This window comes from Deinococcus rubellus (assembly GCF_025244745.1).
Taxonomy (GTDB): Bacteria; Deinococcota; Deinococci; order Deinococcales; family Deinococcaceae; genus Deinococcus; species Deinococcus rubellus.
The window spans coordinates 1,313,128-1,367,500 of sequence record NZ_CP104213.1 but is presented as its reverse complement, the minus strand read 5'-3'; the positions used below and the strand labels follow the sequence as shown (position 1 = coordinate 1,367,500).

The following is a 54,373-nucleotide window of genomic DNA, read 5'->3' as shown; positions in this document are numbered from 1 at the left end:
GAGAAGGCGGTGGTGGAGGCCAGCAACCCTTACCTCGCACCGCGCCACAAAGAACGCGAGCAGGAGGAACTGTATCTGGCGGGTCTGGGCGACTTCGCGCCGACCAGCAAGTACTGGAACCTGCGCGGCGAGGGCAGCGCCAAATTCGTGGTGATTGAGGAGAGCGAGTGGGACAAACACGGCCCCAGGGCACTCGCCGCACCGCTGGAAAGCCCCAGCCACCACTACGCTTTGATCGAGAAGCACGAGGAAGCGGTGTTCACGCTCGACGGGCAGGGCTACAAAGTCAAGCGGTGGCTGCCCACCTCGGAGGCCACCGCCATTCTGGTGGAGAAATACGACAACCAGCACACCTTCACGCGCGGCCTGCACGCCACTCTGATAACGCCACGCGAGATGAGCGCCTGGCAGACGCGCGGGGCGCTGGCCTACCGTTTCGGCACGGTGACGATTCAGCGCCAGTACAGCGGCTACACCCTGATGCGCGAGGTCTTCGAGCGGGCGTGCAGCGGCTGTGACCGTGAGCCGGGCCTCAGCGAGCGCACCTGCCGCCACTGCGGAGGCCGCATTCAGGACAAGATGCAGGCCAACAAACTCAGCGAGCACCTCTACGAGACGCCCACCCAGACCACGCCGTTTCAGACTACCGCCATCGAGCTGGGCATCGACGCCCGCGCCACCGAGCAGCCCAGCGCGGTGGCGCACACCCTCAAGCACCTGCTGCAAAAGCTGATTCCCGAGCGGGTGGCCTGCGACGAGGGCGACGTGGCGGGTGTGTTCCGGGAACACAACGACAACTATTTCTTTCTCTATGACGACTGGCGCGGCGGTCTGGGCGTGGCGCGGCGGGCCTACGAGCAGCTCGACGACCTGCTGCACCGGGCGCTGGAGCTGTGCCGCAAATCCTGCTGTCAGAAAGGCTGCTTCGAGTGCACCTCGGTCAGCCGCTGCTTCTCGCCGTTTCTGGCCAGCGGCGAGCGTCGCCCCACCGACAAGGCCGCCACCCGCGCCTATCTGGAAACGCTGCTGAACGTGCCTGCGCTGGCAACGGACGCCTTCGAGCCGGAAGTCGCGCCGCCGCCCGCTGCCAGCGGGTCCAGCCACTCCTGGGCGGCCCAGGCCAGGGAGCTGCTCGACCTGCACGGATTGTCGTTGCCAGAAGTCAGCGCCCGACTCAGCATTCCCAGCCGCGACATTCAGCGGGCGGTGGCCAAGACCAATCCGCTGCGGCTGCGGCATGCCAAATTCGGCGACGGGGTGTTTACTCAGGGCTTCCACCAGGGCGACAAGCGCGAGGTGCTGGTGTACTTTCCGGGCGTGGGACAGAAACGGCTAATTCTGAAATACGCTGGGCTGGTGGTGGTGGACAGTTAACGGGGCTGGATGCCTGAAGGGGAAGGTTCGGCAGTCAGACCCTCCTCGGGCCGCCCCGCCGGACTTTTGCTATGATCACTCTCAGGTCAGGCCAGGAAAGCTGCTTTCCACGCCAGACGGGACTTCTCCGTCCCACATTCCAACCATTCCCGCCCACACGTCGCCCGCGTTTTCCCGGCGCTCCGTGCTGGCGCGTGCAGGCCCTGTTTGCTGGGCCAGGCAAAAAAGGCTCCTATGGAACTGACTCCCCGCGTGCCCCCGCACAACAACGACGCCGAAATCAGCGTGCTGGGCAGTATTCTGCTCGAAAACGATGTGCTGATCCAGATTTCCGACACCCTCTCGCCCGAGATGTTTTACCGGGAAGGCCACCGCAAGATCTTCGCCGCCATGCGCAATTTGCAGGACCGCAGCGAACCAGTGGACCTGGTGACGCTCAGTGACGAGCTGACCAAACGCGGCACGCTCGACGACGTGGGCGGCCTGACTTACCTGATCGGACTGTCGGACCAGGTGCCGACCTCGGCCTACGCCGAGCACTACGCCCGGCTGGTGCAGGAAAAGCACACCCTGCGCCAGCTCATCTCAGCCAGCGCCCAGGCCATGAAGCTGGCCTACGACGGTCAGTTGCCGCTCGAAGATCTGCTCGACAAGGCTGAGAAGATGATCTTCGAGGTGGCCGAGCAGAAGAAAAAAGGCGAGCAGTACCAGGCCATGAGCGAGGTGGTGCAGGACACCTTCGAGTACATCACGCTGCTGCACAGCAATAAAGGCATTCCCGATGGCGTGGCCAGCGGATTTCGCGACCTCGACGACCAGATTTCGGGATTGCAGAAGGGCAGTCTGAACGTGCTGGCGGCCAGGCCGAGCATGGGAAAAACGGCCTTCGCCCTCTCTATCGCCCAGAACGTCGCCCTGCGCGGCGAGAAAACGGTGGCCGTCTTCAGCCTGGAGATGCCCAGCGTGCAGCTCGCCCTCAGAATGCTGTGTTCAGAAGCGCGGGTCGATATGAACCGTATCCGCAGTGGGCAGCTCAACGAGCGCGACTTCGAGCGACTGGCCCACGCCGCCGGGCGGCTGGCCGAGGCCCCGATGATCATCGACGACGAGCCGGACCTGACCGTCAACGCCCTCAGAAGCAAACTCAGGCGCATTCAGGCGCAGCACGGTAACCTGGGGCTGGTCATCATCGATTACCTGCAACTGATGTCGGGCAACAAGAGTGGCAGCGGCGGCAACGAGAACCGCCAGCAGGAGATCAGCCTGATCTCGCGCAGTCTCAAGAGCATCGCCCGCGAGCTGGAAGTGCCGGTGATGGTCCTCTCGCAGCTCTCGCGCGCGGTGGAGCAGCGGCCCAACCACAGACCGATGCTTTCAGATCTGCGTGAGAGCGGAGCGATCGAGCAGGACGCCGACATCGTGATGTTCATTTACAGAGACGAGTACTACAACAAGGAAACCGACCAGCAGGGCATCGCCGAGATCATCATCGGCAAGCAGCGCAACGGCCCGGTCGGCACTGTCAAACTCCAATTTCACAGCTCCCACGTGCGCTTCAACGACCTGGCAGGAGAAAGCTGATGCCCGAAACTGACCCCAAGGGCCAGGCCCCCACCGCCCGCACCCCATCCACCACTCCGCAACCGGCCCAGCAACAGGTCGGCCAGCCAAAAATTGCCCAGCCGAAACCGACCCAGGCCAAACCTGCCCAGTCCGGCGATCAGCCCACCAGCCGCAGCCGCAGCCGCCACCGGGGCCGCAACAACCGGCGCAAGAACGACGCACCCGGCCAGATCAGTCAGGGCCGCAGGGGCGAGGTGACGCCGCCGGTGACCGCGCCGCCCTCCAGGGGCCGCAACAAGCGCCCGCTGGCCGAGCCGCGCATCGGCGTGGGCTGCATCGTGATGCGCGGCGACGAGGTGTTGATCGTGCGCGAACGGGGCCGCTGGAGCCTGCCCAAAGGCGGCCTGGAAGTCGGTGAGCTGCTTCAGGAGGGAGCGCGGCGCGAGACCTACGAGGAAACGGGACTCATCGTGGAGTTGCGCGAACTGGCCTTTCTGGTGGAGTTTCAGGCCGAAACCTGGGGCCACCACCTGCAATTCTTCTACGTGGGCCGTGAGGTGGGCGGCACGCTGGGGCCGCGCGACCCGGACAGGGACGTGCAGGAAGCCAAGTTCGTCTCGGTGCGCCACCTGCGCGAATACCTGCGCTTTCGCCCGCGCCTGGTGGCGCTGGAAGCCTGGCTACGTGACCGGCGGCCCAAGCACTTTGTCTTCGATCTCGACAAGGAACCGGCCATGCTCAAGAAGCGCAGCCGGGTGCAGAGCGCAGCCCCCCCGACCCACCGGGGTGCGGACAGCAAGGCGCAGCTCAGAGAATCGCCGGACCTGGAACGCCTGACCTTCGAGGCTCCCTTCGACGACGAGGACGAGTTGCCGTGAAGTTCGCCGCTGACGTGTCGCCGCACCCGGTGAGCTATTCTGAAGGGGTGGACACCCAACGCCTCGCAGGCCAGGTGATCGCTGTGACCAGCGGCGACCAGGGGTATGGCCGGGCCGTCAGCAGTGCCCTGGCGCGGGCCGGGGCCAGCGTGGTGCTGATCGGCAGCAATCCCGAGACGCTCTCGGCGCACGCCAGCCAGATCGAGCATGCGGGCGGCACAGCCATTCCGCTTAAGGCCGACGTGGGCGTGACCCTCGACTGGCTCAGCGCCCAGAGCCGGATGCTGGAGATTTTCGGGGTGCTGCACGGCATCGTGCATCTGGCCGACAAACGGGCGCATGCCAACTTCACCATGCTCAGCGAAAACGAGTGGATGGATCTGTTCAACTGCAATGTCAAGAGCAGCGTCATGATTGCCCAGATCATTCAGCGGCGCTTGCCCGGCACCTGGCTGACCCTGGTCGGGCCGCACCTCGACGAGCTGGGACTGCAAGCCTATCCTCAGCGCGGCGCACTGCGCGGTCTGGTCGAGCGGGCCGAGGCCGAGGAGCTGAGGCTCAATATGGTGCTGCCCAGCCGCGCCAGCAGCAACGAGGGCAGAGCCGACGCACCTCTCTCCGAGGCGGTACTGACCCTGGCCCTGCCGGAGCTGCACCACCTGCGCGGCAACGTCATCGAGGTGCCGCTGCCGCCCGCACCAAAGTACCGTGACCAGATCCGCGAAAATCTGCTGAGAAGCTCTTGAAGTGCCCCTACTGCGGCGCGGCCGACAGCAAGGTGGTCAACTCGCGCGGCGGTGACGACGGCGCGGCCATTCGCCGCCGCCGCGAGTGCCTGAGCTGCGCGCGGCGCTTCACGACCTACGAGCGCGCCCAGCTCGAACCGCTGATGGTCGTCAAGCGCGGCGGGCTGAGGCAGGCGTTCAATCCTGACAAGCTGCTGCGCGGGCTGAGACTGGCCAGCGAGAAGCGCCCCATTCCGGAAGCAACCCTACGGGCCTTTGCCTACGGCTTCGAGGACGAGGTCGGCGCGCCAGAAATCGAGAGCGGTGAGATCGGCAAGCGGGCCATGAACTTTCTGCGTCCCCTCGACGACGTGGCCTACATCCGTTTTGCCAGCGTCTACCGAGAGTTCGACAGTCTGGAGCGCTTTATCGAGGAGATTCAGGGACTGAAAGACCAGGAATGAAGCGTTCAGGTGTGAACATCACATCCGCTCCTTGACTCCCTCCACTGCGCCCAGGCTGGCCCGAATCGGGGTGGCCTTCTGCAGGTGCCTGCCCACCACGCCCGCGTAGGCAGCCCGAATCTTCTCGTAATCGGCCTCGATGTCGCCGCTGGGCGTCAGATAGGCCAGCACGCCCACCCGTTTGCGTTTCCAGTCAAAGGCGATCAGGGCAATCGGCACGTCCGCCGCCTGGGCCATGTGGTAAAAGCCGCTCTTCCACACCTCGGCACGCTCGCGGGTGCCCTCAGGCGCAAGGCCCAGCACGATCTCCGGCTGCTCGGCAATCAGCGCGGCCACCGCGTCCACGAAGTTGCCCCCGGCTTTGCGCCGGTCCACTGATACGCCCCCCCAGGCGCGCAGCAGCGGCCCCAGCGGAAAGCGGAAGAGGCTGTGCTTGGCGACGAACTTCAGCGGCGTGCCGGTGGCCCAGGCCCACAGCAGCGCAGGCAGCAGATCCCAGTTGCTGGTGTGCGGATAGGCAATGCCGATCAGCTTGCTTCCGGGCACGGGGGGCAGCAGCGCTGTCCAGCCGCCCAGCCGCAGCAGCGACGCGGCCAGTTTCGAGCGCCAGGTGGCCGGGCGGTTCATCCAGCGGGGAGTCGTCGTCACGCGGCGAGTATAGGGACCAGGGCGTTTCGGGCGCATTACAATACACCCATGACTGGCTCCTCGACTCCCGAACTCGCATCCCAGCTCGAAGCGCTCGGCGGGCAACTGGTGTGGCGCATCGGGAAGGACGATGCCAACGACGCGGTGGTGGTGCGCCTCGGCTACGCTTCAGCCACACCGCGCTTCGCCCACCTGCCCCGGCTGCGCAGCGCCAGCGACGACGATCTAAGTGACGCTTTGGCCAAAGGCGCAGTGGTGATCGAATGGGTGGACTGACTTGAGCCGCGTGGGCGCTTTCCGGCAATGATCATCGAAGCCGACCAGCCGTTCAGCTTGCCCGCGCCCGGCGATTCGGCGGCGGCGCTGGCCTTCGTGCGCGATCCGGCCCGCTCACTCTCGCAGGTGCGCTTTCTGCGCGAGCTGTCGGTGAGCGCCGCCGAGGTGCGCGGGGTGCTGGCGGTCTCGCTGCCAATGCTCGGTGAGGTCACCCTGCCATTTTTCAGCGTGCTGGAAGAAACCGAGCGGGGCGCACGCCTCCTACCACAGATGATCGAACATGAACGGGCCTGGCTGGAAGTGGCGGGCGAGGGCCAGCTCAGCGGCGCGGCGCTGGACTACTCGTTCGTCTTTCGCGCCCACCTCGGTTTGCCCGCCGCCGAGAAGTGGGGCGGCGCAGCCTTTGAGAAGATGGTGCAGGCGGCGGCCTCGCGGACCCTGGCGCGGGTGGCGCGCGAACTGCCCAGGGCGGTGGCAGCGGCGCTGGCAGACAGCAGTTAAGCCCAGTCGCTCAGATTGGCCCGAATCAGAGGCCCGCTCAGCCCGTGTTCGGGCGGCAGGTCGGCGGGGGCGAACCAGGCCGCCTCCGTGACTTCACCGGCCTGCAACTTCAGCTCACCGCCCAAAAACTGCGCCTCGAAAAGCTGGGACACGTTGTCCACCACGTCGCCGTGCGGATAGGTGAAGCGGTACTGCGGCCCGATGTATAGCCTCAGCGGCCTGAGTTCGTCTACCCTGACTCCGGCCTCCTCCTTCAGCTCTCGCCGGGCGACCTGCTCAAAGGTCTCGCCGAGTTCCATGCTGCCGCCCGGCAGCGCCCACAGGCCATTGTGCGCCTGCCGGACCAGCAGCACCCGCCCTTCCCCGTCTCGCAGCAGCACATTCGCGCCGGGAGCGAACAGAGGACGCGGCCCGACGAGCGCCCGCAACTCGCGCATGTGTTCACCTACAGGTGGGAGTGGCGAGGGCTCCAGCGGCAGTGGCGGCAGGCCCACCTCGGCCCGCAACAGGCTGAGTGTCTGCTTGTTGACGTTGGCACTGATGGTCGGCAACCCATTCAGCCCAAACCAGCCCAGCGCCAGGGTTTCGCCGTCGTCGTCGGGCACGGCGTGCTCCAAGGAAGCAGCGCTCAGGCGGCCCCGGCACAGCCCGCCCACGAAGTACACCTGATCGCCGTTGGGGTAGCGGTGGTACAGATGCGCCCCGCTGAGCGCCTGCCAGAAGGCCAGCGGCGTGTCCAGGCCGGTTTCCTCGTTCAGCTCGCGGCGGGCGGCTTCCTCAAACGTTTCGCCGGGTTCCAGGCCGCCGCCCGGCAACCCCCACAGACCGTCGTCACCCCGGCGCTGGAGCAGTACCCGCCCGGTTTCGTCCTGCACGACGCTACTGGCCCCGACGCTGAACAGGGGTCTTGGGCCGACGACGGCGCGCAGTTCGGAGAGGTACGACACGCCCGGAACTATACACACCGCAGCTATACACCGCCGCTCCCTGAACAACCCCGCCGCGTTAGCATCGAAGGCATGAGTGACGCTTTCCGTGACCTGCCACCCGAACTGAGCACCGACCTCGCCTACGACACGCTGGCTGTCCACACCGGCATCGAGCGCGGCACCGGGGTGGGCGTGGGCCTCCCCATACAGCAGATGGCGGCCTTTCAGTTTGACAGTCTGGACGCCGCCGCCGAGGAGTTTCAGACCAATACGGGCAGCAGCTACGCGCGCATTCAAAATCCGACGACGAAGGCCCTCGAAGCCCGCGTCACCGCGCTGGAAGGCGGAACCGACACGGTCTGCCTCAGCAGCGGGCAGGCGGCCAGCTTCACCGCCATGCTCAGCGCCTGCCGGGCCGGGGACCACATCGTGGCGACCAGCAGCTTGTTCGGCGGCTCGGTGGGACTGCTGGGCAATGTGCTGCCGCTGATGGGCATCACGGCGACCCTGGTGGCCAACACGCCCGACGCCGTGCGCGCCGCCATGCAGCCCAACACCCGCCTCGTCTGGGCCGAGACCATCGGCAACCCCGCCGCTGACGTGGCCGATCTATCGGCGTTCTCGGACATTGCCCACGCGCAGGGAGCCCTGCTGGGTGTGGACAACACCTGGGGCGGGGTGGGGCTGCTGTGCCGCCCGCTCGATTTCGGGGCCGATATGGTGACGCACAGCCTGACCAAATGGGCCAGCGGGCACGGCTCGGTACTGGGCGGAAGCGTCACGGTGGGTACGGCCCACGACCTGAGCCGCAACCCCATTTACACGGACGGTGCGCCGAGTCTGCTGGCAGCGCGGGGCGCGGGCGCACTGGCCTGGCGGCAGCGCTGGTTCGGCGCTTCGCAGCTCGGCATGGTACTGCCGCCTCAGAGCGCGTACCTGATCGCACTGGGCCTGGAAACCCTGTCTTTGCGATTGACCCGTGAGTGCGAGACGACGCTGGCTCTGGCCGAAATTCTGAATGCGCACGCGGGGGTGGGCCGGGTCAACTATCCGGGGCTATCGAGCAGCGAACATCACGACCTGGCCCAGCGCTACCTCAGCGGCGGCTTCGGCGCAGTGATGTCGTTCGAGGTGGCCGATCCTGCCGCGTTCCTGTCACGCCTCAAAGTCATCCGAATGGCTCCCAACCTGGGCGACACCCGTACCCTGGTCGTGCATCCCTGGACCACCACCCACGGACGGATGCCCGAGGCTGCCCGCCGCGCCGCTGGTGTGACCCCGCAGAGTATCCGCATGAGCGTGGGCGTCGAAGCGCTGGCCGATTTGCAGGCCGATCTGATGCAGGCACTGAGTTAGCCTGATCCGGGTGGTTCGGTTGCATTGACCTGCTCGGGTCAGCCCCCGTGCGCGAACTCCGGATAATCGGTCATCGCGCCGTCCACGTACACGGTGGTGCCGGTCACGTAACTGGCCTGCTCGGAGCACAGAAACACCACCATATTGGCAATGTCCGAGGTTTCGCCCATGCGGCCCAGCGGAATCTTGGTCAGCAGATCGGCCAGCGAGGTGGGATTGCTCCAGACCGCCTGGTTAATCGGTGTGCGGACCGCGCCGGGAGCCAGCGCCAGCACCCGGACCCCGTGCGGGGCGGCTTCCTGGGCCAGCGTCTTCATCAGCATTTCCTCGCCGCCCTTGCTGGCCGCGTAGGCGCTGTAACCGCTCCAGGCGATCTTTTCGTGAACGCTGGTGATGTTGACGACGACCCCGCCCCGCTGCGGCACCATCCGCTTGAGGGCCTGCTGAGCGCACAAAAAGGCCCCGAACAGGTTGATCCGGATGACCTGAAGCCAGGCAACCGGGTCGGCGTCCCAGCTCAGGGTGTGCGCACCGTCAATGCCCGCGTTGTTGACCAGAAGGTCGAGGCCGCCGTAGCGGGCGTCAATCTGCTCGAACATGGCGGCCACCTGCGCCGGGTCGCTCACATCGGCCAGCACCGTGAACGCCTCGCCGCCCGCTGCGGTAATGTCGGCGGCGATCTTGTCGGCGGCTTCCGGGTGCGAGACATAGTTGATGACGACCCGCGCTCCGGCGGCGGCCAGTCCCCGCACCACCGCTTCCCCGATTCCCGAATTGGCCCCGGTCACCAGGGCACGCCGACCTTGCAAAGTGATGTTCATGGCCCTCAGCTTGTGACGGGCCGGGGTGAGAAACAGTCGAGCCGCCGGGGCGTTCATTTATCCTGGGCAGTCCTCTAGCCGCGCTCCATCTGACCCTGACATGGATAGACGAAGCTTGAATGTTTGTCGAGGCCGCAATACAGATAGCAGTGCTGATGAACATGGACCAATGCCCTCGGGGCACCCGCTGCCCTCACACGCAGAAACCATATCCACTCCACGAACAATCTTCACAAACCCCCGCCAGACTGGGCAGGTCATGAAGTGGCCTTCCCTCCCCACCCGTCCCAGACGCCGACTGCGCCGCCTTGAAGGCGTGCTGGGCACGGCACTGGAAGTGCAACTGCTGGGCGACACCGCGACGTGCCTGGACGCTGCCGAGCGCGCCCTGCTGGCCGAACTCGACCGGCTGGAACTCATTTTCAGCCGCTTTCTGCCGGACAGCGAACTCAACCGCCTGCAAGCCAGGCCCGGCCAGCCTGTGCAGGTGTCGCCCGACCTCGCCGCACTGCTGGACCAGGCCCAGCATTTCATGACCCTGACCGGCAGCGCATTTCACCCGGCCTCCGACACCCTCGCGAAGTTGTGGGCCTCCGGTGAGCCGGAACCGGGCGAACTGGGCCGGGTGCTGGAGCAGATGCGACGCCCGCTCTGGACCCTGGACGGCGACCAGGTCACGCTCCACACCGACCTGGGCCTCAACTTCAATGCCCACGCCAAGGGCCACATCACCGACCAGGCAGCGCAGGCAGCCTTCGAGTCGCCTGGTGTGCGCGAGGTGGTGCTCAACATCGGCGGCGACGTGCGCCACATCGGGCGAAAGACGGTCCAGGTGGGTGTGGAAGCGCCCGGCGAGTTGGCTGACAACCGCGAACCGCTGCTGTTCGTGAGAATCCAGAATCAGGCCGTTGCCACCAGTGGGCACGCCCACCGGGGCGCACACCTGTTCGACCCACACACCGGACAACCCACCGCCGCCGCCCGCGCCGTTTCGGTGCTGGCTCCCACCTGTGCTGAGGCCGACGCCCTCTCGACGGCCTTCTGCGTGCTGCAACCAGACGAGAGCCTGGCGATGGCCGACGCGCTACCGGGCGTCGGTGTGCTGATCCTGGGCGGCCTGCAGCCGCGCAGCAACGCCTTCTGGCAGCACCACCAATTGCCCTTAACCCCCCTTTAACCCTCACGGAGGAAGATCACCCATGCCCAATCCCCTCAACCGCCGCCGTTTTCTGGAACACGCCCTCAAAGCCTCCGCCGCCCTGGCAGCCACCCTGGCCCTGCCCCGGCTCAACCTGGCTGACGCCCAGGGAGCCGTCAAGAGTGCCACCCTGCCCAGCAGCATGGAACTGGCCGTCAACCTGGAACTGGCGCAGGCCAGCGGATTCCGCTACAACCGCCCCTACGTCGCCGTCTACATCGAGGACGCCAAGGGCAACCCGGTACGGACCCTCAGCCTGTGGGCCGAAACCAGTCGGCACGCCCGCTACATCAGCGAGTTGCGGCGCTGGTTTTCCGAGAGCAGTGCCCTGGTCGCCACCGTGTCCAGCCCCACGCGCAACCCCGGTAAGTACACCCTGGTCTGGGACGGCAAGACCGACCAGAAGGTCCAGGCCCCGCAGGGCGATTACTTCGTGTGCGTGGAGGTGGCCCGCGAGCATGGCCCCTACGGACTGGTGCGCGAGAAGGTCACGCTGGGCACATCTGCCCTCAAAAAGACCCTCGACAGCAGCGTGAACCCCGATCTGAGCAGCGTCAGCGTGGACTACCGCAAGAAGGCATGACCCAGGACACCAGCCCCGCAGCAGCGGCCACCCGCCCGGTCCTGCGCCAACGCCCCGTCAGGGCCAGGCTCAACGTCTGGCTGAGATGGCTGCACACCTACATCTCGATGTTCAGCTTGCTGCTGATTCTCTTTTTTGCGGCCACCGGGGTCACGCTCAACCACCCCAACTGGACCTTCGGCGGCGTGGAAAAGCACCAGCAGCTCAGCGGAACGCTGCCCGCCGGGTGGATTCAAAGGAGCCAGCCCGACGCCCTCAAGATCGCCGAGTTTTTGCGGGCCAAATACGGCCTACACGGCAGCGCCGACGACTTTCAGTACAGCGGCGGCGTGGGCGGCCTGAGCTTTCGCGCGCCCGGCTACAGCGCCGACGTGCAGTTTGATCAGGGTGGGAAGTATTCGGTCAATGTGGACGCTCAGGGTGCGCTGGCCATCGCCAACGATTTTCACAAGGGCCGCGACTCGGGCGGAGCTTGGAGCTGGGTCATCGACGTGTCGGGCGTCTTTCTGGTCGTCGTGGCGCTCACCGGGCTGGGCCTCATGCTGTTCTTGAAAAAAGTCCGCACGGCGTCGCTGATCGGCATCGTGGTGGGCGGGCTGGTGATGGGCTACCTGATGTGGCGGGCGATGTAGGGAGGGACGAAGCCGTAGCAGCCGGAGCGTGCCAAAAGCGTTCCGGCTGTTTTCGTTGGCAATCGGAGAGTAGAACGTTGCGCTCTCTCCTCCCCCAGCGGGCAGGCGTCCTCAAGGGCGTCCGTTCTGCCCAAGAAGTCCCCTCCCCGGTGGGGAGTGGGAGCAGGTCGCTCTCCCACGGAGCTGTACCAGTCCGCTCGGGATGGAGCTTCCCGCGTCCTGGTAGGCCACCCGCGCCGACTTTCCAGACTGTGGAACAGTCAGGGAGTGGGCGCTGTGCCGAAGACTTGCCCAGCCAGCCGAGATGGAAGGCAGTCTACGTTTCCGGTTTTTCTGCTCCTATCACACTCGGGGGGGAGGGATCAGAACGATTGCCCCTGGTCCGTCCCGTCCACACTTCAATTTCGCTGCTGAGTCAGCTCCCCTGACTCCTGAACTGGCATGACCTGCACAGCGCGCAGGGCCAGCAGGGTTGCCAGCACATCCAAGACGCCCAGTCCGGCCCAGATGAGCTGATCGGTGAGGGCGGGCGCAGGCAGGAAGCCGGTGGGCGGCCAGACATTCATGACGGTCATACCCACGCTGAGGGCCGCCGAGAGGTTGAGCCAGGTCAGCAGCCGGGCGCGGCCCGCCGCATCGCTGGGGGTGGCAAACAGGGCCGCGCTGATGGTATAGACCGCCAGGCCGCCCACGATGCCGCCGCCCCAGACCAGAAACAGCACCAGCACCGCCAGCGGGTTGGCCGTATCACCCGCGCCGCCCAGCAGGGCCAGCGAGGTCAGCAGCCACATGGCGGCCCGCAACGCAATCAGCCAGGGGTAGACGGCCCGGAAGACGCGCAGTCGCGGGTCGGGAACCCCCAGCTGTGCCTGTCCTGGCTGTGCGCCACGCAAGAAGTCGCCCAGTAAAGCGGTCCAGAGGCCCAGGCTGATGGTCGCCAGCACCACGTCGAGCGAGTTGAGCAGCAGGTCCGCGCCGCTGCTGCCCAGCGCCTGATAGATGCCGTAAGCGATCAGGGCCACCACCTGCACCCACAGCGCGACCAGTGCGGCGCGGCGGACTGCCGCAGGGTTCAGAAGCGCAGCCTCATACACCCAGTTTCTGCTGCAAGAGCTGCCGCACCACGTCGGGCCGGGCCTGACCACCCAACGCCTTCATGACCGGGCCGAACAGGGCATTCATGGCCTTGGTGTTGCCCGCCTGCACCTTGGTGACAGTGGCGGGGTCGGCCTGCATGGCGGCGTCGATGGCCGCCTCGATCGCCGCCGTGTCGGTCACGACAGCCAGGCCGCGTGCCTTGACCAGTTCCGCCGGGTCCTCCCCAGCCATCACGTCCGGCAGCAGGTCTTTGGCCATCTTACCGCTGATGGTTCCAGCGTCGATCAGTTTCACCAGTGCCGCCAGATGGGCCGGTGTCAGGGCACTGTCACTCAGGCTCTGCTCGCGGGCGGCCAGCGACCCGGCCACATCGGTCAGCAGCCAGTTGGTCAGCTTCTGGGCATCGAGCGGTTGGGCGTCTGCCCCTGACTTGAGCGCCTCGTCCAGAAAGCGGCTGAGGGCCGCGTCCATGCTCAGCGTCTCGGCATCGACGGCGCGAATCCCGGCCACCAGATAGCGCTCCCGCTTCTGGGCAGGGAGTTCGGGCATCCGAGCCCGCACGGCGGCGATCATCTCCGGGGTGATGTTGAGGGGGGGCAGATCGGGTTCGGGGAAGTAGCGGTAATCGGCCTCACCCTCCTTGGTCCGCATCACGAAGGTCTTCTGGCCGCCCTCATCCCAGCCCATGGTGTCCTGGGTGATGGTGCCGCCCGTGTCAAGCACCCGCGCCTGCCGGGAGATCTCGTATTCGAGCGACTTCTGCACGCTGCGAAACGAGTTGAGGTTCTTGACTTCCACCTTGGTGCCCCAGGGCTCGCCCTCTTTGTGCAGGCTCACGTTCACGTCGCAGCGCATCTGGCCCTCTTCGGGGTTGGCTTCCGACACGCCGAGCGCCTGGGCGATCGCCCGGATCTGGGTCAGGAAATCACGGGCCTGTTCGGGGGTGGTCAGGTCGGCTTCCGTCACCATCTCGATCAGCGGCATTCCGGCACGGTTGAGATCGAGCAGGCTGTAGGGCGCGTAGGCCGGGTGCATCAGCTTGCCCGCGTCGTCTTCGAGGTGGGCGCGGTTGATGCGGATGCGCTGGCCGCCCACATCCAATGCGCCGTCCCGCGCAATCGGGCGGTCATACTGCGAGAGCTGGAAATTCTTGGGCGCGTCAGGGTAAAAGTAGTTCTTGCGGTGAAACTGGGTGAAGCCCGACACGTCGCAGCCCAGCGCCAACCCGAACATGATGGCCAGGTTGACCGCCTCACGGTTGAGGGTCGGCAGGGTGCCAGGCAGGCCCAATGTGAACGGGTCAATGAAGGTATTGGGGTCTTTGCCGAAGTAGTCGGTGCTGCACGCGCTGAAGATCTTGGTGCGGGTGTTGAGGTGCAGATGGACTTCCAGGCCGATGACAGGGAGGTAAGTGGTGCCGGGGCGGGACATGGGGAGGAGTATAAGGACTGGCCGGGGGCAAGCGCCGTAGCGGGGCGACCTAAACTCTGTTTACACCATATTGACCTGGCCCATCTCAGCGGCGTGAAACGGGCCGCTCCCCGTTACCTGTCACTCACACCAGCGCCGCTTCGCGCTCTTGCAACTGCCGCGCAATCTCGGCCACCGCCTGCTCGGCGTGGATGCGCCCATTCTCGATAAATACCTGATTGGTCTTGCCCGCGTAGCCCGCCGAACCCGCCACGAACAATCCCAGCACGCTGCTCTCGTGGGCCTCACTCAGCACCAGACACTGGTCCGGTTGGGTTACCAGATCCAGGTCTTCGAGGAAATCCAGCTTGGGACGGTAGCCGGTCAGGGCAAAGGTGAAATGGGTCGGCAACTTCTCCACAGTGCCGTCCCGGTGCTGCACCAGCACATATTCGGGGTGGATCTCGGCCACCTGCGATTCGAACACGGCCTTGATACTGCCTTCCTTGATGCGGTTTTCCAGATCGGGGCGCACCCAGTACTTGATGGTGCTCTTGAGTTCGGAGGCGCGGACCACCATCGTGACCTTCGCGCCGCTGCGCCACAGATCGAGGGCAGCGTCAGCGGCGCTGTTGCCCGCACCGATCACAGTCACGTTCAGCCGCCAGAAGGGGTGGCCCTCGGTGTAGTAGTGGCTCACATTCTCCGCGTCCTCGCCAGGAATGCCCAGGTGCAATGGGTTGTCGTAGTAGCCAGTGGCGACGATGACCCGGCGGGCCTCCACCACATCCATCTCGCCGCCCTCGCCCTCGACTTCCAGGGTGAACCCGGCAGGCGCGGCGTGCAGGCGTGTCACCTCGCTGTACTGGCGGATGTTGAGCTGCTCACGCTGCGCCACCAGGCGGTAGTACATCAGCGCGTCCTTGCGGTCAGGCTTGTCGTGCCCCGTCACCATCGGGTGATTGCCGATTTCCAGCTCCGGCGCGGTGGTGAAGAAAGTCATGTAGGTGGGGTAGTCGAAAATGGCGTTGACCACACAGCCCTTGTCCAGCACCACGTAACTGAGGCCCGCCCGCTTACAGGCGATGGCGGCGGCCAGACCCACCGGCCCCGCACCCACGATGGCGACATCGAAAAGGCCGTTTTGAAGGCCATGTTGAGAGAGCGTATCGTTCAAGTTCATCCAGAAATTGTGCCACGCCCGCTACGCTGCAACGGTGAGTTCGGCTTCCGGCAGCGTTGGGGAGAAGGCCATCTGACTGGGTGAAGGTGTGCTGAAATAGGGCATGGACCTCGACTCGCTGACCCCGGTGGATCACGCGCGGCGCTACGCTATTTTACTGGCCTCTTCGGTGGGAACCTTCGTCTTCATCGCGATCTGGATGGCGCTGGAGTGGAATTTCTTCGTGGCGGTGCTGATCGGCGTGGCAGTGGGCACGCTGGCCTTCTACCCGCTGCGCGCCGTGTCGCGGCTGCTGTTTCCGCCGCCGCGCCGGACCGTCAGACGGATCAAAAAGTGAATTGAGCCGGGGCTTCATCCAAATTGCGGATGGTTCCCTGAGCATCCCGACTGAAGAGAGAAGCAACAACCATGGGTTGCGCGGTAAAGGAATGGCGTGGTCAACCGCGTCCGTTGACGACGGTGGAGAACCCTCCGGCGCTTTCCCGGCTGTTTCGGAATTGAGGCCAACATGTATCAAACCCGCGCCAGCACGCATTTCTGACCGCTCGGTCGGGGACGTTGCGCCCTCTGGAGGCGGCCTATACTGCCCCAGTGAATCTGGCGGCCATACTCCATCTGGACAGCGAACCGGCGCTGATCGTGGGCGGCGGCCCGGTGGCCCTGCGCCGCGCCGTGACGCTGAAGACGGCGGGCCTGCGCGTGCGGGTCATTGCGCCCGACCTGTTACCCGAACTGCTGGCCCTGGGCTTCGACTGCTGTCAGCGGGCTTTCGAGCCTGCCGACCTGGCGGGAATGCGAATCGTCGTGGCCTGCACCAGCAGCCCAGTCGTCAACGCCGAGGTGACGCGGCTGGCCCTGGCCCTGGGCGCGCTGGTCAACCATGCGGGCGAGGCGGGCGCAGGCAACCTGCGCTTTCCGGCGGTGCTGGAGCGGGGCGGCGTGACGGTGGCGATCAGTACTGGCAGCGAGCTGCCGATGCTGGCCCAGGCCCTGCGCGAGAAGGTGGCGCTCAGCTTGCCGGAGGCGCTGCCACTGCCTGCCTGGACCGCCCAGCGCGACGCGGCCCTGAGTCTCGGCGCGGACGCACGGCAGGCAGCCATGAGCGATCTGCGTGCCGAGATCCGGGCCGCTGTGGGGCTGGGCGCATGAGCCTCGGCCTTCTCGATCTGGCCGTGGTCGGACTTAACCACACCACTGCACCCATCGCCGTGCGTGAGCGGGCCGCCGTGCGCGACGACGAGCGCGAAGCAGTCCTCTCGCACCTGCGCCGCCACGCCCGCGAGGTGATGCTGCTGGCGACCTGCAACCGCACCGAGGTCTACCTGGCGGGGATCGGCGGCGATCCGCTCTCGGCCTTCGAGGGCTCGTGGGGCCACCTGCTGCGCGAGTACCTGTATGTCTACCAGGGCGAGGCGGCGGCCCAGCACCTCTACAGGGTCTCGGCGGGCCTGGATAGCCTGGTCATCGGTGAGACTCAGATCCAGGGCCAGGTCAAGCGGGCCTGGCAGGACGCCTCGAAGCGAGGCGACACCGGGGCGCTGCTCAACAAGGCGGCCCAGGGCGCTCTGAGCGCAGGCAAGCGGGTGCGCTTCGAGACCGGTCTGTCCGACAAGGTGGTGAGCGTATCGAGCGCCGCCGTGGATTTGGCCCGGCAGCGGCTGGGAGATTTAACGGGCCGCACCGCCCTGATCGTGGGCGCGGGCGAGACCGCCGAGCTGACCCTGACCCACCTCAAGGCGGCGGGCGTGCAGGACATCATCGTGGTCAACCGCACCGCCGAGCGCGCCCAGCAACTGGCCGACAAACTCGGCGGGCGGGCCTGCGCCCACGAGTACCTGCAAGAGGTCTTGCCGGAAGCCGACGTCGTCATCGCGTCGAGTGCCGCGCCGCATTACGTGCTGGGCGCGTCCGGCGTGGACCTGGCCCTAAGCGCGCGCCCCGAGCGCCCGATGATGCTGATCGACATCAGCGTGCCGCGCATTCTCAACCCCGACATCGGGACGGTGCCGGGCGCACACCTCTTCAACCTCGACGACCTTCAGGGCGTGGTCAGCCGCAACCTGGCCTCGCGCCGCGCCGCGCTGCCGCAAGCCGGATTGATCGTGGAGGAAGCCGTGGCCGAGCTGGTGCGCTGGCAGGACTTCCGGCAGTCGCACGGGCTGCTGCGCCCGGCGGAACTCCGAATTACTCCGGCGGCTGAGTTGCTGGTGGCCTGCGACTGAGGCAAGACCCATTCAACCCGGCCCGACCAGCGCTCAGGCGTTACCTTGAGACATGTCCGCACCTCAATCCGTAAGCGGTCCCCGCGCCACCCCACCCGCCGAGCGTGCCCCGCTGCCCGACGTGCTGCGCGGCCTGGCGCTGCTGGGCATCCTGTGCGTCAATGCCCAGGACTTTGCCGGGTACGCCGAGTGGACCCAGCGCAGCGCGGACCGGGGCGCGCAGATCATCATTGATCTGCTGCTTAACGGCAAATTCATCAGCGTGTTCGCCATGTTGTTCGGGGCCGGGGCTTTCACCTTGCTGGAGCGGGGCGGCAAAAATTTATTGCTGCGGCGGCTGGCGGTACTGCTGCTGGTCGGCACGCTGCATTACGTGCTGGTCTGGCACGGTGACATCATCGGCAACTACGCCGTCGTCGGCGCGGCGCTGGTTTTGCTGGAGCGGGCGCGACCCCGGCTACTGGTGATCGTCGGGGCACTCTCGGGCGTCGGCTGGACGCTGGGATTTTTGGGGAGCGTCGGCAGTCTGGTCGGCCTGAGGCAGCTTCCGGCGGTGGTCTCGGCGGGGCAGACTTATCTGGACATTGCCTCGGCCCGCGTCCATCAGGTGCTGCCCGCGCTCAGCTCGGTGGTGGGCTTCGACGGCTTCTGGCTGCTGGCCCTGTTCTGCTTCGGCGGCGCGCTCTACCGCTCCGGGGTGCTGTGGTGGCCGCAGCAGCACCGCCCGGCCTTGATGTGGATGCTGACACTCGGCCTCGGCGGGGGGCTGCCGCTGAGCCTGCTGCTGGCCATATTCAACACCCAGGACAGCTACAGCGCCGAGGTGTGGGGCCTGCTGGCCCGGCTCGGCGGGGGCCTGGCCCTGGCGCTGGCCTACATCGGCGGGGTGGGCCTGTTGACCGCCTCGGGCAAGCTCGGCTGGCTGACGGCCTTCGCCGCCTCTGGCCGACTGGCCCTCAGCAATTATCTGGTTCAGTCGCTGATCATGACGACCCTTTTCTATCCGTATGGCCTGAACCTCTACGGACAGTGGGGAGCCTTGCCTGCCCTGCTGCTGGCACTATCGCTGGGACTGGCCCAGGTCTGGGTCTCGAACCTGTACCTGCGGCGCTTCTCTGCCGGGCCAGCCGAGTGGCTGATCAGGAAGCTGGTGTACGGCTGGAGGTGAGGGCGGCCCGGAGATAGCTCGCCGCCCGCCGCAGCCGTGACGGCTCCAGCACGGCGCGGCTGGCCCGGTGAAAGGCCAGCGGCACGGCCATCAGGCGGGCCTGGTTCTCCAGATTCGGCTGCCCATACCCGGCCAGAAATGCCGGGAGCCGCCGCCAGCCCCAGAAGTACGCGAACGAGGCCGCGTCCCAGCCAGGCGGCCCGGCCACTGCATCGCCGAAATCGAGCAGGCCGCTGAGCCGCCCAGCTTCAAAGTGCAGTTGCTCGCGGTGCAGGTCACTGTGGTTGATGACGGACGGCGCGTCGGCCAGGGCCAGCAGGTCGGCTTCCAACAAGCGGATGGGCCGCGCCAGATCGGGCGCGAAACGGATCAGCGGGTGACGCTTCAGCGGCGTCGTACCAAAGGGCCAGGCGTCGAGCAAGCGGGTCTGAATCCCCTCACGGAGCGCCGGGGCCACTGCGACGAACGGCCCGGCCTGATCGCGCAGCAGGCCCCAGCCCGACACCGGCAACGAGTGCAGCGCCGCCAGTGCTGCACCCACCTGCCGGGCCTGATCGCCGCTCAGCTCGCGGACGGCTGAGCCAGTGACGAGGGCGTCCAGACTCCAGCCCTCCCCCACCGCTCTCGGTGCGGCCACCGGCACGCCCAGCCGTACCAGGGCGCGGCGAAGTTCAGAGTCGACGACGAAGCGGCCCTGACCAATTCGCAGCACCGTTTCGCCGACCCGGTAAACCCGGCAGGTCGCGCCCGCTGCCAGAAACACCGGCTTATCCTTCAGGCCCAGGCGGCGGCCCAGCGCCAATAAGCCCAGCGCCGAGAAGACCAGCGCCGTCCCCTCGGCCTGCCCAGCGCTCATTTCTTCAACAGCTGCGGCAATTCCTTTTCCAGATTCAGCATCGGCAAGTCAAAAGCCCGGCGGGCCGGTTCAGGATCACCGGTACTACCTTCCAGCAGCATGGCGTACTGGTCTTTGGTGATCGGCGGGCTGGGCAGCAGGTTCATCAGCGGCACGGCCAGATTCATCAGCGGCAGCGGCACCGGCACAATCGGCTTGCGTTTGCCCAGCGCCGAGAGTTCGAGTTGCAGCAGTTCGCGGAAGGTGTACTCCGCCGGGCCGGTCAGCTCATAGGTCTGGCCCACCGTCTCGGGACGTTCCAGCGCGCCTGCGAAGGCGGCGGCCACATCCTGAATGCTGACCGGACGAAAGGGAAAATGTCCATCGCCGATCTGCGGCACGATGGGAGCCTGCGACACCAGATTTTTCAGCACGCGCCCGAAGAAGTCGTCGCCGGGGCCAAAGATCAGCGAGGGCTCGAAGATGGTATAGGCCACGCCGCTGGCCCGGACGAGTTGCTCAGCCTGCCCCTTGGTGGAGCTGTAGCCGCTCTTGCTGGACGGGTCCGCGCCCAAGGCGCTCATGTGCAGGTAGCGCGCTCCGGCAGGCAGGGCGGCCAGCACGTTGCGGGTGCCCTCGACATGCACCTTCCCGAAGGTCTGCGCGCCCTTCTCGGCGATAATCCCTACCAGATGAACGACGGCTCCCGGCTGCACATCGTCCACGGCAACCTGCATGCCTTCCCGGCTGGTCACGTCGGCCTTGACCCCTACCGCGCCGGGCAGTCCCTGGCCTTCGCGTGACCCGGCAAACACTGCGTAGCCGCGCCGGAGCAGTTCGGCAACCACCGCCCTGCCGACGAAGCCGGTGGCCCCGGTGACCAGCACCCGCAGGGCAGCAGACGACGACGAGGGCGCGGGCGGGTGCGGCTGGGTCATGAATGGGTCTCCTTGGAAGTGAGGTTGGAACCGGGTTCGCTTGAACTGACCAGCGCGCGCAGCCCGGCCAGGTTGGTGAGGGTGATGTGCCGGTAGCCAGTCTCGATCAGGCCCGCGCAGCGCAGCTCGGTAATGGCCTTACTGACCGACTCGCGGGTGCTGCCGCTGCCCTCAGCCAGCAGTTCGTGGGTGGCGCGCACGTACAGACGGTTCTCGGCGTCCTCGGCACCCAGCGGCGTATCGACCAGTTGCAGCAAATAACGCACCACCCGCAGGCGCAGATCACCCGACTGCAAGCTGACCTCGTGGTCGATGACCCGGCCCAGTTGCCTGCCCAGGCTGCGGGCCAGCGCCAGCACCGTGCTCTCAGGCAGACTCGCCGGATCGACCTGCACGATGCTGGAGCTGGTCAGGACCTCGGCGTGGTGGTGATAATGCCCACCGTTGAGCGCGTCCTCGCCGCAGTAGTCGCCGGGCAACACCAGCCGCAGGGTCATCAGACGGCCTCGCGGCGTCAGCTGGCTGAGCCGGATCAGCCCGGTCTCAATTCGGTAAAGGCCCTGTACCGGATCGTGCTGGCGAAAAAGGTAGGTGCCGCGCGAGTAGCGCTGACCGGCAAACCCGTGTCCATGACTGAGAGTCGCGTTCATGTTCGGCGCTCCTGGAATTTCAGCGCGTCCACAATGGTCCGGGCCGCCTGCACCGCGTCGGGTCCGGCCCACTGGCCCAGTTCGGCGGCGGCCTGGCGCTGAGCGTTGAGAATCTTGCCGCCCACGAACACCGGAATGTCCTGTCCCTGCACGTCGCGGCGCTGGAGCAAGGCTGCCTGAAGCGATTCCTGGGTGTTGATGCTGATGAGGATGGCCTGCGCCCCGACGCTGCGGGCATACACCACCAGATCGCCCAGCGGGGTATTGGCCCCCACGTACTGCACCTGCACGCCCAGACGCCGCAGCACCACACTGAGCATCAGCAGCCCGAGTTCGTGCTGCTCCTGCGGCCCGCAGGCGGCCACCACCGTCGGCCCGAAACGGCTGTGGCCCGCCGCATTCAGCAGCGCCGTCAGTTGAGCACGCAGGAAGGCGCTGGCCTGATGCTCGTGCGCCACGGTGATCTCGCCGCGCTCCCAGCGCTCACCAAGAATGCCCAGGGCAGGCTGGATGAGTTGCATCAGCACGCCCTCGATGTTGATGCGGGCCTGGGCCTCGGCCAGCAGCCGCTCGGCCCCGGCCAGATCCGATTTGATCAGAGCGTCCACCAGTGTCTGGGCAGCCAGCGGCGCACTCACCTCGGGGTGGCCTGAAGAAGGCGGAGCAACAAGCACAAGTGCCGGATCACCCGGCGTCTCGCCCAGCACGGCGAACTGCTGGCGGGCCAGTTCAGCGGCGCGACTCACCGGCACGCCCTCCTCGGTGCGCTGGCGCATGAACTCAATCAGGGCCACATCTCGCCGACTGTAAAGCCGGTAGCCGCTGGCGTTGCGCTGGGGATGCGGCAGGCCGTAGCGCCGCTCCCACTGCCGCAGGGTGGTGGCGGGCACGCCGGAGCGCGCCTCCACTTCACTGGCGGTGAACAGGCCGCTGGAATCTGCCGGGCACGTCATATCAACGGTCATTAGGGCATACCAGAGCGGCGGGGAACCGTATCATTGGGCGGAATGCGCCGGGGCCGGAGCTTACCCTTCCTCGCCGCCGACATGCAGCGCCGTGCAGTGGCGGCGGGCGGGCAGCAGGCGGTGGGCGAGCCGCAGGGTGCAGGCTTCGCCGGAACGCAGGTGCAGAAACGCGCCGTCGACAAAGTCGATCAGCAGTTCGCCCTCCAAGCAGATCACCGCACCGCCCGCCTCGCCCATATGCGCGCGCGTCAGGTACAGCGCCCGCAAACCGGTGCCGGGCAGCAAGACCGGCTGGTCCGGCGTGACCTTGGCCAGCCGCGTCAGGTGCAGCGCGGCGGGCGGCGTGGGCCGTGGGCCGGGCAAGGCTGATCAGCCCCGTGCCGCCTGGTTGAGTTTCTTGCTGGCCTGCAAGGCCATGCCCTTGGCCTTTTTCACGTCCAGGCCAAGCTGCGGGGCCACCGCCTCCACCTTCTCGCCGCGCTCACGGGTGGCCGTCACCAGTTCGCGCTCCTGGCTGCTCAGCACACCCAAGTGGGGCTTGAGTTGCGCCCAGGTGAGCGGCACGGACTTGGGCTTGGCAGCGGTTTTAGCTGTAGCGGTCTTGACGGTGGTTTTAGCAGCAGGCTTCCGAGCGGCGGTGGCCGCCGATGGCCTGGCCGCAACTTTTTTGCTGGGCTTTCTGGCCGCCGACTTCGCCGGTTTGGCACTGGCCGCCTTACTGCCCGTTCCTGCCGCCCCGCGCTTGCTCTTGGCTTCCTTCTTCTTCGGCTCCTTGCCGCGCTCCTCCAGAATGTTGCGGGCGTCCACATCATTGAGGCTGCCCTGGTTCTCGTCTTTGCGGAGGGTGGCGTTGCGCTCACCGTCAGTGAGGTAAGGGCCGAAGCGTCCACTCTTGAGCGTGATGGGGGCGCGGTCGGGGTACTCGTAACTCGCCAGCGGGGCCGCCGCCACGCCGCGCCCGCCCGCGAAGCGCGGCTGCATGAACAGCGCCTCGGCTTCCAGCATCGAGGTGGTAAAGAGCTGCTCAGGAATAGCGAGGCTGCGCGAGTCGTTGCCGCGCTTGAGATAGGGACCGTACTTGCCGTTGTGGGCCCAGATTTCCTCGCCTTCCGAAGTGCCCACCAAGCGCGGCAGCGAAAGCAGTTTGAGCGCCCGGTCCAGCCCGAGGGTCGCAAGATCGTCACTGGGAAACAGGCTGGCGGTACGCAGCGGCGGGTTCTCCTCGCCGATCTGGACATAGGGGCCGAATCTTCCGGCCCTGGCGACCACCGGCTTGCCCGAGCCGGGGTCCTTGCCGATGACCCGGTCCCCGCTGGGACGGCTGAGCAATTCCTCGGCCTTCTCCAGATCGAGTTCGTCGGGGGCCAGGTCCTCGGGAATGTTGCCCTTGGTTTCGCCGCGCGTCAGGTAGGGGCCGTACTTGCCCACCCGCACCTCGATGCCACTACCCGCGAGCTTGGGCACCTGAATGGTCGCCACCGCACGCGGATCGATGGTTTCCATCTGCGTCTCGATCATGGAGCGCAGCCCCATGCCGCCCCCCTCGCCCAGAAAGAAGGAGCGCAGGTACGGCCCGCGCTGCTGCCGCCCGCCTGCGATGTCGTCGAGGTCTTCCTCCATCCGGGCCGTGAAGTCGTAATCGACCAGGGTGCCGAAGTGCAGTTCCAGCAGCGCCGAGGTGGCGAAGGCCGTCCAGGTGGGAATCAGCGCCTGGCCCTTCTTGGCGGCGTAGCCCCGGTCCTGGATGGTGCCCAGAATGCTGGCGTAGGTGCTGGGCCGCCCGATGCCCGCGCCTTCCAGCGACTGCACCAGGCTGGCCTCGGTGTAGCGGGCCGGGGGCTGGGTTTCGTGGCCCGACGGCGCGGGGTCGGCGGCGATAACCTGCTCGCCTTCCTTGAGAGGCGGCAAGATCGTTTCGCGGTCTTCCAGGGCGGCCAGCGGATCGTCGCGGCCCTCCACATAGGCGCGCAGGAAGCCGGGGAAGTCGATCGAGCGGCCCGAGGCGCTCAGCAGCGCTTCGCGGCCGTCAGTGGCCTTGCCGCCGAGGCGCACCTGCATCCGGCGTCCGCGCGCGTCGGCCATCTGCGAGGCCACCGTGCGTTTCCAGATCAAATCGTAGAGTCGCCATTCGTCGCCGCCGAGTTCGGCTTTCAAGCTGTCGGGCGTGCGAAAGGCGTTGCCCGCCGGACGAATCGCCTCGTGGGCCTCCTGGGCGTTCTTGGCTTTCTTGGTGTAACTGCGCGGCTGGGCGGGCAGGTAGGCGTCGCCGTAGAGCGACTTCACCTGACTGCGGGCGGCGCTGATGGCCTCGGCGCTGAGGGTGGTGCTGTCGGTGCGCATATAGGTGATGAACCCGCTCTCGTAGAGCTTCTGGGCTGCCCGCATGGTGCGCTGAGCGCCGAAGCCCAGCTTGCGGCTGCCCTCCTGCTGGAGCGTCGAGGTGATGAAGGGGGCGTAAGGCTTCTGGGTAAAGGGCTTTTCCTCAGCAGACAGCACCGTGAAGGGCTGCTCCTTGAGGGCCTCGGCCAGGGCGCGGGCCGATTCCTCATGAAGCCGCAACACCTCGTTCTCTTTTTTGAGCTGCCCAGTCAATGGGTCGAAGTCGCGGCCCTGGGCCAGACGCACGCCCTGCACTTCCAGCAGCCGGGTCGGGAACGGTTCGCCCGCGCCGGTCACGCAGCCCACCTCGATATCCCACCACTGCCCGGCCAGAAAGCGCATCCGCTCGCGCTCGCGCTCGACCAGCATCCGGGTCGCCACGCTCTGCACCCGGCCTGCCGAGAGCTTGGGAGCCACCTTGCGCCACAGCACCGGGCTGACCTCGTAGCCGTAGAGCCTATCCAGGGCGCGGCGGGTTTCCTGGGCTTCGACGAGGTTGCTGTCGATCTGGCGCGGATGGGCAATCGCGGCCTGAATGGCGTCCTTGGTGATCTCGTGAAAGACCATCCGCTTGACGACGCCCTTGGGTTTGAGTTCCTGAAACAGGTGCCAGGCGATGCTCTCGCCCTCGCGGTCATCGTCGGTGGCCAGAATGACCTCGTCGGCCTGCTGGGCCAGCTTGCGCAGGTAGGCGACGTGCGCTTTCTTGTCGGGCGACACCACATAGAGCGGCTTGAAGTCGTCCTCGATGTTGAGCCCCAGACGCGCCCAGGCTTCACCTTTATACTTCTCGGGAATCTCGGCGGCGCTCTTCGGTAGGTCGCGGATATGCCCGATGGACGACTCGACGGTGTAGCCCTTGCCGAGGTACTTGGCGATGGTTTTGGCTTTGGCGGGGCTTTCGACGATGATCAGGGTATTGGACATGGGGTTCCAGTGCGGGCCGGGAAAAGCAGGAGAAGGGAAGTCATTTGGGATGCACTGTATTACACAGCCCCCGGTTGGCAAGGTCATCAGCCTAACCGAAGAAGCCTGAGCGGTCTCTCACATGAATCCGGCAGCCGCTAGACTGGCCCGCGTGCGCCGACTGCCGAACCTTCCCCTGCTGGCCCTGCTGGGCGCTGTGCTGCTCGCCCTGACGGGCTTGGCGGCCTCGGCCTCACCCCTGCCCGCGCCGCCCAACCCAGACCAGCCCGCGCCCACCCTGCTGGTGCTGGGCGCGTCGCAGCTCGGCGGACAGCCCGGCCCGGCCTTCCGGCAGCGGCTCGACCACGCCCTGAAGCTCTACCGGCAAGGCGGCGTGACCCGGATCATCGTTTCGGGCGGCGTCGGGCTGGGCGACCTGTTCAGCGAGGGCGAGATCGGGGTGCGCTACCTGCGCGGCCAGGGTGTGCCGGTGGGCGCGCTGCGGGCCGAGGAGCAGAGCCGCACCACCTTCCAGAACCTGCGCAACAGCCGCCCACTAATACCGGGGGCTGTGACGCTGGTCACCGACAGCGTGCACGCCCGCCGCGCCGTGTCGCTCGCCCGCGCCGGGGGACTGAAGGCCGACGTCAGCAGCACCCTGATCCGGCCCGCGCCGCGCTACCTGCTGCGCGAGTCGCTGGCGCTGCTGGCCTGGCGGCTGCTGGGCTATACCGGCGGGCGCGGCGAGGAGCGTGGGCTGGGCATCTAGCCCCCGCGCACCGCCCCAGGAGTCATCATGTAAGCTGGATCTTATGAACGTCATCGGCAAAGTCACCGTACTACCGCGCCTGCCCAAACCGCTGGAACGTCTGGAAGAACTCGCCTACAACCTCTACTGGGCCTGGACGCCCAGAGCGCAGGCCCTGTACCGGGCGCTCGACGCGGCCAACTGGGAGCGCTTCCAGCACAACCCGGTCCAGACCCTGCTGGAAACCCCCTCGGCCCGGCTCGAAGCCCTGAGCGCCGACCCGGATTACCTGGCCGACTACCGCGAGGTGATGGCCGAGTTCGACGCTTACATGAACAAGGGCAAGTCGGGCAAGGGCGACGTATGGGCGGCCAAGGCGGCCCCGGACCTCAAGCCGGTGGCGTATTTCAGCATGGAGTACGGCTTCCACGAATCGCTGCCGATCTACTCCGGCGGCCTGGGTGTACTGGCGGGCGACCACTGCAAGAGCGCCTCCGACCTCGGCCTGCCGTTTACCGCCGTGGGCATGCTGTTTCATCAGGGCTACTTCCGGCAACTCTTCAACAAGGACGGCTGGCAGGAAGAAGCCTACGACGAGCTCAACCTGACCACCCTGCCGATTCGCCCGGCCCTGACCAGCAGCGGTGAGACGGCCAGGATCAGCGTGCGGGTCGGTGGGCGCGACGTGGTGATGCAGGTCTGGAACCTGCAAGTCGGGCGCATCCGGGTGCTGCTGCTCGACGCCAACGTGCCAGACAACTCGGAGGAGGACCGCAAGCTGACGGCCCGCCTCTACGGAGGCAACCAGGAACTCCGCATCCAGCAGTACGTGCTGCTGGGCGTCGGCGGCATCCGGGCCTTGAGGGCGCTGGACATTCCGGCCAGCGTGTATCACATGAACGAGGGCCACGCCGCACTGATGGGCCTGGAACGGGTGCGCGAGTACGTGGCCCAGGGCCTGGATTTCCGTACCGCGCTGGAAGCCTCGGCCAGCAGCACCCTGTTTACCACCCACACGCCCGTCGCGGCAGGCAACGACGCTTTCGCCTACGACCTGATGGACCGCTACATCGGCGAGTGGCCCGCCCAGCTGGCGACCAGCCGCGACGAACTCTACAGCCTGGCCCGCCAGGACCAGAACTGGGACAACCATCTGGTACCGACCTTTTCCATGACGGTGTTCGCGCTGCGGATGTCGCGGATGGCCAACGGCGTGTCCGAACTGCACGGCGAGGTCAGCCGGGGCCTGTGGAACTTTCTGTACGAGGGGGCCGACCCGGAAGAAGTGCCGATCGGGCACGTCACCAACGGCGCGCACAATCTGACCTTCCTGGCCCAGCAGTACCGCGATCTCTTCTCGACGGTGCTGCCCGCTGACTGGACCGAGAGACTCGAAGACAAGCAGATGTGGGACGACATCAACCGTGTGCCCGACGCCCAGCTCTCGGCCACCCAGCACGAACTCAAGGAGGAGATGATCGCCTTCGTGCGTGCCCGATCGCAGGAGCAACTGCGGCGCACCGGGGCCACCGCCGCCGAGGTGGCCGCCGCAGGTGAGGCCCTGAGCGCCGACGCCTTGACCATCGGCTTTGCCCGGCGGTTTGCGACCTACAAGCGCGCCACGCTGCTGTTTCGTGACCGCGAGCGCCTGAGCAGGATCGTCAACGACCCGGCCCGTCCGGTGCAGTTCGTGTTCGCAGGCAAGGCCCACCCCGCCGACAACCCCGGCAAGGCGTTCATTCAGGAGATCTACAAAATTTCGCGCGACCCCGAATTCGCGGGCAAGATCGTGATTCTGGAAAATTACGACATGAACGTGGCCCGCCATCTGGTGCAGGGCGTGGACATCTGGCTCAACAACCCGCGCCGCCCGCTGGAAGCTTCAGGCACCTCCGGCATGAAGGCGAGCTTCAACGGCGCGCCCAACTTCAGCGTGCTTGACGGCTGGTGGCGTGAGGGCTATGACGGGACCAACGGCTGGCCCATCGGCGAGGAGCGCGAGTACATCGACCTCAATGTCCAGGACGACGCCGACGCCTTCAGCATGTACGAAAAGCTGGAACACACCATCGTGCCGCTGTATTACGGCAAGGATGCCCAGGGCCAGAACCACGGCTGGCTGGGCGTGGTGCGCCGCGCCATCATCACGGTGAGTCCCGAATTCTCGATGCAGCGTCAGGTCATCGATTACGTGCAGAAGTACTACCTGCCGCTGGGCACGCGCGCCGCCAAAATAGACGCCAACAATTTCGAGAAGGCCCGTGCCCTGGGCGGCTGGAAGAGCTGGGTCAGCCAGCAGTGGCAACACGTCCAGATTCACGCCACCACGCAGCTTCCAGCCACTGTGCAGCCCGGCGAGGAAGTCAAGGTGAGCGCCCAGGTGACTCCGGCGGGCATTCAGGAAAGCGAGTTGCGGGTGGAGGCGGTACTCAAGCACGGCGAGCAGACCCTGCACGTGCCGATGACGTCCTCGGGCGGCGGCCAGTACCAGGTCAGCATTCCCCTGACCGACAGTGGCCTGTACAGCGTCGGCGTGCGCGCCACACCCTACTCGCCGGACCTGAGCAACCCGCTGGAACTGGGCCTAATCAAGTGGGCGTAAACAAGTAACCAGAACAGGTAGAGGGCGGCTTACAGGCCGCTCTTTATTATTGATGCTCAGGCCACTTCAGGGCAATTTGACCGCGAAAATGAGCACGGAAGCTGACGTATACGACCTGAAGCAACTAGAATTCACCAGATTCCTTGTTGGTTTTGAAGTTCCATGTCTCACCCATATCTGTTGCTGCATTTCCAGCGTGAATACTTCCTTTGCCGCTACACTGGCGCTATGCCCATTCAGGCTTATACGGAAGCCGTCATTGACGCGCCTGCTGCACAGGTGTTTGAACGGCTGGCCGATTTCTCACGGTATCCCGAATGGAATCCCTTCACGGTGCGCGTAATTGGCCCACAGAGGGCCGAATTCGGTCAACGTCTGACGCTTCAGGTGCGCTGGCCCAGAAGCGGCGACACGACTTCACCCGAGACCGTAACCCGTGTGAGCCCGCCTGACCCGCAGGACATGGCCGTTTTGGTCTGGCGCTATGACCATCTGCTCAGCAAGCTGGGGCTGATTCGTTGCGAGCGGATCCAGACTCTCTCTGCCTTGCCTGACGGTCAGACCAGCTATGTGAGTGAAGAGACCTTCCGGGGGCCGCTCAGCCGCCTCTCACCCCTGAAACAGGTGCAGCTCGGTTTTGAAATGCAGGCCCAGGCGCTGGCCGCCAGCTTCCAGTGACCTGAGCTGCTCACCCCCGCTTTCTCCTGCAGCGCTACACTGCTCACCCGTGACCCGCCTTCTGAGCCAGCCCAAACTCAGCCTACCGCCCATTCCAGCGCTGCTGCTGTCGATGACCAGTATCCAGGGCGGCGCAGCCATCGCCAAGGGGCTCTTTCCAGCCCTGGGGTTCTCCGGCGTCACAGCGCTGCGGGTGGGCCTGAGCGCAGTGATGCTGCTGCTGATCTTCCGGCCCAACCTGCTGGCCCTGACCCCGCGCCAGTGGCGGGCGGCGGCCATCTACGGCGCGGTGCTGGGCCTGATGAACCTGACCTTTTACGCTTCCATCCAGTACATTCCTCTGGGCCTGGCGGTCACATTGGAATTCCTGGGACCGCTGGCGGTGGCGGTGGGCAGCAGCAAACGCCGGGGCGACCTGATCTGGGTGGCGCTGGCAGGGCTGGGCATCTTCCTGATCACGCCGCTGGGCGGCGGCACGCCGATCGCGCCGCTGGGCCTCATTCTGGCGCTTGTGGCGGCGGCATTGTGGGCGGCCTACATCATTATTGGTTCGCGGATGCCGCACCACTTTTCCGGCACCCAGGGCGTCAGCGTGGGCATGCTCTGCGCCGCCGTGACGGTCCTGCCCTGCGCGCTGCTGCTGGGCTTCGTGCCGTCGCAGGTCAGTGGGCCGCTGCTGCTCTCAGGATTGATCGTGGCGGCCCTGTCGAGTGCTTTGCCCTACAGCCTGGAGATGATTGCGCTGCGCCAGCTTCCCAAGCAGCTCTTCTCGATCATGATGAGCCTGGAACCGGCGGTGGCCGCCGTGCTGGGCTGGCTGATCCTGCACGAACTGCTGAGCGTGTCGCAGTGGCTGGCGATCGGCTGCGTCATCGCGGCGAGCGTGGGAGCGAGTCGGGCCGCGCAGAAGCGTTAACACCCTCGGAGACTGGGGTGCTTGTGTGAATGGTGCATTTCATATGAATTTTATCTTCCGTTCGAGCATGGAAGGTGGCGCGGCCCCGTTGTCAACTGCTGCCACGACTCCGGCACCACGGTGACCCTATCTGGCTTCACGACTGCGGCATAGGGCCGCCTCTTTTTTACAGACGTGGGAACGCTTGACTGCGCCAAGGAGCTTTTATGAAGGTATCTTCCACCCTGCGCACCCTGACCCTGACCCTGCTCTCCGCCACCCTGGCCGCCTCGGCCCAGACGGCCGCGCCCGCCAGCACTGCGTCCAGTACCACTAAAATTCTGCAACTCGTGACCTTCAACGATGTCTACGAGATTCAACCCGTTGACGGCGGAACCGCAGGCGGTGCGGCGCGGGTGGCCAGCCTGGTCAAGCGGCTGCGCGCCCAGAATCCCAACACCCTGGTCTTGTTTGCCGGTGATCTGCTCTCGCCCTCGGTGATGTCGGGCGTCTTCAAGGGTGAGCAGATGATCGCGGCCTTCAACAGCATCGGCGTGGATTACGCCACCCTGGGCAACCACGAGCTGGATTTTGGGCTGCCCACCCTCAAGACCCGTCTTGGAGAATCCAAGTTCAAGTGGCTGAGCGCCAACATCAGTGAGTCGGCCACCGATGCGCCGATCACCGGCACCCAGCCCGACGCCCTGGTCACGGTTGGCGACGTGAAGGTGGGGGTATTCGGGCTGTCGTACGACTTCACCCCGATCCTCTCGGACAAAACGGCGGTGAAGTTTGCTGACCCCATTCAGACGGCCCAGACCGAGGCCAAGAAGTTGCGCGGTGAGGGCGCGCAGTACGTCATCGCGATTACCCACCAGGACGCCAGCGACGACTGCGCGCTGTCTAAAGCGGTATCAGGGATTGATTTCATCGTGGGCGGCCACGACCACAGCATGATGAGCAACACCCAGTGCGGCAACGCCCCGTATGTCAAGGCCAACAGTGACGCCCGCAACATCTGGAGCGTGACAGTGGATCTCAACGGGAAATCGCCGGTCTACACCTACCAGAACATTCCTGTGACGCCTGCCATTCCCGAAGAAAAAGCCACGGCAGATGTCGTCGCGAGCTACGCCGACAAACTGAACGCCGATTTCGCCACGGTGCTGGGCCAGACCGATGTACCGCTGGACGCCACCGAGGCCTCGGCACGCGGTAAGGAAAGCAATCTGGGCGACTTTATCGCCGACAGCATCCGCACCGTGGCGGGCAGCGACATCGCGGTGATGAACGGCGGCAGTATCCGCACCGATACGACGTATCCGGTGGGCCAGCTCACCAAGAAGGACGCCTTCAGCATCCTGCCCTTCGGCAACACCCTGGTCGTGGTCAAGGTTAAGGGCGACGTGGTGCGTCAGATGCTGGAAAACAGCGTCTCGCAGGTCGAAAGTACTGCCGGACGCTTTTTGCAGATCTCCGGCGCGACCTATGCGTTCAATCCCAAAGCGCCCGCCGGTTCGCGCATCGTGGACGCCACGGTAGGCGGCAAACCGCTGGACGACAGCGCCACCTACAGCGTGGCCATCAACGATTACATGTATTCGGGCGGCGACGGCTACACCATCTTTCAGAACCTGCCCACCACCGCCACCCTCGTCGGCCCCAGCGAAGGCCCGCTGCTGGCCCAGATTCTCTCGAACGCCATCACCTCAGCTGGGCACATCGCGCCGCAAACTGACGGACGCATTCAAATTCGCTGAGTAGAGCGGTGGAAAAGCCCCTCAACATTTAAATAGGTGTTGAGGGGCTTTCATTTGAAGATAGTCTTTCCCTCAGTTGAGCGCCCCCACCCCAAATCCAAACTTCTCGCCGTCGTAATCGATATTCAGGCTGCTGTTGTCCGGCACCTGCCCAGCCAGGATTTCCTTGGCCAGCGGCGTCTCGATCTGGCGGGAGATGACGCGCTTGAGGGGCCGCGCGCCGAAGGCCGGATCGTATCCGTCCAGAGCCAGCTTGTCCAGCGCGGCGGAGGTCAGGTTCAGCGTCACGCGGCGCTCGGCCAGACGGCGGCGCAAACCACCCATCTGAATTTCCACGATGCGGCGCAAATCAGTAGGCGTCAGCGCGTCGAACACGATGATGTCGTCCACCCGGTTGAGAAACTCGGGACGGAAACTTTGCTGCAAGGCCCCCATCACGGCGTCGCGAATCTCCTCTGCGCCCTCGCCGCCCGCCTGCATTTCCAGAATCAGCGGCGAACCGATGTTGCTGGTCATGATGATCAGGGTGTTGCGGAAGTCAACGGTGCGGCCCTGGCCATCGGTCAGGCGGCCATCGTCGAGCACTTGCAAAAGCACGTTAAATACGTCGGGATGGGCTTTTTCGATCTCGTCGAAGAGCAGCACAGCGTAGGGGCGGCGGCGAACGGCCTCGGTGAGCTGGCCGCCCTCCTCGTAGCCCACGTAGCCGGGAGGCGCTCCGATCAGGCGCTGCACACTGAATTTCTCCATGTACTCGGACATGTCGAGGCGAACTATCGCGTCGGATGAGTCGAACAGATACTCGGCCAGCGCCTTGGCGAGTTCGGTTTTCCCCACGCCCGTCGGCCCCAGGAACATGAAGCTGCCGGTGGGGCGGTTGGGGTCACTGAGGCCCGCCCGCGAGCGGCGAATGGCGTCCGACACGCTGACGATGGCCCGGTCCTGGCCGATGACACGCTGGTGCAGTTCCTCTTCGAGCTTGAGCAGCTTCTCGCGCTCACCCTCCATCAGCTTGCTCACCGGGATGCCGGTCCAGCGGCTCACCACGGCGGCGATGTCGTCCTCAGTGACTTCCATATGGGCAAATTCCGCACCCTTGAGCTTGCGCTCCAGCTCCTGCACCTCTTTTTCGAGCTGAGGCAACGTGCCGTATTCCAGTTCGGCGGCTTTCTGGAGGTCGTAGTCGCGCCGCGCCCGCTCAATGTCAGTGCGCACGGCGTCGAGCGACTCGCGCTTCTCGCGCAGCTGGGCGATCTCGCCGCGTTCGCCTTCCCAGCGGCCCCGCACGTCGTTCAGCTCGTCGGTGAGCGTCCCCAGCTGGCCCTCGATATCGAGCAGGCGGTTTTGCGAGTCCTGATCCTTCTCGCGCTTGAGGGCCTCACGCTCGATTTCGAGTTGCAACTTGCGCCGCTCCAACTGGTCGATACGCTCCGGGCTGGATTCCAGCGCCATGCGGAGGCGGGCTGCCGACTCGTCGATCAGGTCGATGGCCTTGTCGGGAAGCTGACGATCCGAGATGTAGCGGTTCGAAAGCTGGGCGGCAGCCACCAGCGCCGGGTCGGTGATCTCGACGTTGTGGTGAACCTGATAGCGCTCCTTGATGCCGCGCAGAATGGAGATGGTGTCTTCCACACTCGGCTCGTTCACGAACACGGGCTGGAAGCGCCGCTCCAGGGCCGGGTCTTTCTCGATCTCGCGGTACTCGTCTAAGGTGGTCGCGCCGATCAGGTGCAGCTCGCCGCGTGCCAGGGCGGGCTTGAGCATATTGCCCGCGTCGGGACTGCCCTCGGTCTTGCCCGCGCCGACGATGGTGTGAAGCTCGTCGACGAACAGAATGATCTCGCCCGCCGAGGCGACCACCTCGTCGATGACGCCGCGCAGCCGTTCCTCGAATTCGCCCCGGAACTTCGCGCCCGCCAGCAGGCTACCCATATCCAGGCCGATGATCTTCTTGTTCTTGAGGCCCTCCGGCACGTCGCCCTTGACAATTCGCATGGCCAGACCCTCGGCGATGGCGGTTTTGCCCACGCCGGGTGCACCGATCAGGACCGGGTTGTTCTTGGTGCGGCGCAGCAGAATCTGCATGGCGCGGCGAATTTCCTCGTCACGGCCAATCACCGGGTCGAATTTCCCGTCCATGGCCCGCTGGGTCAGATCGGTGCCGTATTTTTCGAGCGCTTCAAATTGCTGATCGCTGGTCTTGTTGGTCACGGTTTTTCCTTTGCGGCCCGCCTGCGCCGCCGCCGTCAGTTGCGCGGCAGTGGGCCAGCCCCCGGCCCCGTTCATGTGCCCACCCTTCATTTCGCCGCGCAGGGCGATCAGCAGGGCGTCGGGAGCCACGAAGCTGTCGCCCATATTTTTGGCAATTTCATTGGCTTTGGTAAACGCGCGGGCCAGAGCAGGGTCCAGGTAGGTCTGACCCTCGCCGCCCTGCACGCGGGGCAACTTCTTGAGCTCGGCGTCCAGAGAGGCGCGGGCCGCGTTCAGGTCACCCCCGGCCTGCGCCAGCGTGCGGGCGGCGATGTCGTTGCCGAGCAATGCCGACAAAACGTGCCAGGTCGTCAGGGTCTGGTGATGGGCCGCCTGCGCTTGCTGCTGGGCATCGGCAACAACCTGGAGGGCCGATTCGGTGAAATGTTCTGGGTTCAAGACAACCTCCTCAAGTCCCTTTATTCTGGAACTTGAGTGCGGTCATGTCAAGTTTATTGAGCGTTAAGGCGGCTGTCCTCAATCACCCACGAACGTCAACCGCTCGTATTCCTGCCCGGCTTCCACCACCGGCAGACCCTGCTCGGCGTGGCGCTTGAGCTGCTGCAATACGGTGGCGACCATCGGCCCCTCACCGTACATCTGCACAGCCTCGTCGGTCAGCAGAATTTCCAGGCCGTGCCTGACCTCGGCCTTGCGCTGGCGAATCCGAAAGATCCGGCCTTCCATCTCCTCGTAGGTCGTGACCTGAACGCCTTCGGGAAAGAGGGTCTGGTCAATCTGGGTCTGAAGGTCCATGCCCCCATTGTGCAGCCTGGGGGCGCGTCCGGAGCCGGGGACCAACACTTGCTTAACGTCCGCGCACCACCTCACGCACCTCGCCGGGCGCGGCGACGAAGGCCCGCTCCGCCATCTTCAGAAACAGGCCCGTCTCGACCACACCCAGCGTGCCCTTGAGGGTGCGTTCCAGGGCAGCCAGATCGGCTCCAGCGAAGCGGGCGTCGAAGATGAAATTGCCGTTGTCGGTCACATAAAGGTCCGACACGTGGAGGTCAGGGCTGCTGCGGCGCAACTCGCCCACCGCGCCCAGCGCCTGCAAGCGGACCAGCGTACTCTGGACCCCGAATTGCAGCACCTCAATGGGCAGCGGCGCTTTTTCGCCCAACCTGGCCACCAGTTTGGTGTGGTCGGCGATGATGATCAGCCGCCGGGCCTGGACTTCCACCAGCTTCTCGCGCACCAGCGCCCCGCCCAGCCCCTTGATCAGGTCCACATCCGGCGTGATCTCATCGGCTCCGTCAATGGCGAGGTCAAAAGGCTGCGGGGTCAGCGGCCCCACTTCAAGGCCCAACGCGCGGGCCTGCCCGTCACTCGCCTCACTCGTCGCCACGCAGGTCAGCCCGGTCAATTCGCCCGCCGCCACCCGGCGACCCACCTCCTCGATGGCGTACCGGGCGGTGCTGCCGGTGCCGAGGCCCACGTGCATCCCGCTTCCGATCAGCGCCACGGCCCGGATGGCCGCTTCTTTTTTCAGCGCTTCCAAGTTCAGGCTGCTCATTTTCCGGCTTGATCAGCTTCGATGGCCTTGACCACCGCGTCCGCATGGCCGTCCACGCTCACCGCGTACCAGGTTTTGACCAGCTTGCCGTCCGGGCCGACCAGGAAGGTGGTGCGCTTGACACCCTGCGAGATTTTGCCGTACAGATTTTTGGTGCCGTAAGCCCCCACCGCTTTCAGGAAGTCAGCGCTGGGGTCAGAGAGCAGCGGAAACGGCAGGCTGTGCTCCTCGGCAAAGTTCTGGTGGCTGGCGGCGTCGTCCATGCTCAGCCCCAGAATCTGCGCGCCGTGCTGCTTGAGGGCCATGTTGTCACGGAAATCGCAGGCTTCCCTGGTGCAGCCGGGGGTGTTGTCCTTGGGGTAGACATAGAGCACCAGATACTTGCCGCTGGAATCGTTCAGGGTGTGCATCTTCCTCTGGGCATCGGGCAGGCTGAAATCGGGAAAGGCGTCACCGGGCCGGAGTCTGGGTGCTTCGGTACCGGCTTCGGGGCTGCTCGAATCAGGGCTGGCAGAATCAGGTCGGCTCATGCGCTCAGGCTAACACCTGCCTGCGACTCTTTCCTGGATGTCTACTTCTTGAGGGACGTCAGTTCGGATCCGCTGTTCTCGCGCTGAATCCTGACAATCCCAATGTCTGGCACGATCCACTGGGTCTCGCTGAACTTCTGACGAATCGGCAGCACCGAGATGCGGGCGTCCACGTTTCCGTTCATCTCGACTTTCCAGGCGTCGAAGGTTCCGGCGGGCACCGTAACTTTCTCGCGGCCCAGGATGCGGTAATTGAAGGTGATGGTCGCTTTGGCATTGAAGCCCGATTTGCGGCCTTCCAGATTCATCAGGTAGTTCCAGGTGTAGCCGGTCTTCCAGTCGGCGGGCGCGGGAAAACTCACGCCCGTCACGGTCAGCCGGGTGATCTCGGCCCCACCGACGCTGGGCGCGGTCACATTGGTTTGCGCGCCCCCCTCGCAGCGAAAGCTCTGCGGTGCGGGCGGCTTGCCGGGGGTGGTGTAGGTGTCGGTGTAGCCGGTGGTGGTGAGGCTGCGGCGCATCTCGTAGAACTCCACGCCGTCTTTGTCAGTGTCGCGGTAGGTCCACACCCAGCCGGGCTGCATCGGTTTGATGCCGCCGTCGCAAACACCAGCCTCAGCCAGCGCGGGAAGGGTGAGAAAGGGCAGCAGGAGAAGGGCAAGGCGGCGCATGGCCGCATGCTAAGGGCTGGCGGTGAGGAGGGCGTCATACGGAGCTGACGCGGCGCTCACTCCCGGCTGTTTTCGCGGTGTCTGTTCCGGGTGTCTGCTCTCACTCCACCTGCTTATGCCACCCACCCGCTTATTGCACCCGTGCGGCCAGGTCCAGAGCGTAGCTGTCGGTCATCCCGGCCAGGTAATCGCACACCACACGGGCGCGCTCGGCCTCGCTGCGGCTCCCGGCCAGACGTCGACGCGATCCGGCTCCCAGCCAATGCTGCGGGTCGGCCTGGGCAGCGTCGAACAGGCGGCGCAGCAGCAAGCAGGCCCGCGCTTCCGGCTCCCGCACCTGCGGCGTGTCGATGACCTGCCGGTACACCAGCGCTTTAAGAAAGGCTTGCAGCGCGGCGGCCTGCGGCGTGAAGTCGGCCCGCAGATCGAGCAGCGGCTCCTCGAAGCGGCTCTGGGCACTCACGTCTACGCCCGTCACCAGGGTGCGCGACAGGGCCGCCACCCCGCACTTGCATTCGGCCTCGTCGCCGCTGAAAATCTGTGTGGCCCAGCTGGAGAGCTGCGGCACTTCCACCAGTTCGGGACGCTGGGCAGCCAGGGCTTCCCAGTCTTCCCGGTTGATCAATTCCAGGTTCACCCCGTCTTCCAGATCGTAGATGCTGTAGGCCGCGTCGTCGGCCAGTTCCATCAGGCGGCAGTCGAAGCTGCGGTGGTACTCGGCGGGCTGGGCCGGGTCGGGCGCGGGCCTGGTCAGGCGCTCACGGTCAGCCGCACCCAGCGGCGCGAGCAGCCAGTCCACCACACTCTGCTCGGTGTCGAGGTAGCACTTGGGCGGCCACACCCGCGCCTGCTGGGCCGCCCACGAGTAGGCTACCGGGTATTTCAGCACGCCCAGCAGCAGGCGGCGGGTCAGATTGAGGCCGTGCCCACCAGGGTCAGGCCCGGCTTCCAGGTAGGTCAGCAGCCGCAGGGTCTGCCCGTTGGCCTCGAAGCCGACGGGTGATCCGCCCGACCCAGCGCTGCCCGAGTCAGGCAAATTCAGCCCCCGCATGGCCGCGTCCAGGGTGCGCTCCCCGGCATGGCCGAAGGGCGGGTGGCCCAGGTCGTGCGCCAGACACAGGTTGGCGAGCAGGGTGCGGCTGGGCAGCCTTGCCGTCCAGGCAGTTGGGCGGGCGTGCAGGGCGTCCAGCATGGCGCGGCCCAGTTCAGCCACCTCCAGGCTGTGGGTCAGGCGGGTGCGGTAGAAGTCGCCGCCGCGCGCACCCAGCACCTGGGTTTTTCCCTGAAGGCGGCGAAAGGCGTAGCTGTGAATGATCCGGGCGTGGTTCTCGCTCTCGGCATCGGCCACCGCCAGGGCCAGCGGGCCGCGCCGGGCTTCCCAGATCTCCGGCGGCGTCTCTTGAATTCGGCTCACGAACCGCCGAGCCGGGCCGGATCGAGGTCGAAACTGGCGAATACCCGCCGTCCGCTGCCGTCCGGGTACACGTCCACCCAGGCGGGCATCTTGCGCCCGGAGCGGAACGGCACATAGCTGCGGGCACTGATCTCCAGGCCGGTTTCCAGGGCAATTTGAATGGGATGCTCGTCGGGAATCGGCGTACCGGGACTCAGCGAGTACTTGACGCCCGCCGCCTTGCCGCTGGCCCGCACCGTCAGCTGCCGGGCCTCACCGCGTCCACTGGGGGCGCAGACCGCCAGCAGCACCTGGCCGCCGATCACTTCAGTCAGGGCGTAGAGGGCCGCGCTGCCGCTCACGTCGGCCCGCCGCACCAGTTCGGCCATCGCCCGTCCGCTGGGGCCGTAGCGCTCCAGAACATCGTTCATCAGCGCGTCGGGAATTAGAATGCCTGCCGCACCCACGTTGCACAGCGTCTCGATCATGGTTTCGAGCCGCTCGCCCTCGTAGGTATCGTGCAGATCACTCAGCAGGTCGTCGTCACTCAGCAGCAGGACGTGGCTGATCTCGTGGGCCAGGGTGAAGCGCTGCCGCTCGGGCCGCGCCTGCGAGTTGATCAGGATGACCTTGTTCTCGGGGTCATAGGCCCCGTCACGCTCGCCCATCGGCATGAATTCCAGGCGCACTCCGGCACCCTGAAGTAGCTGGCCTTCCATCAAGCTGTGGGTATCGAGGGCGGGCAACCCGGCGGCGTAGGCGCGGGCCAGCACCCGCATCCTCACCTTGAAGGCGTCGGCGTCGGCGGCCTCACTCACCGGCACGGAACTGCTGGGCTGGCCTTCGGGAGCGCTCACAGTAAAAGCAGGATACCCCGAAACTGGCCCCATCCGGCAGGGCTGCCTGCTAGACCTGCTGAAGCTGCTCGACCAGCACCACGTAGCTGGCCTGGGCGTCCAAGGACGGCGTGCCCTTCAGCCCGGCCCAGGCGTCGTATTTGGCCGCGCCGACAAAATCGAAACCGCCGGGCCGCTCGCCGGTCACGTCGCCCTGGCTGCCCTGCTTATAGAGCGCGTAGAGCTTGAGCAGCGTGGCGTTGTCAGGCTTACTGGGCAGCGCCTGGGACTCGGCGCGGGCCTGCTCGAAGGAGAGGGACATGGCCCGAGTGTACCAAGTTCAAGTTTCGGGGAGCGGCGAGACTGACCCGTCTATACTCACTTTCTTACTCATCTGAGTATCCTACACATCTTGAGTGATCTACTCATCTCTTTCGACTATCATCTCATCAGTCCCCCCGCACATCTCAGCTTATTTTTCAGGTCTGCCCACTGCCCCATCTTCGCCAAGCTGCCCAAGGAGTTTCGTATGGTTCAAGTGGCCCTGGACGCCTTCTGGTCTCTCTTCTCCGGCTGGCATGCGCTGCTGTGGGCAGTGCTGGTGCTGGCGCTACTCGGCGCAGTCGGACTGCTGACCCTGCGGCTTCGCAGCCGCACCCGCTACGAGTCGGCGACCGGCTGGCTGCGCGAGGCCGCCTGGCCGGTAGGAAGCTGGGCTGCCGTGCTGCTGCTGTTCGCCTTTACCTTCGTAGCGCTGGGGGTGCTGGGCAGCCTGGTCATCAGCCGGGTCAGCGTGGGCGAGAACGCGCGGGCCGGAAATGGGGCCGACCTCGACGCCGCGCCCACCACCCAGTCGGCCCCCACCATCACCTACCTGACCGACCGCACCTACACCCGCACGCTGGTGGTGCCGCCCAGCCTGCTCAAACGGGTGGGTGAGCAGGGCGTGGGCGCACTCGCACCGTACCTCACCGACCCCACCAGCGAGAACGTGACCAAACTGGTGGACCAGTTCCGCCGCAGCGGCCAGGACGTGATCTTTACCCGGCAGGCCACCCTGACCACCGAGGAGCCGATCAAGCTGGATACCTCGCGGGTCAACGTCAGTCTGGATTTCGTAACCCCGGCGCGGGGGGCCAGGCGCACCTACTACAACGCCACCTTCGCCGCCGAGTACGCCTTCACCAACCCGCTGGACCGGGCGGCCACCGTGCGCTTTCAGTTTCCCCTGCCCAACGGCAGCGGCACCCTCTCGGGCTTCAAGGTGATCGTGAACGGCCAGGAACTGACCGCCGCTGACCTGAGCAACGGCAGCCAGTGGGAGGCGCAGGTGCAGCCCAAAGAGACCGTCAACGTGAAGGTGACCTATGCCCACCAGGGCGCGCGTGGCTGGAGCTACCTGCTGGCCAGCCGCCGGGAGCCGATCAAGGACTTCGAACTGAGCGTGAAGACCAACGAGGCTGCCAAGTTCGCCCGCTACAGCCTGCCGCCCACCCAGACCGCGCGCAGCCTGGGCAGCACGACCCTGAGCTGGAACCTCAAGGACGTGATCACGGCGCAGGACGTCTCCATGACCTTCAGCAGCGCCAGCCTGCGCGAGACGCTGGGCAAGCTCTACGGCTTCGCGCCACTTTCTCTGCTGCTCGCCGCCGTCTTCGGCGCGCTGTGGGCCTGGGGGCGCGGACTACGGACGACCCCGGCCCAGGTGGCGCTGGCGCTGCTGGCCGTACTGGCAGGTCTGGCCCTCGGCGGCGTGCTGATGAGTTACCTGCTGGTGGTGTGGGCCGGATTGATCGGCGGTTTGCTGAGTGCCCTGCTGGCGCTGCGGGCACTGGGGAAGGCATGGTGGCCGCCAGTGCTGATCGCCGCCGGGCTGCCGCTGGCCTTTTTGCTGGTCGGCAACGCCGGACTGATCATCACGCTGGCGGGTGTGGTGGGACTGGCGGCGCTGATCTGGGGCTACAAAAGAAGGCCCCCCCCGGCCCATTGAACGCCTGGCCGGGGGGATGGCATACAGACGATCCTCTCTTCAGCCCGGCACTTCGACGGTGGCAGGTTGTTCGTGGCCGTAGTTGAAATAGGTGTGCAGCACCCCGCTGCCGGTGTTCCTGAGCCAGTGCGGCCAGCCCAGCGGGAAATACACGCAGTCGCCGACTTCCAGGTCAAGTTCCAGCCACGCCTGCCCCGGCGGTTGCAGTGCGGCTCTGGCGCGGCCCTGCACGATCACGGCCAGTTCGGAGGCGTTGGTGTGGTAGTGCGGCGCTCGCCAGCTGCCCTCCGGAAGTTCCACCTGGGCGATGGACACGCCCGTGAGCAGCGGCCAGGCCGCCTTGTTGCCCTTGCGGGCACTCACGTCCTGCAGAATGGTGACGGCAGGGAGGCCTGCCAGGCTCAACCTGTAGTCGCTGGCAATTCCGGTGACGGGCAGGATCGGTGTCGTGGTCTGGGCCAGCCCCACGCCCCGCACCAGGGGCAGGCTGACGAGTCCCAGAACAGCGGCCCGCTGCATTAATGCGCGGCGGGACAGGATGAGAGCGGGGCGATTCTCGACGTTGGAATGGGGCATACACGGCTCCTTGAGACGGCGAACGCTGGAAAGTCGCGGCAAGCGGACGACGGTCACGTGGGCGTTCAGGGCGCGGTCCGAACACTCCTCCTCAAGAATCCCGTTGCGGTGGTCTGTGGTCTGCTGCTCTCCCCGAAGGCCCTCCGAGCGTAGGCGGAGGCCTGTCCCATTGTCTTGAGGCTGGAATTGTCCCGGCTTCTGGGACAAGCTCCGCCTCGAGCGAGACATGCGGCGCACGAATACCCGCTGAACGCCTCTGATTCAAGCCCCCCGCTTTCCCCGCAGCCGTCACCGTTGATCAGCGCTGCCGCGCTAGACTCGGGGCAATGAACGTCAAAACCCCCCGGACCTTTTCCACCATGCTCGGCAACAAAGAACTGAGTATCGAAACCGGCAAGCTCGCCAAACTGGTCAGCGGCTCGGTGACCGTGCGCTACGGCGACACCATCCTGCTTGTAACCGCCCAGGCCAGAGACGAGCGCAGCAGCCTCGACTTTCTGCCGCTGACGGTGGAGTTCGAGGAGCGCCACTACGCCGTGGGCAAGATTCCGGGATCGTTTCACCGCCGCGAGGGCCGCCCCGGCGAGAAGGCCATCTTGTCGGCACGCATCACGGACCGCCAGATTCGCCCGCTGTTTCCAAAGAACTACCGCCAGGAAACCCAGGTCATCATCACGGTGATCTCGGCAGACGGCGAGAACGCCCCGGACGTGCTCGGCCCCATCGGCGCTTCGGCGGCGCTGAGCATCTCCGACATTCCCTGGGAAGGTCCCACCGCCTGCGTGCGGGTCGGACAGATCGACGGGGCGTTCGTCATCAATCCGACCTTCAGCCAGCTCGAACACAGCAGCATGGACCTGGTCGTCGCCGGAACCAGAGACGCCATTCTGATGGTCGAGGCGGGCGCGAAAACCGTGGACGAGGACGCGCTGGTCTCGGCCATCGAGTTTGCCCACGCCCAGATGCAGCCGATCATCGCCCTGATTGAGCAGATGCGCGCCGAACTGGGGCAGGAGAAGTTCACGCTGGTCAGCGAGACCGACCCGGCCGCCGACATGCTCCCCGCACTGGCCACCGATGCCAAAGCCAGCGGCCTGCGCGACGCCCTGCTGACCACCGGCAAGAAGGACCGCTCGACCCGCATCAAGGCCCTGCGCGACGGACTGATCGCCCTGCGGGTGTCCGACGCCGGGGCCGAGGGAGCCGCCGCCCAGATCACCGCCCTCAAGAACGCCTTTTACAGGGTCGAGAAGCAGGAACTGCGCCGGTTGATTCTGGAAGAAGATTTGCGCGCCGACGGACGCAACACCCGCACGGTACGCCCCATCTGGATCGAGGCCCGGCCCCTGCCGCGCGCCCACGGCTCGGCCATCTTCACACGCGGCGAGACGCAGGTGCTGGGCGTGGCGACTCTCGGCACCGAGCGCGACGAAATCTTGATTGACGATTTGACCAGCGAAACCGGCGACAAGTTCATGCTGCACTACAACTTTCCGCCGTACTCCACCGGCGAGGTCAAGCGCATGGGCGGGCAGTCGCGGCGCGAGATCGGCCACGGCAACCTCGCCAAGCGGGCCATCCGGGCGGTGCTGCCCAGCTTCGAGAGCTTCCCCTACGTGATCCGGCTGGTGGGCGAGGTGCTGGAGAGCAATGGCAGCAGCAGCATGGCCACCGTCTGCGCGGGCACCCTGGCGCTGATGGACGCGGGCGTACCGATCACCGCCCCAGTGGCGGGCGTGGCGATGGGCCTGGTCATGGAAGACGGCAAATACAAGATTCTGACTGACATTCTCGGCTCGGAAGACGCGCTGGGCGACATGGACTTCAAAGTCTGCGGCAGCGCCCAGGGCGTGACCGCTCTGCAAATGGACATCAAGATTCAGGGCATCACGCCCCAGATTATGCGCGAGGCGCTGAGTCAGGCCAAAGACGCCCGGCTGCACATCCTCGGCAAGATGGCCGAGGTGCTGGCCGCGCCCCGCCCCGAACTCTCCCCCACCGCGCCGCGCATCATCAGCCTCAAGATCAACCCCGAACTCATCGGCAAGGTGATCGGGCCGGGCGGCAAGCAGGTCCGCGAACTCGAAGCGATGGGCGCGCAGGTGACCATCGAGGAAGACGGCACCATCCGCATCTTCAGCAGCGACGGCGAGGCCGCCAAGGCCGTGCAGGCCAGGATCGAGGCCGTGACCCGCAGCGCCAAGATCGGTGAGGAATTCGAGGGCACGGTGGTCAAGACTGCGCCGTTCGGGGCCTTCGTCAACCTGTTTGCCGGGCAAGACGGCATGCTGCACATCTCGCAGATCAGCGAGGAGCGCATCAACGCCGTCGAGGACGCGCTGAACGTGGGCGACAAGCTGCGCGTCAAGATCGTGGGCATCGATGACCGGGGCAAGATCGACCTGGTGCGCCCGGAACTCGAAGGCAAGATCGCGCCCCGCGAGCCGCGTGCGCCGCGCGAGGGCGGCGAGCGCCGGGGACCCCCGAGACGCTGAACCTGGGAACAGGAACAGGACCGCTGAGCGCATGACCGAGGCGGAATTCAGGGCCACCGTGCTGAGCAATCCGGTCAACGCGGCGATCATCGAGCGGATGCCCCAGCTCGGCGAAGCGCAGCTGTATCTGGTGGCAGGCTGCCTGTTTCAGGGCGTCTGGAACGTGCGCTCGGGCCGTCCGGCGGGCCAGGGTATCCGCGATTACGACCTCTTCTACTGGGACGCCGACACCAGTTACGAGGCCGAGGACGCCGTGATCCGCCGCGCCGAGACGCTGTTCGCCGACCTCGGTGTGCTGATCGAGGTCCGCAACCAGGCCCGCGTGCATCTGTGGTTCGGCGAGAAGTACGGCCTGCCCCGCCCTGCCATCGGCAGTTCGCAGGAGAGCATCGCGCAGTTTCTGGTGGAGTGTACCTGCCTGGGCATCTCGGCCAGCGGCGAGGTCTATGCCCCACACGGGTTCGGTGACCTCGCCAGCGGCATTCTGCGGCCCAACCCCCTCAACCTCACGCCCGCCCTCTACGCGGCGAAGGTGGCCGACTACCGGGCGCGCTGGCCCTGGCTGCGGCTGGCCGAGTAAGACTTAGCCCAGTCAGCGCTGAAGGAAAATCAGCATCATTTGGGTTTGAGCTGAGGACCGGGGGCGCTGAGACGCGAATCGGCACGGCGCGGCGTCGTGAAGTGCCCGAAACAGTAGCCCAACGCGCCGATCAGCAGCACCGGGGCAGCGGCACGCAGTCCAGCAGCCATGATCAGCCAGCCCAGCCCTGCCAGCCCGCTCAGGGTGAGCACCAGCCCGCTGATACTCAGGCGCTCGCGCTGCATGTGGCGGCGCGCCAGCGCACTCAGGCCCAGAAAGAGAGTGAGGCTGCTGAGTAACGCGATTGCCACGGCGTTGGTCATGCTCAGGCCAGCATGAGGCCCACCACCTCACGGGATTCTTACGCCGGAGCCGCCTTCATCTTCTGATTTCGGTCTGGCTGCTGCGCTAGAGTGGCCGACATGCGCCCCGCCTACCTGAGTGCCGCCCGCTTCCTGCAACTGGGGCGCGAGTCGGCAGTGGAGGGCGAGAGCAGGGCGGCGCTCGATCTGCTGACCGAGGCGCTCGACACCCTGCGCGTGCTGCCGCCGGAGCGCACCCGCGACGTGCTGCTCTCGCATGTTCATCTGGCGTTCTTTCAAACCCTGATCATGCTCGGTGAGGACGAGGCCGACGAGCACCTGCACCTGGGCGTCAGTTATGCCCGCTCGACCCGTGACCCGCTGGCCCGCGCCATTGCCCAGGAATGTCTGTCGGGGCTGGACGCGGTGCTGTAGCCGCCTTTTCCTCTCAGCGCCGCAGCGGCACCCGCCGAACGATGTACCAGATGCCGAACATGCCCAGCAGCACCCAGACCACCTGACCGATCAGCACCGGAATGCGGTTCAGGCTCAGGCCCACCGCCAGGGCGATGCTCAGGCAGGCGACCATCTTGGCCCGCAGCGGCATCCCCTTTCCGGCGCGGTAATCGCTGAGCAGTTCGCCCACCACCGGCAGGCCGAGCAGCCACGCCTCGAAGCGGGGACTGCTGCGCGAAAAGCACCAGGCCGCCAGCACCAGAAACCCGGTGCCGGGCAGCAGCGGCAGCACCGTGCCGAGCAGGCCGATGCCGGTGAACAAAAAGCCCAGGCCCAGCCACAGGGGCCGGGTCAGATGAGCGCGTCTGGACTGGGGACCGGGTGTGCGCGCCGGATCGGGCGGCCTCACCTCAGCGCCGACCCGGCGCACCATCCAGCGTCACCATCTGGGCGGGAAGCGCCTCGCCCATCGCCGGGTAACGGCTGGCCCGCAGCGGCTCGCCGCGCCCGCACAGCACCGTCACCGTACTCAGCTGATGGACACTGACCGGCAGCAGCGCCAGCCGTCCAGTCTCATAGGCCCCCAAATCGAGGTAGATGTGACGGCCCAGCCGGGTCGGGCCGCGCACCGGGGTATGGCCGTGAACGCTGTAGGCCACACCCGGCGGGAGCGGAAAGGGGCCTTCAAAGGGCCGCAGCCACAGCGCCGCCGTTTCGGGATTGCGGTACTGCGGATGGCTCACCGGGGGGCTGGCATGGGCCACCAGCACGCTCGGCTCCGGTGGCACCTCCAAGTGAATGACCCCGTCGGCGGTGACATACACCACCCGAACGAGCAGATCGAGGTAGCGGGCCAGATTCGCTGGAAACTGCTCCAGGGTCAGGCTGCTGGGGCCACCACGTTCGGCGGCGTAGTGGGGGATCTCCTTACGGACCGTGTCACCCCCCGCCTGCATCCACCACTGGTAGCCCTCCATCGCCCTCCGGTAATCGTCCATGTCGTGCGTGCCGCTGTAGCGCTGATACCACTTGAGGCCCTCCTGCGCCATGCGCTCGTGGTTGCCCATGAGTAAGGTGGCGCGGCCCTGATCGTGCAGTTCCAGCAGCTTGTCCACGGTGGCGAGACTGCGCGGGCCACGGTCAATGGCGTCGCCCAGCGACAGAAAGTGCGCCCCAGGAAACTGGCGCAGGGCCGCCAGCAGCAGATCGAGCCGCCCGTGCAGATCGGGCACGACCACCACTTCGGTCATGGTTGCCCATCTTCGCCGGGCGGAGCCACCTCGCCGCTGAAGTCGTCACTGAACTCCAGCAGGGTCTGCTTGCTCTTTTCGCGCAGCCGGGCCGCGCCGCCTGCTTCCGCCACGAACTGCACGCCCTGGCCCGAGACGCTCACCCGGTAAGCCTGACCGTCGGCGGCCTGCGGCAACCAGGCAGCGGGAAAGGCGTAGGTGCGTCCCTGGTCGTCTTCGACCTCGGCGAGTCCAGTGTCTGTATCAATCAGGTCCACGACCAGCAGCAGCGTGGGGGGCAGGGGGGAAGGGTCAGCAACCATGCTGCCCAGTGTAGCTTCCCGGCATGCCGCCTTCGTCCCTGCCGAATTGCCCAGGCGGGGGTTGCCCAGACGGGTTGCCTGTCCGGGCCGCCCGACCCTACCCGGCGGGGCGCGGGAATGTTAAGCTGCTCTCCTGACCTGAGGGTGAGCGCCCCGGTCAACCCAGGAGAGTCGCCCGATCTTCCATCCGTGCGTCCAGCGAGACGCCCCAGCCCGAGCAGGCGCTGGACCAGTCGTCCGTGAGGCGGCGTTGGAGGTTTCCGATGCACGAGTTTGCCCATCCCTTCATTTCAGCGTGCCGCCCAGGTACTCAGCCGCAGCGAGCGTGTTCCCCCCACCGGGAACCGGCTCGCTGCCTTCGTTGATCCCCGTTTTTCTGCTTTTTGCCGAACATCACAGGAGCCAGCATGACCGACACGACCAGAGGTGAACTCCGCTACGAGGGCAAGGCCAAGCGGGTCTACGCCACCCCGAACCCCACCGAGTACCTGGTGGAATACAAGGACGAAGCCACCGCCTTCAACGCCCAGAAACGCGGAAGCTGGGTGGGCAAGGGGGCCACCAACAACGCCATCACCGCTGCGCTGTATCCGAAACTGGAGGGCGTGGGTATTCCCACCCACTTCATCGCCAAACTCTCCGACACCGAGCAGCTCGTCAAGGCTGTGACGATCGTACCTGTGGAAGTGATCGTGCGCAACGTGGCGGCAGGCAGCTTCGCCAAGAAACTGGGCCTGGAGGAAGGCACGCCGCTCGCCCGCCCGGTCGTGGAGTACTGCTACAAATCCGACGCGCTGGGCGACCCGCTCATCAACACCGATACCGCTGTGGCGCTGGAGTGGGCCACCGAGGGCGATATGGCCCGCATTCGTGAACTGGCACTGCAAGTGAACGGCTTTTTGACGCCATTTTTTGGGCAGCGCGGCATCCGTCTCATTGATTTCAAATTGGAATTCGGCAAATTGCCCAGCGGTCAACTTGTGCTGGCCGACGAGATCAGCCCTGATACCTGCCGCTTCTGGGACGCCGAGACCGGCGAGAAGATGGACAAGGACCGCTTCCGGCACGATCTGGGCGGGGTCGAGGAAGCTTACGGGGAGATGCTGAGGCGGGTGGAGCAGGCCTGAGTGATCGGTCACGCGGAATGCGTGATCAGGGAAAAATTCCCATTTCTCTTTCTCTTCCCGCGAAACACAGGCCCCAACTCAACTCCAAAGGAATTCCCATGCCCAACTATCAGGCCAGAGTCTTCGTTACCCTCAAGCCCAGCATCCTCGATCCGCAGGGGCGCACCGTCGAGCGCTCGCTGTCACACCTGGGCCAGCCGGTGAGCGGCGTGCGGGTGGGCAAATACATCGAGCTGCAACTGGAAGGCGAGCATACTGAAGTGGAAAGCCGTCTGAAGGATATCGCCGAGAACGTGCTGAGCAATCCGGTGATGGAAAATGTGCGCTGGGAGCTGGAAGAGCGAACATTGGAGCCAGCGTGAGCACGCCCGCCGCGACACTCCCCCAGACGGTCAATCTGCACGAGAAGTTTGGCCTGTTCAGTGAACACTGGCAGCCCAAAGTGGTGGCCGACCTCAACGGCCAGCAGGTCAAAATTGCCCGTATCAGCGGCGAGTTCGAGTGGCACGCCCACGAGCAGGAGGACGAACTGTTCATGGTGATCAAAGGCGTGCTGCAACTGAAATTCAGAGACGGCGAGCGAATCGTTGGCGAGGGCGAGCTGATCGTCGTACCGCGCGGCGTGGAGCATCTGCCCGTCGCCCAGACGGAAGAAACCTGGATCATGATGTTCGAACCCGCCAGCACACTGAACACCGGCAATGTCGTGAGTGGGCGCACCGTCAAGGAGTTGCAGCACCTATGAACGTCGCCGTGATTCAGTTTCCCGGCTCCAACTGCGACGCCGACGCGCTGCACGCCGCCCAGATGAATCTCGACCCTTCTGCCCACTTCGTGTGGCACACCGAAGACGGCCTCCCCGCTGGCACCGATCTGGTGATTTTACCCGGCGGCTTTTCCTACGGCGACCATCTCCGCAGCGGCGCAGTGGCGGCCCGCAGCCCGATCATGGGGGCCATCAAGGCGCACGCCGAACGCGGCGGTTATGTGCTGGGTATCTGCAACGGCTTTCAGGTGCTGACCGAGGCAGGACTGCTACCGGGCGCACTGGGCCGCAACCGCGAGGTGCATTTTCTGTGCAAGCCGGTGCATCTGCGGGTGGAGAACAACCAGACCGCGTTCACCTCCGCGTATGCGCCAGACCAGACCCTTGAAATCCCCATCGCGCACGGCGAGGGCAATTATTACGCCGACACCGCGACGATTGCGCGGCTGGAGGACGAGGGCCGGATCGTCTTCCGGTATCTGGACAACCCCAACGGCAGCATCAACGACATCGCCGGAATCGTCAGCGAGCGCGGCAACGTGCTGGGGATGATGCCGCACCCTGAGCGGGCAATGGAAGCCTTGCTGGGCAGCGAGGACGGTCAGAAGCTGTTTCAGAGCCTCAAAGCGGTACTGGTAAAATGACTGCCCTCCAGACTTTTCTGGCCGATCAGTACGAAATAGAACTCACCGCTTTTCGCGCCGCGCTGGAAAGCGTCCCCACCGAAGCGTTCAGTATCGCCCGCCTGGGCCACAGCTCCGCCTGGCACGCCCTGCACATTGCCGACTGGCTGCGGCTGACCGTGCTGCAAGACAGAACGCCCACTTACAACTATTTAGGCTGGGAAGATCAGGCCTGGGCGCAGAATCTCAGCGGCGTTCCACCCACCGAGGAAAATGCCGACCAGAACGCAGTTCTGGCTCAGCTGGACAGCGTGGGCGCTGAAGCAGTGGCCTATTTGCGCTCGGCCAGCGACGCCGATATGGACGGCATGGCCTTTTCGCCCAGCGCCCCAAGCGGCGAGCGCCCCCGCCTCGCTGCCCTGGGTATGCACCTGCGGCACATCGCTTATCACCGGGGGCAGGTGCAGTTGGGAAAGAAGGCTTGAGGGACGAAGGGGCGCTTTCACCTCGCCCCAGCCATCGCCCTGCGTTAAGTTATGCCTATCAATTTCATGAGCTTTGACAAACAGCTACAAGAAGCAGTGTGGAATTTGACGCCGGAGTCAGTAAAGCTTTGATCTTCTTAAGATCGGGTTTCATTATTTTGGGGTTCTTATAGATATCTGGATCACTTTTTCAACCGCCCCTGATTTTGACAGCAGGAATGGGAAATTATACGGATGCGAGAACTTACTGTTCACAGAAGAAAACGAATTTTCTTCAGGAAAACGTCTCAGAATTTTTCGACATCTTCGCGAATGAGGCATACGAGCGTTGCATATCAAACGCAGTCGTTGATACTCCTCAACTCCTTCTACAGTTATTCGTCATTATCCTGAGCGTATCTGCACTACGTTGGATAACGAGGTTCCTCAAATGACCCAGACCCACGCCTCCAACCCTTCCCTCCGAACCCGCGCCGCCACCTTCGGCCTCTCCGACAGCGAATACGACCTGCTCGTTTCCCAACTGGAGCGCCACCCCAACGCCCTGGAAGCCGCCATCGTCGGCGCGATGTGGAGCGAGCACTGCGGCTACAAGAACTCGCGGCCCCTCTTCAAGGCCTTTCCGACTGAAGGTCCACAAGTCCTGCAAGGCCCCGGCGAGAACGCGGGTGTGGTCGACATCGGCGAGGGCTGGGGTGTGGCCTTCAAGATGGAGTCGCACAACCACCCCTCGGCGGTGGAACCGGTGCAGGGTGCGGCGACGGGCGTGGGCGGCATCCTGCGCGACATTTTCGCAATGGGGGCGCGGCCCTTCGCAGTGCTGGACTCGCTGCGGTTCGGCGACCCCGACTCGCCCCGCACCAAGTTTCTGGTCAACGGCGTGGTGGAGGGCATCAGTCACTACGGCAACGCGATTGGCGTGCCCACCGTGGGCGGCGAGGTCACCTTTCACCCCAGCTACCAGGAAAATCCGCTGGTCAACGTGATGGCGCTGGGCCTGCTGAGACACGAGGATCTGGCGAAGGGCACGATGGGCGAGGTCGGTAACCAGATCATCTACGTCGGCTCCAAGACCGGGCGCGACGGATTGGGCGGCGCGGTATTCGCCTCCGCCGACCTCTCCGACGCCTCGCAGGCCGACAGACCTGCCGTGCAGGTGGGCGATCCCTTCATGGAAAAGCTGCTGCTGGAAGCGACCCTGGAAGCCATTGAAGCGGGCGTGGTGGCGGGCGTGCAGGACATGGGCGCGGCGGGACTGGTCAGTTCTACTTGTGAGATGGCGTACCGGGCCGGGCTGGGCATCACCATGAACCTCGACGACGTGCCCACGCGTGAAACCGGAATGGTGCCGATGGAGCTGTGCCTCAGCGAGTCGCAGGAGCGCATGATTCTGGTACCGGTGCCGGGCCGCGAGCAGGAACTCTACGACCTGCTGGAAAAATGGGAACTGGACGTGGTGAACATCGGCCAGGTGGAGGAGCACCACAACTACCGCCTGACCTGGAAAGGCGAGATGGTATGCGACCTGCCGGTGGCCCTGCTCAACGAAGCGCCCAAGTACACCCGCGAGGGCGTGGAGTCACCGGAGATCATTGCCGCCCGTCAGCGTGACCTGACAGGTATTCCGGTGCCAGACGACTTGAACGAGGTGCTGCTGCGGCTGCTCTCTCACCCGACCATTGCCAGCAAACGCCCGATCTTTGAACGCTATGACCAGCAGGTGATGACCAACACCGTGGTGCTACCCGGAGCCGCCGACGCCGCCGTAATGCGCGTCAAAGGCTCATCGATGGGTGTGGCCGCCACCTCAGATTGCAACCCGCGTTTCGTGCAGCTCGATCCGTACACCGGGGCCGCCGCCGGCGTGGCCGAGGCCGCCCGCAACCTGGCCTGCGTGGGCGCGACGCCGCTGGCGATCACCGACAACCTGAATTTTGGCAACCCGCACCGGCCCGAGGTGTATTACCAGATGCAGCAGGCCGTTCAGGGCATCGGGGACGCCTGCCGGGCGCTGAATACCCCGGTGACGGGCGGCAACGTCAGTCTGTACAACCAGTATGTGGAAGAGGGCCGCACGGTGGCGATTCATCCCACTCCGACCATCGGCATGGTGGGCGTGCTGCCGGACATCACCAAGCGGGCCACCCTGGGCCTCAAGGGCGAGGGGCAGGTGCTGTATCTACTGGGCGAACTGGGAGACTCCATCGGCGCTTCGCAGTATCTGGAAACGGTGCATGGCCTGGAAGCTGGACAGGTGCCGCCACTGGACTTGAAGCTGGAACAAAAAGTGATTGACGGTGTGCTGGCCCTCATCCGCGCCGGGCTGACCGACACCGCGCACGACTGCGCCGAGGGTGGGCTGGCCGTCACACTCTCGGAGATGGCGATAGCAGGAGACGTGGGTTTGAAGGTTGAACTGAAGACCCACGCCCGCGCCGACGCCGTGCTGTTCGGTGAGGCCCACAGCCGCGTCGTGGTGGCCATCTCAGACCCCGCCGACACCGACACCGCCGAGAGCCTTCTGAACGGGTTGGAGGTTCCCTTTGTGCGGCTGGGCAGGGCGGGCGGGGCGGGCGTCACCATTGCCCTGCCCCGGCAGAATGTAGAGTTGAGCGTGAACCTCGCGGAGCTGAGAGCAGCATACGACGAACCTTTGAAGAGCGTGCTGGGGTGAGCGCAGTTGAGGGGGCCACCAGGCAAACTCGCACAGCAGCAAGATGGACTGACCGCTCCAAAGGACAACCCAATGACCTTCACTGACCTTCCCCCCTACGACGGCGATGACAAACCCCATGACGAATGCGGCGTCTTCGGCATGTACTCGCCGCAGCCGCTTGATCTGGCCTGGCTGACCTACCTGGGCATCTTCGCCCTCCAGCACCGGGGCCAGGAAGCGGCAGGCATAGCGGTCAGCGACGGCGACAAGTTCCACGTGGAAAAGGACCTGGGGCTGGTGACGCAGGTGTTCGACGAGCGGCGGCTCGACTCGGTGCGGCTCGCCAATGCCAGGGTCAGCATCGGGCACGTGCGCTACTCGACCACCGGCTCAAATCTGCGCTTCAACGCCCAGCCGCTGACCACCCGCACCAACAAGGGCATTCTGGGTCTGGCCCACAACGGCAACTTCGTGAACGCCCGTGAGGTCCGCAACCAGATGCTGATGGAAGGGGCGCTGTTTGCCACCACCAACGACTCTGAAGTGATGCTCAACCTGATTGCCCGCGAGAGCCACATGGACCTGGTGGAAGCCACTGCCGGAGCCATGCAGCAGCTTCGGGGCGGCTACGCCTGCGTGCTGATGAGCCGCACTGCCCTGATCGGGTTCCGCGACCCCAATGGCGTACGCCCGCTGGTCATCGGGCAGCGCGACGGGCCAGACGGGGCCTACGTGATCGCCTCGGAGCCGTGCGCCCTGTTCGCGGTGGGCGCGCGGCTGCTGCGCGACGTGCTGCCCGGCGAACTCGTCTGGGTGGACCACGACGGCCTGCACAGCTTGATGGTCAATCCCAGCAGGCCGACGCCCTGCTCGTTCGAGTGGATCTACTTTGCCCGCAGCGACAGCCGCCTGGACAATGTGGACACCCACGAAAGCCGCATCCGTATGGGCGAGCAACTGGCCCGCGAGTTTCCGGTCAGCGCCGACATCGTGGTGCCAGTACCGGACTCGGGCATGGGTGCGGCCATCGGCTACGCCCGCGAGAGCGGCATCCCCTTCGACTACGGCCTCTACAAGAATCCCTTCGCGGGCCGCACCTTCCTCGCGCCCACCCAGGAAGCCCGCGACCTCAAGGTCAAGATGAAGCTCTCGCCCACCAGCGCGGTGCGCGGCAAGCGGGTGGT

General features: G+C 65.6%; 56 protein-coding genes (2 of these 56 running past the window's edge). 31 read left to right on the top strand and 25 right to left on the bottom strand.

The genetic code is table 11. The features are described 5' to 3' along the window. From N0D28_RS07185 to nrdR, 5 genes are all read left to right on the top strand, one after another. Positions 1-1,374, top strand: partial view of a DEAD/DEAH box helicase gene (locus N0D28_RS07185; protein ID WP_260561685.1) — the 3' portion only. 1,236 nt of this gene lie to the left of the window's left edge; 1,374 of the gene's 2,610 nt are visible here — the last part of the coding sequence; its start codon lies beyond the left edge, outside the window; the stop codon is at positions 1,372-1,374. 234 nt (positions 1,375-1,608) lie between these two features. Continuing rightward, positions 1,609-2,955 carry a replicative DNA helicase gene (gene dnaB / locus N0D28_RS07180; RefSeq protein ID WP_260561684.1) on the top strand — a complete coding sequence of 449 codons (1,347 nt, stop codon included), beginning with the start codon at positions 1,609-1,611 and terminating at the stop codon, positions 2,953-2,955. Then, positions 2,955-3,815: an NUDIX hydrolase gene (locus tag N0D28_RS07175; RefSeq protein WP_260561683.1), complete on the top strand. Its 861-nt coding sequence runs from the start codon at positions 2,955-2,957 to the stop codon at positions 3,813-3,815. Before dnaB ends, N0D28_RS07175 begins: the two co-directional genes overlap by 1 nt. Positions 3,816-3,844: 29 nt before the next feature. Then, positions 3,845-4,561: an SDR family NAD(P)-dependent oxidoreductase gene (locus N0D28_RS07170; RefSeq protein ID WP_260561853.1), complete on the top strand. Its 717-nt coding sequence runs from the start codon at positions 3,845-3,847 to the stop codon at positions 4,559-4,561. Next, entirely contained in the window at positions 4,558-5,004 is a 447-nt protein-coding gene (nrdR, locus tag N0D28_RS07165; protein WP_260561682.1) for a transcriptional regulator NrdR, read from the top strand. The genes N0D28_RS07170 and nrdR overlap by 4 nt, the downstream gene beginning before the upstream one ends. A gap of 18 nt (positions 5,005-5,022) precedes the next feature. On the opposite strand, the gene N0D28_RS07160 is transcribed toward nrdR, so the two are convergent. Further along, positions 5,023-5,652: a 1-acyl-sn-glycerol-3-phosphate acyltransferase gene (locus tag N0D28_RS07160; RefSeq protein ID WP_260561681.1), complete on the bottom strand. Its 630-nt coding sequence runs from the start codon at positions 5,650-5,652 to the stop codon at positions 5,023-5,025. A gap of 48 nt (positions 5,653-5,700) precedes the next feature. Here N0D28_RS07160 and N0D28_RS07155 point away from each other — a divergent pair, with 48 nt between their 5' ends. Further along, a complete protein-coding gene (locus tag N0D28_RS07155) occupies positions 5,701-5,928 on the top strand; it encodes a DUF3248 domain-containing protein (RefSeq protein WP_260561680.1) in 228 nt (75 codons plus the stop codon). A 27-nt stretch (positions 5,929-5,955) separates the two neighbouring features. Then, entirely contained in the window at positions 5,956-6,429 is a 474-nt protein-coding gene (locus N0D28_RS07150) for a DUF3809 domain-containing protein (RefSeq protein WP_260561679.1), read from the top strand. On the opposite strand, the gene N0D28_RS07145 is transcribed toward N0D28_RS07150, so the two are convergent. Next, positions 6,426-7,376, bottom strand: coding sequence for an NUDIX domain-containing protein (locus N0D28_RS07145; RefSeq protein WP_260561678.1), 951 nt, complete (start codon positions 7,374-7,376; stop codon positions 6,426-6,428). The genes N0D28_RS07150 and N0D28_RS07145 overlap by 4 nt on opposite strands. 72 nt (positions 7,377-7,448) lie before the next feature. Here N0D28_RS07145 and N0D28_RS07140 point away from each other — a divergent pair, with 72 nt between their 5' ends. Further along, entirely contained in the window at positions 7,449-8,714 is a 1,266-nt protein-coding gene (locus tag N0D28_RS07140) for an aminotransferase class I/II-fold pyridoxal phosphate-dependent enzyme (RefSeq protein WP_260561677.1), read from the top strand. 38 nt (positions 8,715-8,752) lie between these two features. On the opposite strand, the gene N0D28_RS07135 is transcribed toward N0D28_RS07140, so the two are convergent. Next, complete coding sequence (locus N0D28_RS07135; RefSeq protein WP_260561676.1) at positions 8,753-9,535, bottom strand: glucose 1-dehydrogenase; 783 nt, start codon at positions 9,533-9,535, stop codon at positions 8,753-8,755. Positions 9,536-9,794: 259 nt separating this feature from the next. On the opposite strand from N0D28_RS07135, the gene N0D28_RS07130 reads away from it, so the two are divergent. Genes N0D28_RS07130 through N0D28_RS07120 form a run of 3 tightly spaced genes read left to right on the top strand, consistent with a single transcriptional unit; the run spans position 9,795 to position 11,948 of the window. After that, a complete protein-coding gene (locus N0D28_RS07130) occupies positions 9,795-10,712 on the top strand; it encodes an FAD:protein FMN transferase (protein WP_260561675.1) in 918 nt (305 codons plus the stop codon). A gap of 22 nt (positions 10,713-10,734) precedes the next feature. Next, positions 10,735-11,316 (top strand): DUF2271 domain-containing protein, encoded by a 582-nt coding sequence (locus N0D28_RS07125; protein WP_260561674.1) that lies wholly within the window; start codon positions 10,735-10,737, stop codon positions 11,314-11,316. Continuing rightward, positions 11,313-11,948, top strand: a complete 636-nt coding sequence (locus N0D28_RS07120; protein ID WP_260561673.1) for a PepSY-associated TM helix domain-containing protein — start codon at positions 11,313-11,315, stop codon at positions 11,946-11,948. Before N0D28_RS07125 ends, N0D28_RS07120 begins: the two co-directional genes overlap by 4 nt. Before the next feature lie 398 nt (positions 11,949-12,346). Here the strand turns inward: N0D28_RS07120 and N0D28_RS07115 are convergent, their stop codons facing one another. From N0D28_RS07115 to N0D28_RS07105, 3 genes are all read right to left on the bottom strand, one after another. Beyond that, on the bottom strand, positions 12,347-13,042 hold the full coding sequence (locus N0D28_RS07115) for a hypothetical protein (protein WP_260561672.1): 696 nt from the start codon (positions 13,040-13,042) through the stop codon (positions 12,347-12,349). After that, positions 13,035-14,477 carry an Asp-tRNA(Asn)/Glu-tRNA(Gln) amidotransferase subunit GatB gene (gene gatB, locus N0D28_RS07110; protein ID WP_260561671.1) on the bottom strand — a complete coding sequence of 481 codons (1,443 nt, stop codon included), beginning with the start codon at positions 14,475-14,477 and terminating at the stop codon, positions 13,035-13,037. The genes N0D28_RS07115 and gatB overlap by 8 nt, the downstream gene beginning before the upstream one ends. Positions 14,478-14,601: 124 nt before the next feature. Next, positions 14,602-15,639, bottom strand: coding sequence for a YpdA family putative bacillithiol disulfide reductase (locus tag N0D28_RS07105; protein ID WP_260561670.1), 1,038 nt, complete (start codon positions 15,637-15,639; stop codon positions 14,602-14,604). 103 nt (positions 15,640-15,742) lie between these two features. Between N0D28_RS07105 and N0D28_RS07100 the strand changes: the two genes are divergently transcribed. The 4 genes from N0D28_RS07100 (at position 15,743) to N0D28_RS07085 (ending at position 19,029) form a co-directional block, all read left to right on the top strand. Beyond that, positions 15,743-15,976: a hypothetical protein gene (locus N0D28_RS07100; RefSeq protein WP_260561669.1), complete on the top strand. Its 234-nt coding sequence runs from the start codon at positions 15,743-15,745 to the stop codon at positions 15,974-15,976. A 254-nt stretch (positions 15,977-16,230) separates the two neighbouring features. Beyond that, positions 16,231-16,788, top strand: coding sequence for a precorrin-2 dehydrogenase/sirohydrochlorin ferrochelatase family protein (locus N0D28_RS07095; protein ID WP_260561668.1), 558 nt, complete (start codon positions 16,231-16,233; stop codon positions 16,786-16,788). Next, positions 16,785-17,861 (top strand): glutamyl-tRNA reductase, encoded by a 1,077-nt coding sequence (hemA, locus tag N0D28_RS07090; protein ID WP_260561667.1) that lies wholly within the window; start codon positions 16,785-16,787, stop codon positions 17,859-17,861. Before N0D28_RS07095 ends, hemA begins: the two co-directional genes overlap by 4 nt. 52 nt (positions 17,862-17,913) lie before the next feature. Further along, the gene (locus N0D28_RS07085; RefSeq protein ID WP_260561666.1) at positions 17,914-19,029 is read left to right on the top strand and encodes a DUF418 domain-containing protein; all 1,116 of its coding nucleotides are present in this window, start codon (positions 17,914-17,916) and stop codon (positions 19,027-19,029) included. On the opposite strand, the gene N0D28_RS07080 is transcribed toward N0D28_RS07085, so the two are convergent. The 6 genes from N0D28_RS07080 to topA all read right to left on the bottom strand — a co-directional run bounded on the left by N0D28_RS07080 (position 19,001) and on the right by topA (position 25,723). Next, positions 19,001-19,885 carry a phosphotransferase gene (locus N0D28_RS07080; protein WP_260561665.1) on the bottom strand — a complete coding sequence of 295 codons (885 nt, stop codon included), beginning with the start codon at positions 19,883-19,885 and terminating at the stop codon, positions 19,001-19,003. The two genes, N0D28_RS07085 and N0D28_RS07080, sit on opposite strands and share 29 nt — an antisense overlap. Continuing rightward, on the bottom strand, positions 19,882-20,802 hold the full coding sequence (locus tag N0D28_RS07075) for a complex I NDUFA9 subunit family protein (protein ID WP_260561664.1): 921 nt from the start codon (positions 20,800-20,802) through the stop codon (positions 19,882-19,884). The genes N0D28_RS07080 and N0D28_RS07075 overlap by 4 nt, the downstream gene beginning before the upstream one ends. Then, positions 20,799-21,452, bottom strand: coding sequence for a Crp/Fnr family transcriptional regulator (locus N0D28_RS07070; RefSeq protein WP_260561663.1), 654 nt, complete (start codon positions 21,450-21,452; stop codon positions 20,799-20,801). Before N0D28_RS07070 ends, N0D28_RS07075 begins: the two co-directional genes overlap by 4 nt. Continuing rightward, positions 21,449-22,405: a MerR family transcriptional regulator gene (locus N0D28_RS07065; protein WP_260561662.1), complete on the bottom strand. Its 957-nt coding sequence runs from the start codon at positions 22,403-22,405 to the stop codon at positions 21,449-21,451. Before N0D28_RS07065 ends, N0D28_RS07070 begins: the two co-directional genes overlap by 4 nt. A 72-nt stretch (positions 22,406-22,477) precedes the next feature. Continuing rightward, a complete protein-coding gene (locus N0D28_RS07060) occupies positions 22,478-22,780 on the bottom strand; it encodes a hypothetical protein (RefSeq protein WP_260561661.1) in 303 nt (100 codons plus the stop codon). Positions 22,781-22,786: 6 nt separating this feature from the next. Next, positions 22,787-25,723, bottom strand: a complete 2,937-nt coding sequence (gene topA, locus N0D28_RS07055; RefSeq protein ID WP_260561660.1) for a type I DNA topoisomerase — start codon at positions 25,721-25,723, stop codon at positions 22,787-22,789. Between the two features lie 151 nt (positions 25,724-25,874). Here topA and N0D28_RS07050 point away from each other — a divergent pair, with 151 nt between their 5' ends. The 5 genes from N0D28_RS07050 to N0D28_RS07030 all read left to right on the top strand — a co-directional run bounded on the left by N0D28_RS07050 (position 25,875) and on the right by N0D28_RS07030 (position 32,385). Next, on the top strand, positions 25,875-26,471 hold the full coding sequence (locus tag N0D28_RS07050) for a YdcF family protein (protein ID WP_260561659.1): 597 nt from the start codon (positions 25,875-25,877) through the stop codon (positions 26,469-26,471). A gap of 43 nt (positions 26,472-26,514) precedes the next feature. Further along, positions 26,515-29,052, top strand: coding sequence for an alpha-glucan family phosphorylase (glgP, locus tag N0D28_RS07045; RefSeq protein ID WP_260561658.1), 2,538 nt, complete (start codon positions 26,515-26,517; stop codon positions 29,050-29,052). A 228-nt stretch (positions 29,053-29,280) separates the two neighbouring features. After that, positions 29,281-29,730, top strand: a complete 450-nt coding sequence (locus tag N0D28_RS07040; RefSeq protein WP_260561657.1) for an SRPBCC domain-containing protein — start codon at positions 29,281-29,283, stop codon at positions 29,728-29,730. Positions 29,731-29,779: 49 nt separating this feature from the next. Continuing rightward, entirely contained in the window at positions 29,780-30,646 is an 867-nt protein-coding gene (locus tag N0D28_RS07035; protein WP_260561656.1) for an EamA family transporter, read from the top strand. A gap of 206 nt (positions 30,647-30,852) precedes the next feature. Next, positions 30,853-32,385: a bifunctional metallophosphatase/5'-nucleotidase gene (locus N0D28_RS07030; RefSeq protein ID WP_260561655.1), complete on the top strand. Its 1,533-nt coding sequence runs from the start codon at positions 30,853-30,855 to the stop codon at positions 32,383-32,385. 72 nt (positions 32,386-32,457) lie between these two features. Here the strand turns inward: N0D28_RS07030 and clpB are convergent, their stop codons facing one another. From clpB to N0D28_RS06990, 8 genes are all read right to left on the bottom strand, one after another. Further along, complete coding sequence (gene clpB, locus N0D28_RS07025; RefSeq protein WP_260561654.1) at positions 32,458-35,034, bottom strand: ATP-dependent chaperone ClpB; 2,577 nt, start codon at positions 35,032-35,034, stop codon at positions 32,458-32,460. A gap of 78 nt (positions 35,035-35,112) precedes the next feature. Then, positions 35,113-35,391, bottom strand: a complete 279-nt coding sequence (locus N0D28_RS07020) for a hypothetical protein (RefSeq protein ID WP_260561653.1) — start codon at positions 35,389-35,391, stop codon at positions 35,113-35,115. A 52-nt stretch (positions 35,392-35,443) separates the two neighbouring features. Continuing rightward, on the bottom strand, positions 35,444-36,151 hold the full coding sequence (rpiA, locus tag N0D28_RS07015; RefSeq protein WP_260561652.1) for a ribose 5-phosphate isomerase A: 708 nt from the start codon (positions 36,149-36,151) through the stop codon (positions 35,444-35,446). Further along, positions 36,148-36,681 (bottom strand): thioredoxin-dependent peroxiredoxin PrxQ, encoded by a 534-nt coding sequence (gene prxQ / locus N0D28_RS07010; RefSeq protein ID WP_260561651.1) that lies wholly within the window; start codon positions 36,679-36,681, stop codon positions 36,148-36,150. Before prxQ ends, rpiA begins: the two co-directional genes overlap by 4 nt. A 41-nt stretch (positions 36,682-36,722) precedes the next feature. Beyond that, complete coding sequence (locus N0D28_RS07005; RefSeq protein WP_260561650.1) at positions 36,723-37,352, bottom strand: TapB family protein; 630 nt, start codon at positions 37,350-37,352, stop codon at positions 36,723-36,725. 130 nt (positions 37,353-37,482) lie between these two features. Then, the gene (gene dgt, locus N0D28_RS07000; RefSeq protein WP_260561649.1) at positions 37,483-38,766 is read right to left on the bottom strand and encodes a dGTP triphosphohydrolase; all 1,284 of its coding nucleotides are present in this window, start codon (positions 38,764-38,766) and stop codon (positions 37,483-37,485) included. Continuing rightward, complete coding sequence (locus N0D28_RS06995; protein WP_312846438.1) at positions 38,763-39,602, bottom strand: ImmA/IrrE family metallo-endopeptidase; 840 nt, start codon at positions 39,600-39,602, stop codon at positions 38,763-38,765. Before N0D28_RS06995 ends, dgt begins: the two co-directional genes overlap by 4 nt. 49 nt (positions 39,603-39,651) lie before the next feature. Then, complete coding sequence (locus N0D28_RS06990) at positions 39,652-39,903, bottom strand: acyl-CoA-binding protein (RefSeq protein WP_260561648.1); 252 nt, start codon at positions 39,901-39,903, stop codon at positions 39,652-39,654. A gap of 207 nt (positions 39,904-40,110) precedes the next feature. Here N0D28_RS06990 and N0D28_RS06985 point away from each other — a divergent pair, with 207 nt between their 5' ends. Next, positions 40,111-41,571 (top strand): hypothetical protein, encoded by a 1,461-nt coding sequence (locus tag N0D28_RS06985; protein ID WP_260561647.1) that lies wholly within the window; start codon positions 40,111-40,113, stop codon positions 41,569-41,571. Between the two features lie 39 nt (positions 41,572-41,610). Here N0D28_RS06985 and N0D28_RS06980 read toward each other — a convergent pair whose 3' ends face one another. Continuing rightward, the gene (locus N0D28_RS06980) at positions 41,611-42,147 is read right to left on the bottom strand and encodes a cupin domain-containing protein (RefSeq protein WP_260561646.1); all 537 of its coding nucleotides are present in this window, start codon (positions 42,145-42,147) and stop codon (positions 41,611-41,613) included. Positions 42,148-42,473: 326 nt separating this feature from the next. Here N0D28_RS06980 and pnp point away from each other — a divergent pair, with 326 nt between their 5' ends. Next, a complete protein-coding gene (gene pnp, locus N0D28_RS06975) occupies positions 42,474-44,642 on the top strand; it encodes a polyribonucleotide nucleotidyltransferase (protein WP_376777660.1) in 2,169 nt (722 codons plus the stop codon). Positions 44,643-44,673: 31 nt separating this feature from the next. After that, complete coding sequence (locus N0D28_RS06970; RefSeq protein ID WP_260561645.1) at positions 44,674-45,222, top strand: nucleotidyltransferase family protein; 549 nt, start codon at positions 44,674-44,676, stop codon at positions 45,220-45,222. Between the two features lie 35 nt (positions 45,223-45,257). On the opposite strand, the gene N0D28_RS06965 is transcribed toward N0D28_RS06970, so the two are convergent. Next, the gene (locus tag N0D28_RS06965; RefSeq protein WP_260561644.1) at positions 45,258-45,545 is read right to left on the bottom strand and encodes a hypothetical protein; all 288 of its coding nucleotides are present in this window, start codon (positions 45,543-45,545) and stop codon (positions 45,258-45,260) included. 99 nt (positions 45,546-45,644) lie between these two features. On the opposite strand from N0D28_RS06965, the gene N0D28_RS06960 reads away from it, so the two are divergent. Beyond that, positions 45,645-45,959 carry a hypothetical protein gene (locus N0D28_RS06960; RefSeq protein WP_260561643.1) on the top strand — a complete coding sequence of 105 codons (315 nt, stop codon included), beginning with the start codon at positions 45,645-45,647 and terminating at the stop codon, positions 45,957-45,959. 13 nt (positions 45,960-45,972) lie between these two features. On the opposite strand, the gene N0D28_RS06955 is transcribed toward N0D28_RS06960, so the two are convergent. From N0D28_RS06955 to N0D28_RS06945, 3 genes are read right to left on the bottom strand one after another with little or no spacing between them, the layout of a single operon-like run. Further along, entirely contained in the window at positions 45,973-46,413 is a 441-nt protein-coding gene (locus N0D28_RS06955; protein WP_260561642.1) for a YbaN family protein, read from the bottom strand. Beyond that, a complete protein-coding gene (locus N0D28_RS06950) occupies positions 46,391-47,230 on the bottom strand; it encodes a metallophosphoesterase (protein ID WP_260561641.1) in 840 nt (279 codons plus the stop codon). The genes N0D28_RS06955 and N0D28_RS06950 overlap by 23 nt, the downstream gene beginning before the upstream one ends. Further along, entirely contained in the window at positions 47,227-47,532 is a 306-nt protein-coding gene (locus tag N0D28_RS06945) for a hypothetical protein (protein WP_260561640.1), read from the bottom strand. Before N0D28_RS06945 ends, N0D28_RS06950 begins: the two co-directional genes overlap by 4 nt. A 407-nt stretch (positions 47,533-47,939) precedes the next feature. Here N0D28_RS06945 and purC point away from each other — a divergent pair, with 407 nt between their 5' ends. The 7 genes from purC to purF form a co-directional block, all read left to right on the top strand. After that, positions 47,940-48,659, top strand: coding sequence for a phosphoribosylaminoimidazolesuccinocarboxamide synthase (gene purC / locus N0D28_RS06940; protein ID WP_260561639.1), 720 nt, complete (start codon positions 47,940-47,942; stop codon positions 48,657-48,659). Positions 48,660-48,757: 98 nt separating this feature from the next. Further along, entirely contained in the window at positions 48,758-49,021 is a 264-nt protein-coding gene (gene purS / locus N0D28_RS06935; RefSeq protein WP_260561638.1) for a phosphoribosylformylglycinamidine synthase subunit PurS, read from the top strand. Next, positions 49,018-49,404 carry a cupin domain-containing protein gene (locus N0D28_RS06930; RefSeq protein WP_260561637.1) on the top strand — a complete coding sequence of 129 codons (387 nt, stop codon included), beginning with the start codon at positions 49,018-49,020 and terminating at the stop codon, positions 49,402-49,404. Before purS ends, N0D28_RS06930 begins: the two co-directional genes overlap by 4 nt. Next, entirely contained in the window at positions 49,401-50,069 is a 669-nt protein-coding gene (gene purQ / locus N0D28_RS06925; RefSeq protein ID WP_260561636.1) for a phosphoribosylformylglycinamidine synthase subunit PurQ, read from the top strand. Before N0D28_RS06930 ends, purQ begins: the two co-directional genes overlap by 4 nt. Beyond that, positions 50,066-50,533 carry a DinB family protein gene (locus N0D28_RS06920; protein WP_260561635.1) on the top strand — a complete coding sequence of 156 codons (468 nt, stop codon included), beginning with the start codon at positions 50,066-50,068 and terminating at the stop codon, positions 50,531-50,533. Before purQ ends, N0D28_RS06920 begins: the two co-directional genes overlap by 4 nt. A gap of 430 nt (positions 50,534-50,963) precedes the next feature. Beyond that, positions 50,964-53,207 carry a phosphoribosylformylglycinamidine synthase subunit PurL gene (gene purL / locus N0D28_RS06915; RefSeq protein WP_260561634.1) on the top strand — a complete coding sequence of 748 codons (2,244 nt, stop codon included), beginning with the start codon at positions 50,964-50,966 and terminating at the stop codon, positions 53,205-53,207. Between the two features lie 72 nt (positions 53,208-53,279). Further along, a protein-coding gene (gene purF, locus N0D28_RS06910) for an amidophosphoribosyltransferase (protein ID WP_260561633.1) crosses the window boundary here: on the top strand, positions 53,280-54,373 show its 5' portion. It continues 346 nt past the right edge of the window; 1,094 of the gene's 1,440 nt are visible here — the first part of the coding sequence; it begins with the start codon at positions 53,280-53,282; the stop codon falls past the right edge of the window.

Coding starts and splice junctions, on each gene's coding strand:
- dnaB (WP_260561684.1), top strand. CDS start 1,609: ATGGAACTGACTCCCCGCGTGCCCCCGCACAACAACGACGCCGAAATC.
- N0D28_RS07175 (WP_260561683.1), top strand. CDS start 2,955: ATGCCCGAAACTGACCCCAAGGGCCAGGCCCCCACCGCCCGCACCCCA.
- N0D28_RS07155 (WP_260561680.1), top strand. CDS start 5,701: ATGACTGGCTCCTCGACTCCCGAACTCGCATCCCAGCTCGAAGCGCTC.
- N0D28_RS07150 (WP_260561679.1), top strand. CDS start 5,956: ATGATCATCGAAGCCGACCAGCCGTTCAGCTTGCCCGCGCCCGGCGAT.
- N0D28_RS07140 (WP_260561677.1), top strand. CDS start 7,449: ATGAGTGACGCTTTCCGTGACCTGCCACCCGAACTGAGCACCGACCTC.
- N0D28_RS07135 (WP_260561676.1), bottom strand. CDS start 9,535: ATGAACATCACTTTGCAAGGTCGGCGTGCCCTGGTGACCGGGGCCAAT.
- N0D28_RS07130 (WP_260561675.1), top strand. CDS start 9,795: ATGAAGTGGCCTTCCCTCCCCACCCGTCCCAGACGCCGACTGCGCCGC.
- N0D28_RS07125 (WP_260561674.1), top strand. CDS start 10,735: ATGCCCAATCCCCTCAACCGCCGCCGTTTTCTGGAACACGCCCTCAAA.
- N0D28_RS07120 (WP_260561673.1), top strand. CDS start 11,313: ATGACCCAGGACACCAGCCCCGCAGCAGCGGCCACCCGCCCGGTCCTG.
- gatB (WP_260561671.1), bottom strand. CDS start 14,477: ATGTCCCGCCCCGGCACCACTTACCTCCCTGTCATCGGCCTGGAAGTC.
- N0D28_RS07105 (WP_260561670.1), bottom strand. CDS start 15,639: ATGAACTTGAACGATACGCTCTCTCAACATGGCCTTCAAAACGGCCTT.
- N0D28_RS07100 (WP_260561669.1), top strand. CDS start 15,743: ATGGACCTCGACTCGCTGACCCCGGTGGATCACGCGCGGCGCTACGCT.
- hemA (WP_260561667.1), top strand. CDS start 16,785: ATGAGCCTCGGCCTTCTCGATCTGGCCGTGGTCGGACTTAACCACACC.
- N0D28_RS07085 (WP_260561666.1), top strand. CDS start 17,914: ATGTCCGCACCTCAATCCGTAAGCGGTCCCCGCGCCACCCCACCCGCC.
- N0D28_RS07080 (WP_260561665.1), bottom strand. CDS start 19,885: ATGAGCGCTGGGCAGGCCGAGGGGACGGCGCTGGTCTTCTCGGCGCTG.
- N0D28_RS07075 (WP_260561664.1), bottom strand. CDS start 20,802: ATGACCCAGCCGCACCCGCCCGCGCCCTCGTCGTCGTCTGCTGCCCTG.
- N0D28_RS07070 (WP_260561663.1), bottom strand. CDS start 21,452: ATGAACGCGACTCTCAGTCATGGACACGGGTTTGCCGGTCAGCGCTAC.
- N0D28_RS07065 (WP_260561662.1), bottom strand. CDS start 22,405: ATGACGTGCCCGGCAGATTCCAGCGGCCTGTTCACCGCCAGTGAAGTG.
- topA (WP_260561660.1), bottom strand. CDS start 25,723: ATGTCCAATACCCTGATCATCGTCGAAAGCCCCGCCAAAGCCAAAACC.
- glgP (WP_260561658.1), top strand. CDS start 26,515: ATGAACGTCATCGGCAAAGTCACCGTACTACCGCGCCTGCCCAAACCG.
- N0D28_RS07040 (WP_260561657.1), top strand. CDS start 29,281: ATGCCCATTCAGGCTTATACGGAAGCCGTCATTGACGCGCCTGCTGCA.
- N0D28_RS07030 (WP_260561655.1), top strand. CDS start 30,853: ATGAAGGTATCTTCCACCCTGCGCACCCTGACCCTGACCCTGCTCTCC.
- N0D28_RS07020 (WP_260561653.1), bottom strand. CDS start 35,391: ATGGACCTTCAGACCCAGATTGACCAGACCCTCTTTCCCGAAGGCGTT.
- rpiA (WP_260561652.1), bottom strand. CDS start 36,151: ATGAGCAGCCTGAACTTGGAAGCGCTGAAAAAAGAAGCGGCCATCCGG.
- prxQ (WP_260561651.1), bottom strand. CDS start 36,681: ATGAGCCGACCTGATTCTGCCAGCCCTGATTCGAGCAGCCCCGAAGCC.
- N0D28_RS07005 (WP_260561650.1), bottom strand. CDS start 37,352: ATGCGCCGCCTTGCCCTTCTCCTGCTGCCCTTTCTCACCCTTCCCGCG.
- N0D28_RS06990 (WP_260561648.1), bottom strand. CDS start 39,903: ATGTCCCTCTCCTTCGAGCAGGCCCGCGCCGAGTCCCAGGCGCTGCCC.
- N0D28_RS06985 (WP_260561647.1), top strand. CDS start 40,111: ATGGTTCAAGTGGCCCTGGACGCCTTCTGGTCTCTCTTCTCCGGCTGG.
- N0D28_RS06980 (WP_260561646.1), bottom strand. CDS start 42,147: ATGCCCCATTCCAACGTCGAGAATCGCCCCGCTCTCATCCTGTCCCGC.
- pnp (WP_376777660.1), top strand. CDS start 42,474: ATGAACGTCAAAACCCCCCGGACCTTTTCCACCATGCTCGGCAACAAA.
- N0D28_RS06970 (WP_260561645.1), top strand. CDS start 44,674: ATGACCGAGGCGGAATTCAGGGCCACCGTGCTGAGCAATCCGGTCAAC.
- N0D28_RS06965 (WP_260561644.1), bottom strand. CDS start 45,545: ATGACCAACGCCGTGGCAATCGCGTTACTCAGCAGCCTCACTCTCTTT.
- N0D28_RS06960 (WP_260561643.1), top strand. CDS start 45,645: ATGCGCCCCGCCTACCTGAGTGCCGCCCGCTTCCTGCAACTGGGGCGC.
- N0D28_RS06955 (WP_260561642.1), bottom strand. CDS start 46,413: ATGGTGCGCCGGGTCGGCGCTGAGGTGAGGCCGCCCGATCCGGCGCGC.
- N0D28_RS06950 (WP_260561641.1), bottom strand. CDS start 47,230: ATGACCGAAGTGGTGGTCGTGCCCGATCTGCACGGGCGGCTCGATCTG.
- N0D28_RS06945 (WP_260561640.1), bottom strand. CDS start 47,532: ATGGTTGCTGACCCTTCCCCCCTGCCCCCCACGCTGCTGCTGGTCGTG.
- purC (WP_260561639.1), top strand. CDS start 47,940: ATGACCGACACGACCAGAGGTGAACTCCGCTACGAGGGCAAGGCCAAG.
- purS (WP_260561638.1), top strand. CDS start 48,758: ATGCCCAACTATCAGGCCAGAGTCTTCGTTACCCTCAAGCCCAGCATC.
- purQ (WP_260561636.1), top strand. CDS start 49,401: ATGAACGTCGCCGTGATTCAGTTTCCCGGCTCCAACTGCGACGCCGAC.
- N0D28_RS06920 (WP_260561635.1), top strand. CDS start 50,066: ATGACTGCCCTCCAGACTTTTCTGGCCGATCAGTACGAAATAGAACTC.
- purL (WP_260561634.1), top strand. CDS start 50,964: ATGACCCAGACCCACGCCTCCAACCCTTCCCTCCGAACCCGCGCCGCC.